We start from the raw sequence: 57671 nt of genomic DNA on the forward strand, positions 1-57671 counted from the left end.
ACCCGGGGTCCGACGCGGTCACCGGCGTCCTGACCGTCGGCCGGCTGCTGGAGGTCACGGCGGTGGACCGGGTCGCCGTACTCGGTTCGCCCGAAGGGGCCTCCTCGGAGGCGGAGCTGGTCACCCGCGACCACGTGCGCCCGGAGTGGCGCGAGGGCCGTCTGGTCCTCGCGGCGATGCCGGCCGCCGGCGGCACCCTGGTGCCCTTCGAGGTGCCGGACCCGACACCCTGCTGCGCCGGTCACTGACGGTGCGGCCGGACGGCCGGGGAGAGCCGTCCGGCCGCACCCGGGACGCGGGCCTCAGTCCGTGATCTCGGAGAACACGAACGAGAACTCCGCCGGAGCGGGCCACAGTCGATACCGCGGAAGGGCGCCGGGACCGCACGACTGCGAACCGATGCCCTGCTGGCCGTGGTCGAGGTTGACCCAGACCGTGTCGCCGGGGAGCAGATCCGCCCGGTGCTCCGCCGCGTCCAGCTGCTCGGTCGTCCAGCGGCGCGCGGTGAACCAGAAGGCCGGGTCGCCCTCGATCCTCAGCCCGCCGATCTCGGCCCGGTGGACGCCGGGCCGGGCGCCGTTCTCCTGCGGGCGCACGTACGGCGTCTGTAGGGCGTCGACCGTCGACTCCCAGAGCCCGTACGCACAGGCCGATCCGGTGTCGGGGTATCCCTCCCCGGGGCCGCCGCCGAGCCAGGTCACCCGGTCGGCGGAGGCCGCGAGCCCGAGCCGGACGCCGAGCCGGGGCAGGGGAAGCGTCCACCGGCCCTCCGGCGTCACGGACACGGTCAGCCGCAGCCGCGTGCCGTCGGAGGTCCAGCGGTACACCGTGCGCAGGCCCACGTCCCGGGCCGCGGGCGCCACCCGGGTGCGTACGGTCAGGGAGTCGTCGCCCGCCTCCACCGCGTCCGGGCGGTGCCGCATCCGGTGCAGCCCCAGCGCCCGCCAGAGCGGACCGTGACGGGCGTCCGACTGCCAGTGCGCGCCGTTGTCGTTGTCGGTCGGGGCGCGCCACACGTCGAGGCGCGGACCGGTGACCTCGACCCCGCCGACGGCCAGCAGCGCACCGGTGCGGGCGTCGAAGGTTCCCGGCCCGAGCGTGATCACCCGCTCGCCGGGGACCGGAGGCGCGGAGGCGGTGACGGACGGCGGCGCCGGTTCCGCCACGGAGAGCTGGGTCCAGGCGACGACATGGCCGCGCGGTGCCCAGACCGTGTCGTCGGCCAGCACCGCCCGGACCGTCCACCGCGCTCCCGCGCCCCGTGGATCCACGGGCGGTGCGGGCAGTTTGACGTCGGCCGTCTCGCCCGGCGCCAGCGCGGGCACCACGAGCGGGCCCGACCCGGCGCTCCGGCCGTCCACCTGGTACGACCACTCGAAGGCCAGGTGGGAAAGGTCCGTGAAGTCGTACCCGTTGGTGACGCGCACGGTGCCGTCCCAGCCGGCGGCGGCCTCCCGGCGCCCACCGGGCGGGGAGAAGGAGTCCCCGCCGTCGACGCGGACGGGCTCGATCACCTTCTTGTACTCGACGAGACCGGGGGACGGCGTCCGGTCCGGGAAGAGGAGCCCGTCGCAGACGAAGTTCCCGTCGTGCAGTTCCTCGCCGAAGTCCCCTCCGTACGCGAACCCGTGGCGCTCGTCCGCGATGCCGTGGTCGATCCACTCCCAGACGAACCCGCCCTGGAGACGGTCGTACGAGGTGAACAGGCGCTGGTAGTCGGCGAGGCCGCCGGGGCCGTTGCCCATGGCGTGCCCGTACTCGCACAGGATGAAGGGAAGCCGACGCCTCTTCAGTCCTCCGCCGTCCTGGTGCCGGCCGATCCGTTCGACCTCGGCGTGATCGGTGTACATGCGTGAATAGACGTCCGTGTCACGGCAGTCGTGGTCGCCCTCGTAGTGGACGAGCCGTGAGGTGTCGCGGGCGCGGATCCACTCGGCCATCGCGGTGAGGCCGCGTCCGGTGCCGGCCTCGTTGCCGAGGGACCACAGGACGACGGACGGGTGGTTCTTGTCGCGTTCGACCGTGCGCGCGGCCCGGTCGAGCAGCGCGGGTGTCCAGCGGGGGTCGTCGGCGGGGTTGTCCCGCCAGGCCTGTTCGGTGAAGCCGTGGGTCTCCAGGTCGCACTCGTCGACGACCCACAGACCGTAGGTGTCGCACAGGTCGAGGAAGGCGGGGTGGGGCGGATAGTGGGAGGTGCGCACGGCGTTGATGTTGTGCCGCTTCATCAGCAGCACGTCCGCGAGCATGGTCTCCGGGTCGAGGGCGCGGCCCTTCTCCGGATGCCATTCGTGCCGGTTGACGCCTTTGAAGAGGACGGCCGTGCCGTTCACCTTGATCAGACCGTCGTGGAGCTCGACCGTGCGGAAGCCGATGCGCAGGGGGACGCGCTCGCCCTCGGTGACCAGTTCGCCGTCGTAGAGCCGGGGCGTCTCGGCCGTCCACGGCAGCACCGGCAGCGTCACCGGTGTCCCGGTCGCGACATCGATGTCCAGGCCGGGGACGAGGACCCGTCCGTCGACGTCGGAGTCGACGCGCAGGGTTCCGAGGCCCTCCCGGTGGTCGTACGAGGCGTGCACGAAGAAGTCGAGCGCGCTGCCCGGCGGCCGGTGCAGCAGGGTGACGTCGCGGAAGATGCCCGGCAGCCACCACTGGTCCTGGTCCTCCAGATAGGAGCCCGCCGACCACTGGTGCACCCGGACCGCGAGCACGTTGCCGTCCGGCCTCAGCAGGTGGCCCACGGCGAACTCGTGCGGCAGCCGCGAGCCCTGGAACGTGCCGAGGTCCGTGCCGTTCAGCCAGACCCGGGCACAGGACTCGACCCCGTCGAAGCGCAGGACCGTACCGCCGTCCGCCGGCCAGTCCGGCGGCAGGTCGAAGCGGCGCAGGTGGTCACCGGTCGGGTTCTCGGCCGGTACGCGCGGCGGGTCGACCGGGAACGGATAGAGGTGGTTGGTGTAGATCGGTGAGCCGTGGCCCTGCATCACCCAGTGGCCGGGGACCTGGACCTCGGCCCAGCCCCCGGGTTCGTACCCCTCGGCCGCGAAGGAGTCGTCCTCGGTGTCGGCGGCGGGGGAGAGCCGGAAGTCCCAGCGGCCGTTCAGGGAGAGGGACCGGGCGTCCGAGGCCGCGTACCAGGCGCGGGGCGGGAGGACGCCGCCGCCGGGGGAGACGTCCTCGACGTAGTCGGCGGGGGAGGGGGGAGAGGCCGGTGTTCCGGGAGAGGTGCGGAAAGACATGCGTCTCCTAGTTCAGCCCTTGATGCCGGTCTGCGCGATTCCCTGGACCAGCCAGCGCTGGAGGAAGAGGAACACGAACACCAGCGGCAGGATGGAAATGGCCGTGGCCATGAAGATCAGATGGAAGTTGACGGTCTGGTTCGTCATGTACGAGGACAGCGCCACCTGGACCGTCCAGGCGTCGGGGTCCTGGCCGATGACCAGCGGCCACAGGAAGGCGTTCCAGCCGCTGATGAACGTGATGGTCCCGATCGCGGCGAAGAAGTTGAGGGAGTTGGGCACGACGATGCGCCAGTACGCGCCCCAGTGGCCGAGCCCGTCCATGCGCGCCGCCTCCTCCAGTTCCTTCGGGAACCCCAAGAAGTACTGCCGGAAGAGGAAGCACGTGAAACCGCTGAAAAGCCCCGGAATGATGAGACCGCGAAGACTGTCCACCCAGCCGAGCGAGGACACGAGCACGAAGCTCGGCACGAAGGTCACGGCGGAGGGGACCATCAGGGTGACCAGCACCGCGTAGAAGACCTTGTCGGCGTGCCGGTACGGGATCCGCGCGAGGCCGTAGCCGGCGAGCGAGCAGACCAGCAGGGTGCCGAGGGTGTGCAGCACCCCGACGACGGCGGAGTTCCACAGGGAGCGGGCGAAGGGGACGGTGGGGTCGTCGAACAGCTCGGCGATGTTGCCCCACTCGAGGTCGGTGGGGAAGAACTTCCAGTTCTCGCCGGTGATCTCGGCGTCGGTCGACAGGGCGTTGCGCACGAGCAGGTAGAAGGGGACCAGGAACAGCAGGGCGGCGACCCCGGTGGCGACGTACAGACCCGTACTGCCGAGGGCGCCGCCGCGGTCGTTCCGCCGGCGCCTCTTCGGCGCGGCGTGGGTTCCCCGGTCCTTCGTGACGGCGGTCATCCGGCGTCCTCCCCGCGTCCGAATCCCATGAACCTGCCCTGGAGCAGGGTCACCATGCAGATGAGCAGCGTGAGGACGACCGCGCCCGCGCTGCCCGCGCCGTAGTCCTGCGCCTGGCCGAGCGCCGTGTAGTACAGCTCGACGAGCGGCGGGCGGCCCCAGGTGGTCTTCGAGAGCAGGTTGAAGAACTCGTCGAAGGCCTGGTAGGCGGCCACGAGGAGCAGCAGGATCACGGCCGTCGAGGTGGCGCGCAGCTGCGGCAGGGTGATGTGGCGGAAGGACTGCCAGCCGGGCCCGGCACCGTCGATCGCGGCGGCCTCGTAGAGCTCGGGCGGGATGTTCTGCAGGGCGGCCAGGAAGAGGATCATGTAGAAGCCGGCCTGGAGCCAGAGCCGCGCGGTCACGATGACCAGCCAGTACCAGGGCGGATCGGGGTCGGCCAGCCAGGCGATGTTCTCGGCCCCGAACCAGCCGAGGACGGTGTTCATCAGACCGAAGCGCACTCCGCTGAAGACGGACATCTTCCAGATCAGCGAGGCGGCGACGTAACTGCACGCGGTCGGCAGGAAGAACACCGACCGGAAGAACGCCCGCATGAACCGCAGCCGGTTCACCAGCAGCGCGAGTCCGAGCGAGAGCGCCCAGGTGAGCGGCACGATGAAGGCGGCGAAGACGGTGAACGTCACCAGCGAACCGGTGAACTTGCCGTTCTCCAGCATCTGCCGGTAGTTGTCGAGGCCGACGAACTTGTCGGGGGTGACGGTGAAGCGTGCCTCGAAGAAGCTCAGCCACAGGCTCCAGCCGATCGGCACGTACACGAAGACGGTCAGGCCGATGAGGAAGGGGCCGGTGAAGAGCCAGAAGGCGAGGGTGTTCCCGCCCCGCCGGAACCGTCGCGGCCGGGCCGCCGCGGCTTCGGCCGGGACGGATCGCGGGACACCGCGCGAGGTGGTGGTCGACATGTCGGGGCCCGTCCGCCGGCCTATCCGAAGAGCTTCTTGAGCTCGCGGTTCACGGTCACGTCCGCCTTGTCGAGCGCGGCCTCCGGGTCCCCGTCCTTGCGGACGCAGTCGGCGAAGACGTCCTCGAGCGCGGTGATCATGGACTGGGTCCAGCCGATGTTGTCGAAGTGCCCGTACTCACCGAAGAGTTTCACGCCTTCGGCGGGAAGACCCGACTTGAGCTTGTCGGCGGACGCGGCGAGCGAGGAACGCGGTGGGATGTGGAAGCCGTACGACAGCGACCAGTCCTCCTGGTACTTCTTCTGGTCGATCCACAGCCACTTCACGTACTCCTTGGCCAGGTCGACGTTCCGGCCCTTGGCGTTGACGAACATCGACCAGCCGCCGTTGTAGACGGACGGCTTGCCGGAGTCGGTGACCTTCGGGAAGGGGAACACTCCGATGTCGTCGCCGAGCGTCTTCTGCATCTGCGGCATCGCCCACATCCCGCAGAACTGGATGGCGCACAGGCCCTGGTCGATCGCCGACGGGTCCCAGTAGTCGGCCGGGGCGTCGAGGAGCAGATGGCCGCTGGTGAACAGGCTCCGCATCTTCTTCAGCCCCTCCTTGACCCCCTCGGTGTGGTAGGCGATCCGGTTCTTCCCGTCGAGGGTGTCGGCGCCCGCGGACCAGATCATCGGGTTGATGACCGCGTGCAGGTCGTTTCCGATGAACAGGCCCTTGACCTTGCCGGTCGTCAACTTCGCCGCGGCCTCGATGAGTTCGTCGAGCGTGGTCGGCACCTCGACGCCGGCCTTCTGGAGCAGGGAGGGCCGGTAGAAGAAGAACTGCGGGTCGTCGATCATGCGGACGCCGTAGATCTTCCCGTCGACCGTGTGCGAGGCGATGTCGGCCGGGTTGAAGTCGTCCTCGACCGGATCGACGATGTCGCTCAGGTCCGCCACCTGGCCGCTCCTGACGAGCTGGATCTGCGGGTGGAACTCGAAGACGTCGGGTGCGTTCTTCGTGAGCAGCGAGGCGAACAGCTTGCTCTCGAAGTCGCTGCCGGTGATCCACTGCGTGGTCACCTCGGCCTTGTCGTAGGCCTTCGCGTACCGCTTGACGGCCTGCTCGGTACCCGCCTCCCCGTAGGCGTGGAAGTACTGGACCAGTTCCTTGCCCGAACTCCCGCCCCCGGAGCGCCCGTTGTTGCTTCCGCAGGCGGCCAGCGGCCCGAGGGCGGCGAGGCCGGCGGCGGACCGCAGTACGGATCGACGGTCCCAGTTGCTGCTCAATGCCGACATGGTGACGTCCTTGTCTTGTGGGCGGTTCGAGTGCGCTGTGCATGCTGGTTGCGTGCGGCCGCGGGCCGAATGCGCCGTGCGGTGCGGGACGTTAACCTTCCGACAATCCTTCGGCAAGGGGTTGGACGAAGTCGGTGCGAAGCGTTGCCGGGGGTTCGGGATACCGGACGGCGCGGGTCGGAATCCATCGGAGCGATGGATCGTGAACCGTCAACTCACTTGAAAGCGTGGGTACTTGCGCTGAACCGTGCTGTCGGGGCCGATGCCGAGGTCACACCGGGGGAGCTGTGCGGCTCCTGGCGGCGGCGGTCCGCCCGGTCGGTCGCCGGCCGGCCGACTGGAGCGCCCCTTCGAGGGCGAACGTCGCCGCGCCCAGACAGACCGGGTCGGTCGGAATGGGGGAGAGGACGATCTCGGTGGCCGCGAGCGGACGCCGCAGCGCGTGCCGGGCCACGGCCTCGCGCACCGCGCGCAGCAGCGGTTCCCCGAGGGCGGCCGCGACCCAGCTGCTCAGCACGACCACCTCGGGGTTGAGCAGGTTGACCAGGTCGGAGATCCCGGCGCCGAGGTAACGGGCGGTGTCGCGCACGACCTCGACGGCCACCGGGTCCCCCGCGGCGACGCCCGCCGCGAGGGCGTCGATCGTCGCGGTCTGGTCCTCCGGGTGCAACAGCGTGCTCCCGGGGCTCAGTTCCCGCAGGTTCAGCATGATCCCAGGAGCCCCGACATACGTCTCCACGCAGCCGTGATTGCCGCAGTGGCACGGCCGTCCGTCCAGCACGAGGGTGGTGTGGCCCCACTCGCCCGCGCTGTTGCTGACGCCCCGGTGCAGCCCGCCGCCGAGCGCGAGACCGGCGCCCACGCCCGTGCCCAGATTGACCACGACGGCGTCACCGCGTCCGCGGGCCGCGCCGAACCACAGCTCGGCGACCGCGCAGGCGCGCAGCGGGTTGTCGAGGTGGAGCGGGTAGGCGATGTGCTCCGCGAGCAGATCGAGCAACGGCACGTCGTGCCAGTCCCAGTTGGGCGCGTACTCCGCGACCCCGGTGTCGCGGTCGACCTGCCCGGGGACGCTGACACCCACGCCCAGGACCCGGGCGTCCTCCACCCCGGCCTGCGCGACCACCGAGCCGACGGCGGCCGCGACGTGCCCGACCACCTGCTGCGGACCGCTCTCGCCGGGGCGCATGTCCTCGTCGGCGCGGGCGAGCACGTTCAGGGCCAGGTCGAACAGCTCGACCCGGACGTACGTCTCCGCGATGTCGACACCGATGAGGGCGCCCCCGGCCGCGTCGACCGCCACCAGCCCCCGCGGGCGGCCGCCCGCGGAGTCCTCGAACCCGACCTCGGTCAGCATCCCCAGGTCGAGCAGTTCGCCCACGAGCGTGGCGACCGTGGCCAGGCTGAGCCCGGTCGCCGCCGCCAGCTCCTGCCGTGAGGTGGGGGACTCGGCGATGATCTGGCGCAGCACCTCGTACCGGTTCGCGGTGCGGATGTCGCGTGACGTACCGCGCCTCATGGGACTCCCCCTCGCTCCCGCACACCGGCCGCCGGACGCGTCGGCCCGGCGCCGCGCCAGGCTATGGCCCGCCGGGGACATTCGACAAGGGGTTAGGAAATGGGGTGGAGGAAGGTCAGGACGGGGAGCCGAGGAAATCCCGTACGAAGGCGTTGGCGAAGGTCCCCGCCGGGTCGAGCCCGGCGGCCAGCGCCCTGAACCCGTCCAGCCGCGGCGACCGTTCGCGCAGCACCTCGGGCGGGACGGTGAACACCTTGCCCCAGTGCGGCCGCGGCCCGAACGGCTCCAGCGCCCGCTCGACCCGCCGCACCACCGGCAGCACGGCCGCGGTGTCCTCGATCCAGGTGAAGTGCACCGCCACGGTGTCCCGGCCGTACGCCGGACTCAGCCACTGGTCGTCGGCGGCCACGGTCCGCACCTCGCAGATCTGAAGCACCGGCGCGACCGCCGCGCGGATCGCGTCCAGGGCGTGCAGCGCCGCCATGGCGTCCGAGCGCGCCAGCAGGTACTCCGACTGCAGCTCGGCCCCGCTGCTCGGGGTGAACTCGGCCCGGAAGTGCGGCAGCCGCTCGTGCCAGGGGCCGGGGACCCCCAGCTGCTCGGTGCAGTTGCGGGCGGGCATGCCCGGCACCGGATGCACGGGCCCGGTCGCGGGCGCCGCCCACGGGAAGTCGGGCGACGGCCGGTCCGTGCGCCGCTTGAGCCACACCTGGCGGAAGCCGGGCCGCCCCCAGTCGGTGAACAGGCTCACGCTGTACGCGGATGCCGCGACCGCCTCGAAGTCGAGCCCTTCCAAGGGGAGTTCGGTGAAGACGTGCTGGCTCACCTCGAAGTCCGGTTCCAGGTCGAGGGTGAGCGCGGTGACCACGCCGAGTGCGCCCAGCGAGGTCACGGCACCGCCGAACCGCTCCTCGTCCCGGCCGATCACCAGGGTGGAGCCGTCCGCCGTGATCAGCTCGACCTCGCGCACGGCGGCGGCGAGCGACCCGTTCGTCACCCCGGACCCGTGGGTGCCGGTGGCGACCGATCCCGCGACCGAGATGTGCGGGAGCGAGGCCATGTTGTGCAGCGCGAGTTCGTGCTCGTGCACCCGACGGGCGAGCTCGGCGTACCGGACACCGCCCGAGACCCGTACCGTGCGGGCCGCCGTGTCGACGTCCACCGCGGGCGGCAGCGCGGCCAGTGACAGCAGGACGCCGTCGGGGCCCGGTTCGGCGATCTCGTTGAACGAGTGCCCGCTGCCCAGCACCCGGACCCGGGAGCTGCCCGCGACCAGGGCGCGCAGCGCGTCGAGCGAGGAGGGCCGGTGCAGCTCCCCGGCCGTGTACGTGATGTTGCCGGCCCAGTTGGTCAGGGTCCGAGTCATCCCTGTCGTCCCTCCCCGGGAGTCGCCGTGCGCGGCCGGTGCGACGGCCACCCGGGGAACCTACCCCGCCGGTCCGCCCAGGTGGCAGACCCGCTCCGTTGACCCTCCCGCGTGGCGCGACCTACCGTAGAGAGCGGTTGCTGTCGTCGGTGTCCCCGAAGCGGAAGGCCACCTCCTTGACCGAGCGTCCCGTGGCGGAACCGTCCGGGCGGCCCGTGGCGATGTTCGCCATGACCGCCGAGAACGTGACGAGGATCTTCCCGCCGGACGTCCTCGCCCGGCTGCGCGAGCTGGTGGACGTCGATCCCTCGTTCGCGGCGGGCGACTTCACCGGCCCGCGGGTCCGGGCCCGTCTCGCCGACACCGAGATCCTGATCACCGGCTGGGGGTGTCCCGTGCTCGACGCGGCCGTGCTCGACGCGGCCCCGAAGCTGCGGGCCGTGCTGCACGCGGCCGGCTCCGTGAAGGGCTTCGCGACACCGGCGGTGTGGGAGCGCGGCATCGTCGTCTCCTCGGCCGCCGCCGCGAACGCGCTGCCCGTCGCCGAGTACACGCTCGCCATGATCCTGCTCGCGGGCAAGGACGTCTTCGCCCACCGGGAACGCCTGCGCGCCGAACGGGCCTTCCCCTACGGCGAGATCCTCCCCGGCATCGGCAACTTCGGCCGCCGGGTGGGCGTCGTGGGCGCCTCGCGCATCGGCAGGCGCCTCATCGAACTGCTCCGGCCCTTCGACCTGTCGGTGAGCCTCACCGACCCCTACGTGGACGAGGCCGGGGCGGCGTCCCTCGGCGTTCCCCTGCTGCCACTGGACGAACTGCTCGCCGGCAGCGACGTCGTCACGGTCCACGCCCCGGGGACCCCGGAGACCCGGCACCTGATCGGCCGCCGCGAACTCGCGCTGATGCCCGCCGGATCGGTCCTCGTCAACACCGCCCGTGGCTCCCTGGTCGACCACGACGCCCTGATCGAGGCGCTGCGCGCCGGGCACGTCAGCGCGATCCTGGACGTCACCGACCCCGAGCCGCTGCCCGCCGACTCCCCGCTGCACGACCTCCCGAACGCCTTCGTCACCCCCCACCTGGCCGGATCGCAGGGCAACGAGGTCGCCCGCCTCGGCCTGACCGTGCTCCGGGAGGCCGAACGCCTGCTGTCCGGGAGGGTGCCGGAGTTCCGGATCGGCCTGGAGGACCTGGAGCGGACCGCCTGACGGCCCGCTCCCCGAGCCCGTCCGCCCCGTCGGGCGGGGCACACGCCCCGAGGGCCCGGCCGCCGGTGGGCGGGCCGGGCCGTCAGGGGGCGAGCCGGGCGCCGGGGACCGGGCCTGGCCCTCGGCCCTCAGCCGGCGGACCGGGCCAGGAACGCCTCCGTCGCCGCCACGAACCGCGCCGGATCGTCCAGCCACGGGAAGTGCCCGGCCCCGGACTGGACGACCAGCTCGGCGCGCGGGAACAGGGCGGCGACCTCGGCCGTCGCCGGGACCGGCGAGTTCAGGTCGACCTCCCCGGCGAGCACCAGCACCGGGGACTCCAGGCGGGCCAGCGCCGCCCGGGTGACCTCCGGGTCGAAGGCGCCGTCGGAGAAGCGGGCCGCGGCCTCCTGGTTGCGGTGCGCGTCCTCCGCGTCCCGGTGGGCCCGGGCGGCCGCGTCCCAACGTCCGTACCAGAAGGGGGCGATGGCCGAGAACGCGGCGGCGTCCCCCTTCCCGGCGACGATCGCCTCCAGCGCCGCGAACGCCTCGGGGAACCACGGCTCGTCCTTGCGCAGCAGCGCCGTCGCCCGCCGGACCTCGCCGGTGATCTCGACCCCGACGGCGTGGACGCTCGGCGTGATCAGCGCGAGGCGTCCGACGCGCTCCGGGTGACGCTGGGCGTAGAGCACGGCGAGATTCGTCCCGGCGGAGTGCGCGAGCAGGTCCATCCGGTCGAGCCCGAGGTGCTCGCGCAGGGCCTCGACGTCGTCGACCAGCCGGTCGCAGCGGTACGAGCCGGGGTCCGCCGGGACCGCCGACCCGCCGGTCCCGCGCGGATCGGCCATGATCAGCCGCCGGTGCGCGGACAGCCCGCCCAGGTTCCCGAGGTAGTCGCTGTCCTGCATCGGTCCGCCGGGCAGACACACCAGGGGCGGGCCGTCCCCGGAGGTGCCGAAGGCCAGCTCGGTCCCGTCGTACGCGGTGAAGGAAGGCATGGCGACGACTCTCGCAGCGGCGTCCGGACGGAGCAAGCGAGATCCCGGGCCGCGGCGGCCTCGCGCGCCGCGGGGGACCCGGCACGGCCGATGTCCGGGCGGGGGCATACCGTGAGGAGTCGAACACGACAGACGAAGCAGGTCGGGAGCGAGGAGAACGGGATGGGCAGCCGCACCGCGCTGGTCGAGGATCTGATGGAGCGGTTCCCGCACGTGCCGCGGGAAGCCGTCATCAAGGAGGACCTGCTGCGCGGGGGCGTGGCCTTCGACGCGTCCGCGCTCAGCGACAACGAGAACGGCGAGGTCAAACCGAAGTCGTACTTCATCTTCTCCTTCGACCACGGCACCCTGCCCGAGCTGGGCGAGGCCGCGCTCCGGCGCCCGCCGGAGGAGATCATCCTCACGGGTGGCCCGTACGACCTGCGCCGGACGGTCGTGTCCGTGCGGGTCAATCCCGCCTCGCCGTACCGCGTCGCCGCCGACGACGAGGGCGTCCTCGGGCTGTACCTGGACGGGAAGCGGATCTCCGACGTCGGCGTGCCGCCGATGCCCGAGTACTACCGGCACACCCTCTCGAACGGAAAGTCCGTGATGGAGGTGGCCCCGACCATCCAGTGGGGCTATCTCATCTACCTCACCGTCTTCCGCGTCTGCCAGTACTTCGGTGCCAAGGAGGAGTGCCAGTACTGCGACATCAACCACAACTGGCGCCAGCACAAGGCGGCGGGCCGTCCCTACACCGGGGTGAAGGACGTCGAGGAGGTCCTGGAGGCCCTGGAGATCATCGACCGGTACGACACCGCGAAGGCGTCGACGGCGTACACGCTCACCGGCGGCGCGATCACCAGGACGGTCGCCGGACGCGACGAGGCCGACTTCTACGGCCACTACGCCAAGGCCATCGAGGAGAGGTTCCCCGGGCGTTGGATCGGCAAGGTGGTGGCCCAGGCGCTGCCGCGCGACGACGTCCAGCGCTTCAAGGACCACGGCGTGCAGATCTACCACCCGAACTACGAGGTGTGGGACCGCCGGCTGTTCGAGCTGTACTGCCCCGGCAAGGAGCGCTACGTCGGCCGCGACGAGTGGCACAAGCGGATCCTGGACTCCGCGGAGATCTTCGGCGCGCGCAACGTGATCCCCAACTTCGTCGCGGGCGTGGAGATGGCCGAGCCGTTCGGCTTCACCAGCGTCGACGAGGCGATCGCGTCGACGACCGAGGGCCTGCGGTTCTTCATGTCGCACGGCATCACGCCCCGCTTCACCACATGGTGCCCCGAGCCGACCACCCCGCTGGGCAAGGCCAACCCGCAGGGCGCGCCGCTGGAGTACCACATCCGGCTGCTCGAGGCCTACCGCGCCACGATGGACGACTTCGGGCTCCAGTCGCCGCCCGGGTACGGCGAGCCCGGTCCCGGCCGCGCGGTCTTCTCCGTCAGCTCCTTCATGGACAGCCTGCCCGCGCAGGAGCCGGTCTCCCCGGTGTGACCCGGCGCCCCCGGGGGGCGCACCCGTACGGCCCGGACGCCCCGTCGGCGTCCGGCCGTACGCGTCCTGCCCCGTTGTGCCCGGTGCCGCCCCTTCGCGCCCGGTCTGCCGCGCCGGGGAATTGCAGGTCCTGTGAAGGTCGGAGTGATCTGTTCCCGTCCCGGGCGCCTTCCGTACGACACTCTGGCCACCGGAGTCCCGACACGGGCGACCGAGGGCCACCCCGGGCCGCGGACATCCGGATTCGGCCCGCCGACGTTCGACGGTCCGTCCCGTGATTGCGTGACCGCATGATGTGACGACGTCGCTTGTCAGTTGTGTCGAAAGCGTGAAAGGCTCTGGCCCGTTGTTTTCAAGGCCCCCAACTCTGTCTGAAAAACGGCGAGTTGGGTGTTGTCCGACGTTGCGCGCGGAAGCCGTGGATGCAGGAGCCCCCCATGCCAGACCTGCCGACCCCCCAGAACGCCGCCGAGGCCGCGCTGTTCTCGGAATGCTGGGACGCGGTCCTGTCGTACGCCGACCTGTGCACGTCCGGCTCCGCCGCGGCCACCCAGCTGGCCACCGAGGCGTTCACCCATGGCGTCCACGAGGCGCGCTCGGCCACGGCCCGCACGAAGAACACCGGCCGCAGGAACCCCCAGCTGCCCCGGATCCCCCTGCTGCTGAACTCCGTCCGGACCACCGCCGCCGCCTGGGAGGCGCACGGCCAGGGACACCGGCTGGACCCGGACCTCAGGCTGTGGCTCAACTCCGAGAAGGCCGCCCGCTACACCGGGCCCCCGCTGCACCGCCCGGTCGCGCTGCGTGGTCTGAAGGACCTCCAGGAACCCGACGCGGCCCTGTTGTGGCTGGTCGAGGTGGAGGCGCTCCCGCTGCCCGCGGTGGCCCGGCGGCTCGCCCTCGACCCGGTGGCGGCCGCCGAGGAACTCGGCCAGGTGCGGACGCTGTTCAGGGACCGGTGCCACCGCAACCACCTCGACACGCCGATGGACGCCGACTGCCGCAGCTACGCCCGGCTGCTCGACGCGGTCACCCGCTCGCCGGGAGCCGAGACGCCCGAGGACCTCTCGCGGCACCTCGCCCGGTGCGTGGAGTGCGCGGAGGCCGCGGCCTGCCTGCGGCTGCACGGCGGCGGGCTGCCCGCGGCGCTCGCGGGCGGGGTGATCGGCTGGGGCGGCCTCGCCTACCTGGAACGCAGGCGCCGCGCCGCCGAGGCGGGGCTGGCCGGCGGGCGTACGGACGCGGCCGCGGACACCGGGCTCGCCGAGATCGAGGAGGCCGCGCCCCGGATCGGCCGCACCGGACTGCTGGTCGCCGCCGTCATCGTCTCCGGCCTCGCCCTCACCGTCTCCCTGATGCCCTTCGACGGAGGGGACGACCGCGGCGTCTCCGCGCGCGGGGACGCGGCCGACCGCCGGCCGGTGGCCGACCCCGGAGTGTCGTCCCCGGCGGCGACCACCCGCGCCGAGGGCTCGCTCGTCTCGCCCGACCCCGTGGAGACCGGCGTCGACACGGGCTCGAAGTCCGACCCCGAACCCCAGGGCACGCCTTCGTCCCCGGCCCGTGCCACCAGCGCGACCCCGGGCTCCAAGGGCTCCACGAAACCTTCCGGCTCCACGAAGGCCCCCGCGTCCTGCGAGGTGAAGTACGCCGTCGTCGACCAGTGGACGGACGGCTTCCAGGCCAGCGTCACGGTCACGTCCGCCAAGGCCCTCGACTCCTGGCAGATCGGCTGGGCCTTCGACGACGGCCAGCGGGTCACGCAGATGTGGGACGGCACCGTCGCCCAGGACGGATCCCGGGTGACCGCGACCGCCGCCGACTACAACAGGTCGGTCGCCGCGGGAGGCTCCTTCGCCGTCGGCTTCCTCGGTACCTGGCACGACGGGAACACGTCCCCGGACGCCTTCACCCTCAACGGCGGACGCTGCACGACGGCTCACTGAGCCGCCGGTCCCACCGTCCCCGTCCCCGCCCTCGGGGACGGGGACGGGGACGGGATTAATTCGGTTGACGGGTCCGAGGGGACCCCGGATACAGTTCACACGTCGGTTTCGAGGCGTCGGCCTCGAACGAGTTCCACAGGAGGTGTGACCGATGGCTGTCTTTGCGACGGGCGCTGCCCGCATCCAGAAGTTCATCAAGTCCACCTCCGTGGCCGCCGGCTGACCTTCCTCTTCTTTCTTCGCGCCGCAGTGCGCGTCGCCGGGGCCGCCCTTGTGAAGGGTCTCCCTTGACTTCCAGCTCCGCTTTCCCCACCCCGTCCGCCTCTCTCGGACTCTCCCCGCTCGCTCCGTACGGCTGGGACGACGCCTGGGCGGACGAGTTCGTCCCCTACGACGCCGAGGGGCTCGTCGCCGGACGCGTGATCCGCGTCGACCGCGGTCAGTGCGACGTCGCCACCGCCGACGGCGTCATCCGCGCCGACACCGCCTTCGTGACCCCGCACGACCCGATGCGCGTCGTGTGCACCGGCGACTGGGTCGCCGTCGAACCGGCCGGCAACCCGCGTTACGTGAAGGCGTACCTGCCGCGCCGCACGGCCTTCGTGCGTTCCACCTCCTCCGAGCGGTCCGAGGGGCAGATCCTCGCGGCCAACATCGACCACGCCGTCGTGGCCGTCTCGCTCGCCGTCGAACTCGACCTGGGCCGCGTCGAGCGGTTCCTCGCGCTGGCCTGGGAGTCGGGCGCGCAGCCCGTGGTCGTCCTCACCAAGGCCGACCTGGTCCCGGAGGCGGCGACCCTCGCGCACCTCGTCCAGGACGTGGAGACCGCCGCGCCCGGGGTGCCCGTGCTCGCCGTCAGCTCCGAGACGGGCGAGGGGCTCGACGTCCTGGAAGCCGTGCTCGCCGGCGGTACGGCCGTGCTGCTCGGGCAGTCCGGCGCCGGCAAGTCGACCCTGGCCAACGTGCTGCTGGGCGAGGACGTCATGGACGTACAGGCCACCCGTGACATGGACGGCAAGGGCCGGCACACCACGACGACCCGCAACCTGCTCGTGCTGCCGGGCGGCGGTGTCCTCATCGACACCCCGGGGCTGCGCGGGGTCGGACTGTGGGACGCCGAGAGCGGGGTCGGGCAGGTGTTCTCCGAGATCGAGGAGTTCGCCGCCGACTGCCGTTTCCAGGACTGCGCCCACGTCGCCGAGCCCGGATGCGCGGTGCTGGCGGCCGTCGACTCCGGCGAGCTGCCGGAGCGGCGGCTGGAGAGCTACCGCAAGCTGCTCCGCGAGAACCAGCGGATCGTCGCCAAGACGGACGCGCGGGTGCGCGCCGAGATCCGCCGTGACTGGAAGCGCAAGGGGGCGGAGGGCCGCGCCGCCATGGAGGCCAAGCGCGGCCGCTGGTAGCCGGGGACGGGGTGGGGCGCGGATTCCCGGGCCCCACCCCGGTCCGCCGGGTCCGGTTCCGTCCTGTCCGGTTCCGCTCGGGTTCCGCCCTGTCTGTTTTCGTCCTATTTCCGCCCCGTCCGCCGGAGCGCGTGGTGGCGTGGGCACGGACCGTCGCCGGGGCCCGGACGCCGTGTCCGATTTCCGCCAGCCCCGTCGTCCGGGCCGGACCACACTGGAAGGGTGAACGACGAGGACACCAGGCACGAGGACACCAGGTACGAGGCCGTGCGGAGCCGGGACGCCCGGTTCGACGGGGAGTTCTTCTTCGCCGTGCGGACGACCGGGATCTACTGCCGTCCCAGCTGCCCGGCCGTGACGCCGAAGCGGCGCAACGTGCGGTTCTACGCGACGGCCGCCGCGGCGCAGGGGTCGGGCTTCCGGGCCTGCCGCAGATGCCGCCCGGACGCGGTGCCGGGTTCGGCGGCCTGGAACGTACGGGCCGATGTCGTCGGCCGCGCCATGCGCCTGATCGGCGACGGGGTGGTGGACCGCGAGGGCGTCGGAGGCCTCGCCGCACGCCTCGGGTACAGCGCCCGCCAGGTCCAGCGGCAGCTCACGGAGGAGGTCGGCGCGGGTCCGGTCGCCCTCGCCAGGGCCCAGCGGGCACACACCGCGCGGATACTCCTCCAGACCACCGAACTCCCCGTCACCCAGATCGCGTTCGCGGCCGGGTTCGCCAGCGTGCGCCAGTTCAACGACACGATCCGCACGGTCTACGCGTCGACGCCGAGCCAGTTGCGCGCCGCGGCGCCACGCACCGGTCCCGTCGCCCGCAGCGCGGCCACCCCCGCCGCGGGCGTCCCGCTCCGGCTCGCGCACCGGGGCCCCTACCGGTCCACCGCCGTCTTCGACCTGCTGGCCGCCGAGGCCGTCCCGGGCGTCGAGGCCGTGGCCGGCAGCCGCGGCCGACGCACGTACCGCCGGACGCTCCGGCTGCCGTACGGCACGGGAATCGTGGCCGTCGAAGAGCGGCAGGGCACCGCGGCGGTCCGCCACCGTGCCGGCGGGGCGGGCCGGACCGCGGGAGCACCGGGCCCCGGCGGCGCCGCCCACCCCGGCGGCTGGCTCGACGCCCGGCTGCACCTGACCGATCTGAGGGACCTCACCACCGCCGTGCAGCGGCTGCGGCGGCTGTTCGACCTCGACGCCGATCCCCACGCCGTCGACGAGCGGCTGGGAGCCGACGCGCGGCTGGGTCCGCTGGTCGCCGCGCGGCCGGGCCTGCGGTCGCCGGGCGCCGCCGATCCGGACGAACTGGCGGTACGCGCGCTGGTCGGGGAGGCGGAGGCCGGGCGGCTGGTGCTGCGGTACGGGAAGAGGCTGGACGCCGAGTGCGAGACGCTCACCCATCTCTTCCCCGAGGCCGCCGTGCTCGCGGAGGCGGAACCCGGCGGCCCGCTCGGCGCGCTGACCGCGGCCCTGGCCGACGGCGTCCTGCGACTCGACCCGGGCGCGGACCGCGAAGAGGCCCGGGCGGTGCTGCTCGCGCTGCCCGGAATGGACGAAGGCACCGCCGCCGTCATCCGCACCCGGGCCCTGGGCGACCCGGACGTGGCCCCGCCCGGCGTGGACGCCCCGGACACCTGGCGCCCGTGGCGTTCGTACGCCGTCGGACATCTGCGGGCGGCAGGAGAGCTGTGACCGACAGCCCGCGGCCCGGTGGGTCGGCCGGCCCACCGGCCGGTCGGTTCCCCGCCGCCGACTCCCCGGCCGACGGGTTCGCCGGCCGTCGGCTCGCGTCGGCCACCCCCCGGTGGGCCGGACGGCCGACCGTCGGGCCCACCGGGGGATGACCGACCCGTCGTCCTGGCGGGAGAACCCGGCCGGTCGCCGATCGGGTCGGGCGGTCGGCCCCCCGACCCGGCCCGACGGCAAGGGCGTTCAGTCCTCGAGGCCCCAGCTGTGGATCCGCCGGGGATGGATCCGGATCAGTTCCTCGCTGAAATGCGGACCCAAGTCGTGTGATCCGGTGAGGAGTTCGGCCTCCCCACGGATGTCGACGCCCCGGACCCTCCACGGCTCGAGGCTGACGATGTCGTCGACCACGAGAGCGACCTTCGGGTTCTTCTGGAGGTTGCGCCACTTCTTCGTGGTGCCCATCGAGTAACCGCCGATCAGGATCGTCCCGTCCTCCTGCGGGAAGAAGCCGACGGGGTTGGCCTGGGGCTGTCCGAGAGGGTCGACGGTGGCCAGCCGTCCCAGCCGCTGCGACCTCAGATACGCGCGCTCGGCCTCACTGAATTCGGTCATGGCAGCACCCAAACACGCCCCCGCCCCTCGGCGCATCGGGTTCCGGTCCTAGGGCCGAGGGAGGAGAACCGGTCCTGTCCCGGCCGTTCCCGTCCCGTCCGCCTCCGTCCACTCCCGTTCGGACGCGTCCGGCGGTGTGACGACGCGATGCGGGCGCCCGGAGCCGGGGAATCGATCGCCCCATGCCCCGCGCGATCATGTTCCGGCGTCTTCCCGTCCCCCTGGTGACCGCCCTGCTCCTCGCCTCGCTCCTCACCTCGACGGGCGCGATCACCGAAGCGCGGTCCGCGCCCGGCCGGAGCGCTCCGGAGCGGGCCCCGGCCTCGAGGGGGACCTGGACGGGAACCTGGGAGGCCGCGGCCTCCGGCACCGTGTCCGCGCTGCCCGGCGCCTCGATCCGCAACGTCGTCCACACCAGCGTCGGCGGCCGGGCCGCGCGGGTCCGTCTCTCCAACCGGCTCGGCACGAGAGCGCTCCGGCTCGGCTCCGTGACCCTGGCGCTTCAGGTGCCGGGCGAACCGGGGAGCCCCCGGGCCGTCGCGGACTCCGTGCGCGCGGTCACCTTCGCCGGCGCCGGATCGGTCACCGTCCCCGCCGGCCGGGACCTCGTCAGCGACCCCGTCGCCCTGTCCGTCCCCGCCGACGCCAACCTGCTGGTCTCGGTGCACACCCCGGCGGACTCGGGCCCGGCGACCTGCCATCGCTCCGCGCTCCAGACCAACTTCGTCGCCCCCGCGGGCGACCGGACCGCCGAGGAGAGCGGCGCCGGCTACACCGCCACCGTCGGCAGCTGGTACTACGTGACCGGCGTCGACGTGCTCGGCGCCTCCACGGCGGGCAGTGTCGTCGCGCTCGGCGACTCGATCACCGACGGCACCGGCTCCTCGCCCGGCGCCAATCACCGCTGGCCCGACCGGCTCGCCGCCCGGCTGCGCGGGCTTCCGGCGCACCGCAGGCCCGGCGTCCTCAACGCGGGGATCTCCGGGAACCGCGTCCTGCTCGACGGCCGGGGCCCGAGCGCGCTGACCCGCCTGGACGCCGACGTCTTCTCCCGTACGGGCGTCCGCACGATGATCCTGCTGGAGGGCGTCAACGACATCAAGGGAACACCGGAGCAGACGGACCCCCGCGCCCTGGAGGACGCCTACCGGCTCGTCGTGCGCCGCGCCCACGCCCACGGCATCAGGGTCATCGGCGCCACGATCACCCCGTACGGCGGTCACGCCGCGTACACCCCGGCCCGGGAGGCCGTACGGCGGGCCGTCAACGCCGCCGTCCGCACGCACCGGATCTTCGACGGGGTCGCGGACCTCGACGCCGCCGTCCGCGACCCGGCCCGCCCGGACCGGATCCTCCCCGCCTACGACCCCGGAGACCATCTGCACTTCAACGACGCGGGCACGCGTGCCCTGGCCGGCGCGATCGACCTGCGCTCCCTGCTGACACCGGCACCCCCTAGCCCCAGACCACCGCTCCCAGCCACGCGCCCATGATCAACAGGCAGGCGAAGAGCTCCGTCAGCACGCTCCAGCCGCCCGCCCGCATCGCGGTCCGTACCGAGGCCTTCGCCGGGCCGTGTCCGCCGAGGCGCAGCCGCTCGCAGAGGTAGATCCCGCCGATGAAACCGGCCACGGCGCCGACCACCGGGACCAGGAAGAAACCGAGGAACGACCCGCCGCCCGCGTACACCGCCATCCGGGTGGTGGCGCCGCTCTCGTGCAGCCGTCGTGGCGGCAGCATCCAGCGGATCGCCCGGGAGAGCAGCAGGACCGCGGTCGAGGCGACGAGGACGGCCCAGGACAGGGGCTGCGGGTAGCTCAGCGCCCACCACAGCACCGCCGACCAGACGAGCCACGACCCCGGCAGACCGGGCACCAGTACTCCGACCAGGCCGAGCAGGATCACCACGCCGACCAGCAGGAGTTCCCACACTCCCATCTGCCCAGCCTGCCCGAGCGGACGGGAGAGCGCAGTTCAGCCCCGCGCCACCCAGCCGCGCTCGTACGCGTGCCAGCCCAGTTGCAGCCGGGTCGTCACGCCGGTCAGCTCCATCAGGCGCTTGACCCGGCGCTGCACCGTCCTCAGGCCCAGGTCGAGCTGTTTGGCCACGCTCGCGTCGGTCAGCCCGGCGAGGAGCAGGGAGAGGATCTCCAGGTCGGTGGTGTCCGGGCCGTCCGGTTCCTGCTCCAGCACGCCCCGGCTGCCCAGCCGCAGCGGCAGCGCGTCCCGCCACACCGACTCGAACAGCCCCGACAGCAGCTCCAGGAGTCCGCTCGCGTGCACGACCAGAGCGGCCGGCTCCGTGGTGTGCGAGGTGAGCGGCACCATCGCGAGCGTCCGGTCGGCGATCACCAGCCTGGCCGGCACCCGGTCCACGACCCGCACCTGCTCGTCCCGGCCGAGCGCGGCGGACAGCTCGGTGATCCCGCCGGGCCGGCCGAGGACGGACCGCTCGACGACCGCGCGGTGGCGGACATCCCGGCCCGCGGTCCGTTCCCCGGCGTCGTCCGCGCCCGGGACCACCCCCGGGGCGCCGGTGACCAGCGCGCACACCTCCTCGCGGGCGCCCAGCCGGAGCTGCAGGAAGCGCTGCGAGACCGCCGCGGCGCCGACCACCGCCTCGACCAGGTCGTGCACGGCCGGTTCGCCCGCCGCGCCCCGGTACTCCTCGGCCAGCAGCGCGGCCGCCAGCTCGGCCTTCTCCAGTTCGTGGCGCCGCTGGGTGAGCAGCGCGCCGAGGGCGGCTCCGGGCGGGGCGGCGACCCAGCGGCCCGGCCGCGCCGAGGACTGCGCGGCCAGGCCGCGCAGCTCCAGCCGGCGCAGGGCGCGCTCCGTCTCGTACTCGCCGAGCGTGAGCCGGCGCGCGAGATCGGACACCTCGGCGGCGCCCACGGACACCAGCGCGCGGTACGCCGACTCGTGGGTCTCGTCCAGACCTATCGCTCCCAGCATGCGGCGGTGCTCCTCCCCGTGGACGCGTTCCCTCCGGCGGGCGGGGCCGTGGCGGGAAATCGGCCACGGCGCGAAGTCGCCCCGGCACATCATCGCCGTACCCCCCGCCCCCCTGACAAGCTCACGTCACCGAGCTGCCGACCGGTGTCCACGACGCCCCGACCGGGCCCGGCCTGCGGGGACCCGGCCGTGTCCGCTCCGGAGCCCGCAGGCCCGAATGCGCATTCCTGTTCGAGCGTTCACCCGGTGTGCCGTTCGACGGCCCGCACCTTGGCCGGTTTTTCCGGATGCCCCGTTTTCAACCGGCTGTCTCGGTGGACAATCGGGGGCATGAGCCAGCAGGGGGAGAAGCCCACCGGTCACGAGGACGACTGGTGGCGGCAGTTGTACGACGACTCCACCGAGGACACGGGGCCCGCGACCGTGGCCGATTCCCTCGACGACCGGTTCGCTTCGGCGTCGGGGACGCTCGGGGACGGCCTCGGCACGGGGCCGGGATCCGCGGCGGACGCCCGGCCCGTTCCGGTGCGGAAGGACATGCCGGAACGCAGGCCCGTACCGCCGGAGGCGAGGTCCGCCCCGGACCCGAGGTCCGCGGCGGGCGCGGCGTCCGACCCGGAGCACGGATCCGTCCGGCGGCCCGGCGCACGCGGGTTCGACGGTCCGCCGCGTCCCGAGCGGCCCCCCGTCGTACCGGAGACCCCGTCCCCCGGGCCGGGGAAGCGGCCGCCCCCGCCGCCGGAGCGGCCCCCCGCCGCACCGGGGCGACCCCGAGGCGCGGCCGCCGCCCGGCCCGGAGCGGCCCCGCCCGAGGAGACGGCCCCCGACGAGCGGGCGTCCCGGCCGGGCCGCTGGGAGCGGGGCCCGGTGCGGGGGCCCGGCGCGGACGCGAACCCGCCCGGCGGCGAGGCGCCTCCGTCGGAACCCGCCTCCTGGGAACCCACCTCGTGGGAGCCCACGCCCTGGGAACCCCCGTCCTGGGAGCTCCCGTCCTCCGGTCCGGCCCCGGCCACCCCCTCCGCCCTGCCGCCCGGCCCGAAACCGCAGGGGTTCACCGCGCAGGAGTCCGGCCCGCGCGCGTCCCGGGACACCGGGGGCGACACGCCGCCGGATCCCTCGGCCGACCGGGTGCCCGCGTCGAGGACGCCGTCGGACGTGCCGCCGAAACCCGTGTCGGCTCCCGCGACACCCCCGGGCCCGGCGCGTCCCGCACCCGCGGCGGACGCGCTGCCCAGCACCACCGGGGGCTTCCGGACACCGCCGCCCGAGCGGGCTCCCGAGGACACGCCCCCGGACGAGTCCCGCGGGACGGTCCTCTCCGTCGTCGAGCCACCGCCCTCCGCCGGCCACGTCGGCTCGCGCCCGCCCACCTACGACCCCGAACCGACCGCGCTGCCGGCCGCCGAGCCCGACGAACTCGGTGACCTGGTCGCCGACACGGTGCTGGACGGGGCACGGTACGGCACGAGCACCCTGCGGGCCGTGTCCCTGCGCGGGGACTCCGCGCGCTACCGGGGCGAGCCGCGCCGGGACGCGCTGCTCACCGCCCGGTTCGGAACGGGCGAGCAGGCACTCGTCCTGGTGGCGATGGCGACCGGCGCGCGCGCCACCCCGGGAGCGCACCGGGCCGCGGCGGAGGCGTGCCGGTGGATCGGGCGTGCCGTCGGACGCAGCCACGAACGGCTCGCCGAGGACATCAGGGCCGCCCGGCGCGGCGAGCTGAAGTCGGGACTGCACCGGCTCACCGACCGCAGCCTCGGCAAGCTGCGGGCGAGCGCGGCGGAGCAGGGCGTCGAACCCGAGGAGTACACCGCGGGCCTGCGCTGTCTGCTGCTGCCCGCCGATCCCCAGTGCCGTACCCGGGTCTTCTTCGGCGTCGGCGCGGGCGGACTGTTCCGGCTGCGGGACGGCGAGTGGCAGGACATCGAACCGCGGGTCTCGGACGTGACCGGGGAAGCCGTCGTCGGCTTCGGGTCGCCGCCCCACGAGACCCCCGAGGGCGACCGGCTCACCATGGACCTGGGCATCACGACACCACCGAGCCCGTACGAGCCCGCGCCCCGGCCGCCGGGGGCCCCCTTCCGGTTCCGGGCCTCCGTAGCCCGCCCGGGCGACACGCTCCTGCTGTGCACGGGTGGCCTCGCGGAGCCGCTGCGCGGCGAACCCGAGCTGGCCGAATACCTGACGACGCGGTGGTCGGCGGGGGAGCCGCCCGGCCTCGCGGCGTTCCTCGCGGACGCGTCGGTGCGGGCCAAGGGGTACGCCGACGACCGGACGGCCGCCGCCGTGTGGGAGGCGTGACCGCGCGCGGTGTGAATTCATGAACCCGAGGGGCGAGCCGGGGAACGGGGGACCCGGAGGCCCGAGGGCTTCGAGGATCACGAAGAGGTGCGTGCAGCATGGCCAAGCAGAACGTCGCCGAGCAGTTCGTCGACATCCTCGTCCGCGCGGGCGTCGAACGGCTGTACGGGGTCGTGGGTGACAGCCTCAACCCGGTCGTGGACGCGATCCGGCGCAACGCGGCCATCGACTGGATCCAGGTCCGCCACGAGGAGACCGCCGCGTTCGCCGCGGGCGCCGAGGCCCAGGTCACGGGCAGGCTCGCGGCCTGCGCCGGCTCCTGCGGACCGGGCAACCTCCACCTCATCAACGGCCTGTACGACGCGCACCGCTCCATGGCCCCGGTACTGGCCCTCGCCTCGCAGATCCCCTCCGGCGAGATCGGCCTCGGCTACTTCCAGGAGACCCATCCCGACCAGCTCTTCCGCGAGTGCAGCCACTACAGCGAACTCATCTCCAGCCCGAGGCAGATGCCGCGCCTCCTCCAGACCGCCATCCAGCACGCGGTGGGCCGGTCCGGTGTCAGCGTAGTCTCGCTGCCGGGCGACATCGCCTCCGAGCCCGCCCCGGACAAGACCGTCGAGACCGCCCTCGTGACCTCCCGGCCCACCGTCCGGCCGGGCGACGCCGAGATCGAGAAGCTCGTCGCGATGATCGACGAGGCGGAGAAGGTCACCCTGTTCTGCGGCAGCGGCACGGCGGGCGCGCACGCCGAGGTCATGGAGTTCGCCGAGAAGATCAAGTCGCCGATCGGGCACGCGCTGCGCGGCAAGGAATGGATCCAGTACGACAACCCGTTCGACGTCGGCATGAGCGGGCTCCTCGGCTACGGCGCGGCCTACGAGGCGACCCACGAGTGCGATCTCCTCGTCCTGCTGGGCACCGACTTCCCGTACAACGCCTTCCTCCCCGACGACGTCAAGATCGTCCAGGTCGACGTGCGGCCGGAGAACCTGGGGCGCCGGTCGAAGCTGGACCTGGCCGTGTGGGGTGACGTCCGGGAGACGCTGCGCTGTCTGACCCCGAGGGTGCGGCCCAAGGGGAACAGGCGATTTCTCGACAAGATGCTCAAGAAACACGCGGACGCCCTCGAGGGGGTCGTCAAGGCGTACACCCGCAAGGTCGACCGGCACGTCCCGATCCATCCCGAGTACGTCGCCTCCGTGCTCGACGAACTCGCCGACCAGGACGCGGTGTTCACGGTCGACACCGGTATGTGCAACGTCTGGGCGGCCCGTTACATCTCGCCCAACGGCAGCCGTCGTGTGATCGGTTCGTTCTCGCACGGGTCGATGGCGAACGCGCTGCCGATGGCGATCGGCGCGCAGTTCACCGACCGGGAGCGCCAGGTCGTGTCGATGTCCGGCGACGGCGGATTCTCCATGCTGATGGGCGATTTCCTCACCCTCGTGCAGTACGACCTGCCGGTGAAGGTCGTCCTCTTCGACAACTCGTCCCTCGGCATGGTCGAGTTGGAGATGCTGGTCGCCGGACTGCCCTCCTACGGCACCACCAACAAGAACCCGGACTTCGCGGCGGTGGCCCGCGCCTGCGGGGCGTTCGGCATCCGGGTCGAGAAGCCCAAGCACCTCGCCGGCGCCCTCAAGGACGCCTTCCGCCACAAGGGTCCGGCCCTCGTCGACATCGTCACCGACCCGAACGCGCTCTCCATCCCGCCGAAGATCAGCGCCGACATGGTGACGGGCTTCGCGCTCTCGGCGTCGAAGATCGTGCTGGACGGGGGCGTCGGCCGGATGGTGCAGATGGCCCGCTCCAACCTGCGCAACGTGCCCCGCCCGTGACGCCCGTCCGGCCGGGTGCGGGCCCCGCCCGGTCTCACCTCAGGGTCCAGCCGCCGTTCGCGTACCAGTAGTACGGCAGGCCCTCGATGCCGCTGGTGCGGAACGGGGCGCCTCGGTCGTCGATCCGGACCGTACCGGTGCGCCCCCGCGAGGACCAGTCGAGCTCCAGGTACCAGCGGCAGTCGCAGCCCTTGGTCAGGGCGTCGACCATCAGCACCTGCGGGTCCTGCACGGACACCCGGAAGGGCGGGCGCAGGATCCGGGGGCCCGTTCCGTCGTCGCTCGAGACCGGGCTGGCGACGGGCCGGTCCTTGTCCAGATCGACGGTGAAGGCGCCGACTCCCAGGCCGCCGCCGCACCCCCCGCCCGTGGCGTAGGCCACGCCCTTCAGCGGGGCCGACCGCCCGACGACGCGCACCCGCAGCGCCTCCAGGACCACGGCCGCGTCGGACCGCCCCTGCACGGTGATGTCCACGAGCGTCTCACCGCCGTGCACCGCGTTCTGCGTCTGCGCCCACGGGGAGGCGTCCTGCGGGGCCGGGGGCGGCGGCACCTGTTCGGGCGCCTTGTCGATGACGTAGGTGTGACCGCAACCGATCGACCAGCGATGGGAGTTCACGGTCCAGGTGAGCGGGGGGCCGGCGGAGACGCTGGTGGGGGAGGGGCTCGTGGACGGGCTCGGCGAGGTGGCGCGGCTGCCGGACGGGCTCGGGGACGGGGAGCCCGACGGCCGGCCGTGCGTGGCCGAGGGGGAGGCGGACGGTGTCGCCGTGCCGTGCCGCGCGCCCGCAGCCTTCGCGGTCGGAGTGACGGCCACCCGGTCGGCGGCGTCCTTCGAGGAGTGCCCGGAGGGCAGGGCGGACAGGCTGCCCAGGGTGGCGACCAGCGCGGTCACCACGGCCGAGGTGACCACGGCGCGACGCCGGAACCGGCGCGTCCGCGGCGCTCCGGCCCGTGCCGGGGAGCCGTCCGCGGGGTGTGCGCCGGGAACGGGCGCGAGGTCCGTGACCGGCGGCAGGGCCTCGACCGCGTCCGGTCCGCCCGGGGGCGGCAGGGTGCCGTCGGTCCCCGGCCCGCTCGAGCGCACCGGAACGCCGACGCCGACCGGTCCGGTCCCGGACTCCGGCGCCCGCGCCGCGTCCGGCCGGGGCTCGGAGCCCGGGGTTCCCGGCGCGTCCGGTCCGGCCTCGGGCTCCGGGGCTTCCGGCGCGTCCGGCCAGGCCTCCGGCGCGGCCTCTCCCGTGTCCTGCCCGGACCCGGTCCCCGGAGTCGTCCGGGAGCGTTGGCGGGCGGCCACCGCCAGGATCCACAGCCGGTGCAGTTCGACCCGTTCGGCCGTGCTCGCCCCGCACATCGCGGCGAACTTCTCCACGGACGCGAATCCGAGCGGCACCGCCTCGCCCGCGCAGTACCGGTGCAGCGTCGAGGCGTTCATGTTCAGACGGCGGGCGAGCGCGGCGTAGCTGTGGTCGGTGCGGCCCTTCAAGTGCCGCAGCAGCGCCGCGAATTCCTCGATCTCGTCCTGGGATGACACCGTTTCCTCCGCTCCCGTCCCAGGACGGCATCCCAGGCACTCCTCATGTAGGAGGTCACAGGGCCCGGGACGGTTCCATCCTTGCGGACCCGTCCCCCGGCCCCGCTCTAGCGGGCGGGCCGCAGCCGCAGGGTGAGGATCTGGAACGGCCGCAGCTCGATCTCCGGCGGGGCCTCGCGCAGCGGACGTTCCAGCAGATCGGTCACCTCGGCCCGGGAGACCGGGAAACCGGCGGTCACCTTCGCGCGGGCCCGCCCGCCCCGTGACTCGTACAGCCGCACCACCACATCGCCGCTGCGGTCCTCGGCGAGCTTGACCGACTCGACGGTGACGGCCGGGTGGTCCACGCCCACCAGCGGTTCGAGCGCCGGTGCCGCGGCCCGGCGCAGCGGCAGGTTGAGCGCGAGCCCCTCCGCCACGGCGTCCCCCACACCGGCGCCCGGCAGCAGCGCGTACGTGAACCGGTGCGTGCCGAGATCGGTCTCCGGGTCCGGACTGTGCGGGGCGCGCAGCAGGGTCAGCCGTACGGTGGTGCCGAGGCCGTCGGCGCCCGGGGTGCGGGTCACGTCGTGGCCGTACGTCGAGTCGTTGAGCACCGCGACGCCGTACGACTCCTCCGCGACCCTGAGCCAGCGGTGGGCGCAGATCTCGAAACGGGCCGCGTCCCAGCCGGTGTTGGCGTGGGTGGGACGGTGGACGTGCCCGAACTGGATCTCGGCGGAGGACCGTTCGGCCTGGACGTCGAGCGGGAAGGCGGCCTTGAGGACCTTCTCCGACTCCCGCCAGTCGATGTCGGTCACGATGTCCAGCCGTCGGCTCGCGGCGCTCAGCCCGATCTCCTGGGTGATCCGGGAGGAGCCGAAGGCCCGGACGACGCGCACGGTCGCCCGCAACGGCCCGCTCTCCACCAGTTCCACCGACTCGGCGGCCGTGAGGTCCGTGCGGGTGCGCCGGTAGTGCCGGTCGATGTCCCAGGCGTCCCAGGCGTTGGGGTGGTCGGGGTGGAGCTGGAGCAGGTTGCCCCGGCCGCACAGCACCTCCCGGTCGTGCGCGAGGTCCCGTACGAAGGCCAGCAGCCCGTCGGCGTCGACCCGTACCCGCAGCCGGCCGTTGTCCAGCACGATGGTGCCCTCGTGCCGTTCGGCCCGGACGGCGGCGGGGCCGCCGGCCCCGGTGGGCAGGAGGGTGCCGCCCAGTCCCGGTACCGTCACGAGCGCGTCCCCGACCACTTCGGTCCGCTCGTACGGCGAGGCGTTCAGCACCGACGGCGAGCCGGGCCCCAGCGCCCGTACCGCGTCGGCGGTGAGCTCCTCGAGTTCCGCGAGCACCCGCGTGTACGTCTCGCGTGCCTCCCGGTGCACCCAGGCGATCGAGGAGCCGGGCAGGATGTCGTGGAACTGGTGCAGCAGCACCGTCTTCCAGAGCCGGTCCAGCGCGTCGTACGGGTAGGCGTACGACGGGTCGCGCACGGCGGCCGTGGCACACCACAACTCGGCCTCGCGCAGTGCGTGTTCGGAGCGGCGGTTGCCCTGCTTGGTCTTGGCCTGGGTGGTGTAGGTGGCCCGGTGCAGTTCCAGGTACAGCTCGCCCGACCACACCGGCGCGCGGGACCCGTACTCCTCCTCGGCGGCGGCGAAGAACGCCTCCGGCTTCTCGATCCGGACCGTGGGGGAGCCCTCGAGGGAACGCAGCCGGCGTGCCTTCTCCAGCATCTCGCGGGTCGGGCCGCCCCCGCCGTCGCCCCAGCCGAACGGGACCAGCGAGCGGCCGGCCAGCCCCTTCTCCGCGAAGTTGCGTTCCGCGTGGGCGAGTTCACGGCCGTGGAACTGCGCGTTGTAGGTGTCCACCGGAGGGAAGTGGGTGAAGACCCGGGTGCCGTCGATGCCCTCCCACCAGAAGGTGTGGTGGGGCATCCTGTTGCTCTGGTTCCAGCTCAGCTTCTGGGTGAGGAACCAGCGGACACCGGCGAGCTTCGCCAGTTGCGGGAAGGCCGCCGTGTAGCCGAAGGAGTCCGGCAGCCAGATCTCCTCGGTCTCGACGCCCAGTTCCTCCCGGAAGAAGCGCTTGCCGTGCACGATCTGCCGGGCCAGTGCCTCGCCACCGGGCATGTTGGCGTCGGACTCGACCCACATGGAGCCCACCGGGGCCCAGTTGCCCTCCTGAACGGCCTTCTTGACGCGTTCCCAGATGTGCGGCTGGTGCTCCTTCACCCAGGCGTACTGCTGGGCCTGGGAGCAGGCGAAGACCAGCTCCGGGTAGTCGAGGGCCAGCGCGGTGACGTTGGCGAAGGTGCGGGAGGCCTTGCGGACCGTCTCGCGCAGCGGCCACAGCCACGCCGAGTCGATGTGCGCGTGTCCGGTCGCCGAGACGTGGTGCGCGCTGGCCGAGGCGGGTCGCGACAGCACCTCCGCCAGCTCCGCCCGTGCCGCGGGGGCCGTGCCGGACACGTCGTGCAGGTCGAGGGCGTCGAGCATGTTCTCCAGGGCGCGCAGGATCTCGTGCCGGCGCGGCCGCTGCGGGTCCAGCTCGTACATCAGCTCCGAGAGGACCTCGACGTCGAGGACCAGGTGCCACACGTCCTCGTCCGGTACGGCGAGATCGGCAGCCGCGAATCGGTAGATCGGCGCATCGCCGGCGGTCAGCACGTCTCCCAGCCGCGTGGGCTCGAAGCCGTGCAGGACGGCGGGGTTCGCCGCCGCCTCCAGCAGCAGGCGCACCGCCTCGCCGCCGTCGGCCGGTGCCCCGACCGTCAGGTGGCGGTTGCGCGGGTGGATGCCCTTGAGGGGGACGCCCGCGGTGTCGTACAGCAGCCCCTCCGCCTGGAAACCGGGTCCGTCCCCGGTGAACCCGGGGTCGATCACCACCTCGACGGGGCGGCCCGCCCACTCCTCGGGCACCCGGCCCTCGATGCGGAACCAGCTCGTCGACCAGGGCTTTCCCCAGAGCGTGCCGGTCGTGAAGGGTTCGTAGGAGGCCTGGAGGGCCTGCCCGACGGGCACCGGCTCGCCCGGCACGTGCCACACCGAGAGCGTGAGCGGCACCCGGTCCCCGTACTGCGCGGGGCGCAGGAACTGCCGCAGCGCGCGCTCCAGACGAGCCTCCACCAGCGAACGGTCGTCGTGCACGGCGGCTCCTCGGCGCTCGGACGGCTCTGTCGAACCCTTCACTTCCCCGCGGGGGCGTCGCGCACCCGTGACCGTACGGCAGCTGGTTGACGATTCGACATGACTGTCACGATCCAGAAGAGGGCATGGATCCCGTGAACGTGTTCGAGCAGAGGGGACCCGACATCGGCACGCAGGCGGGGGTCATGAAGCGGCAGGCACCAGGAGGTGGTCCCATGACCAAGGGGGCCTTCTCCACCGATCCAGTGGAGGAAGCGTCCGACGGGGCGATGGACGGACCGGACGGCGCGCAGCTGAGGCGCCGGCTGGGGAAGGCGGATCTGAGGGCGGTGCCCGAGGCGCGCAAGGCGCTGAGGGAACTCTTACGGTACTGGGGGAAACCGGGCGGGGCCGAGACGGCGGAGCTCTTGACCAGCGAGCTCGTCACCAACGCACTGATCCACACGGACGACGACGCCGTCCTGACGGCGACGGTCGGACCGCGCGGACTGCGCGTGGAGGTCCGGGACTTCGTGGCACGCAGGCCCAGACTGTGCGTACCGGACGCCGACGACGGTACGCACGGCAGAGGTCTCGTCCTCGTCCAGTCCCTGGCCGACGCGTGGGGCGTACGGTCGCACGGGGTGGGCAAGGCGGTGTGGTTCGAACTGAACGGCGGCGCGGTGTAGGAACACCGCGCCGCCGTCGTCGGGTGAGGGGCCCGCCCGGAACGCCGGCCGGGACCGGACACGACATCGTCCTTCCGGGCCGTCGCCCGGGACCGGGCGCGTACGGCTCAGCCGAACTGCTGCTCGAGATCCTTGAGCTTGCGCTCCAGGGAGTCGAGCCGGGGCAGGGCCATCGTGTCGTCCTCCGTGGTGAGGTCGACGGTGATCGGATCGGAGCTCTTGCGGACGGGGGAGAGGGAGGGCCGCGACCGCACGGGCAACTGCTCCGCGGTGGATATGGCGGGCTCCGTGGAGGCCCCGGCGGGTGCCCTCTCCACGGTCGTGGCCTCCAGTTCCCGGGCGGCGCCGCGTCCGGGGAAGCCGCGGTGACCACGGCTGAGTGCCTTGAGGTGCGCCCGCTCGACCCGCTCCTCGTTGCGGCGGCGCAGCCGGTTCTGCTCCTTCTGGCGCCGGTCCTCACGCACCTCGTCCACGGCTTCGTCCAGGGACCGGACGTTCTCCAGGAGCATCAGCGACCACGCGCTGTAGGTCTCACGGGGCGCGCGCAGCCAGCGCACTATACGGATCTGGGGCAGCGGACGCGGCACCAGACCCTGCTCGCGCAGGGCGGCACGACGGGTCTGCTTCAGAGCCCGGTCGAACAGGACGGCGGCCGACAGGGACATGCCCGCGAAGAACTGCGGAGCGCCGGCGTGGTCCACGCCCCGGGGCGCGTGCACCCAGTTGAACCAGGCCGCGGCACCGGCGAAGGTCCACACGAGTATGCGGGAGCCGAGCGCCGCGTCACCGTGGCTGGCCTCGCGCACCGCGAGGACGGAACAGAACATGGCCGCGCCGTCCAGGCCGAACGGGACCAGGTACTCCCAGCCGTCCGAGAGGCCGAGGTTCTGCTGGCCGAAGCCGACCAGGCCGTGGAAGGAGAGTGCCGCGGCGACGGCGGCACAGCAGAACAGCAGGACGTAGGACGCCGTGCCGTAGACGGCCTCCTTACGCCTGCGGCGCTCCTCGGTGCGCTCCCACGAGTCGTCGCTGCCCGTGCCGTCCCCGGACCGCTTGCCGCGTGCGAGCACCGCCACCGCCGCCAGCAGGCCCAGGAGCAGAACGGCACCCGGAAGCAGCCAGTTCAGCGATATGTCGGTCAGTCTCATCTGGGGTCCCTTGCATTGGGATAGGGCGTGACGCCCGCCATAGTGGCCCAATCACATCGGCCCTCAGGGGGTTTCGGGGCAAGAGGCCGCCAAGGAAGTGCGAGAAGGTGCGCAGGGCGACTTTCTGCTCGAACTGCCGCGCGAGGGACGGGAGTTGAGTACGAATTAAGACTACCCGTACGGATGGTTCCGCGGATAGTTCCCGTGACAAGTGAGGAATTCGTGAAGTACCTGTGATCCGTGGGCGAGCCGCGAGCGCGCCGGGGCGCGGCGGTCTGTTCCGGGCTCGGGGCGCGTGCGGCCGCGCCCCCGTCCCGGGCGTCTCAGCTCGCGGCGGAGGCGGTCAGCCTGGCGACCCGGTCCGTGTCGCAGGTGCGCGGACAGGTGACGCAGGTGTCGGCGGGGCGCAGGGTGTAGAAGAGGCAGCAGCTCACCCGGTCGCGGGTGGGCAGGGACTCCCCGGCGGGACCGGTCAGCTCGCGGAAGGCCGCCGTGCCGACGTACGGGCGGGTCGAGCCGGGCAGCAGCAGTTCCAGCTCGCGCATCGCGCGCCGCTCCTCGCCGAACAGGTGGGCGACGTACCAGAGGCCCTCGACCACCTCGTCGGTCGCCATGCCCCACAGCGCCCGGCCGCGCCGCCGCATCCGCGGCCCGAATCCGCCGAGGACGGGCTCCAGGTGCTCGGCCACCGCCGCCCGCACCTCCGCGCGCAGCGCCTCCTCGTCGGGTACGACCCGGGCGCCCGGCAGGACGGCGGCCGGATCGTCCGGCAGGCAGGCGAACGTGGTGATCCGGACGGCCATCCGGCCGGACTCGCGGTGGAATGTGACGTCCTCCACAGGCAGCCGGGGCACCCGGCGCCGCAGGAACCACGGCACGGTGATCAGCAGACAGGCCGGCCAGGCGTACCGGTGCAGTCCGAAGCCGGCCACGACGTCGGGCCGTGCCCGCGTGCCGTAGTCCCGGATCACCTGGGCCTCGTCCCAGGCGAGGAACGCGTCGAGGTCCGGCCCGCCCTCGGCGAGCCGGGCGGCGGCGGCCCAACCGGCGCCCCCCGGGGCCGTTTCCCCCGCTCCCAGCTCGGTGACGCCCAGCCCGGGGAAGACCTCGCTCAGCCGCGCGTAGGCGTCCGCGACGGGCGACACGGCGACGGACGGCGCGTCCGGACGGGCCGGAGCGGCCGTGGCCGCCGGGGCGGTCGTCGCGGTGTCGGCGGACAGGGTGGGAGCGGACATGCGGAACCATCGCTTCACGATCGTTAGCAGGTAAGCCTTACCTTACCCCGCTTCCCGGGTGTTTGAACTGGGGCCGTGTGCGCCTATCGTGCTTGACGGATCGGTAACAACCGATGTCATGACCCCAGCACCACCGACCCGGAGGAGGACCCGTGGAGCAGACCGGCCGGCGCGGCGCGTACGACTCCGCCGGGCCGTGGACCCCGGGTGCCGGTCCGGTCGCCTTCCGGGTCCCGCAGCAGCCGGGGCCCGCGGACGCGGGGCGGGCCAGGGGAGTGCCGACGGGCGTCGTGGGCGACGGTCCCGGCACCGGCCGGAGTGCCGGACCGGGCGGCGGTTCCCCCGCGGTCCCGGCCTCGGCCCGGGGTGAGCACACGCACAGCGAGGCGCCGATCCCGCACCCCCGCACCGAGGACACCACCCGCCCCGCCGTGCGCGCCGACGAGCACCGCCCCGCCGCGGACGCCGAGAACACCCGGCCCGTGCGCGCCGACGAGCACCGCCCCGCCGTACGCCCGCGGGACGCCCGTCCCGTACCCGTGGACGAGGTCCGGCCGGAGGAGGAGGCCCGTCCGGCCGTACGCGAGCCGAACGCCCGCCCCGCGCGCGGCTACGAAGCCCCTTCGGCCGTACGTCCGGAGAGCGCCCGGCCCGTGCGCGCCGGGGAAGCCCGCCCCGCCCCGCGTGCCGAGACCGCCCGGCCCGTCGTGCAGCGCGCCTCCGTGCGGGGGCAGATCCTCGACGCCCTGCGTACCGCGCTCGTCGCGGGTGAACTCGCCCCCGGCGAGGTGTACTCGGCGCCCGCGCTCGGCGAACGCTTCGGTGTGTCCGCGACACCCGTCCGGGAGGCGATGCAGCAACTCGCCCTCGAGGGCGCCGTCGAGGTCGTCCCCAACCGGGGCTTCCGCGTCGTCGAGCGCGGCACCCGGGAACTGGCCGAACTCGCCGAGATCCGGGGGCTGATCGAGGTCCCGGTGATGCTGAGGCTCGCGCGCACGGTGCCCGCCGCCCGCTGGGCCGAGCTGCGCCCGCTCGCCGAGGCCACCGTGCGGGCCGCGTCCTCGGGCTGCCGCGCGACCTACGCGGAGTCCGACCGGACCTTCCACCGCGCGGTCCTCGCCCTCGCGGGCAACGCGCAACTGGTGCGCATCGCCGACGATCTGCACCGCCGTGCCCAGTGGCCCCTCGTCGGCGGTCCCGTCTCCCGGGGCCGCGCCGACCTGGTGGCCGACGCGGCCGAACACACCGCGCTGCTGGACGCGCTGATCGCCGAGGACCTGGCGGTCGTCCAGGCCCTGGTGCAGGAGCACTTCACCGGCGCGTCCTGAGGCGCCCGGGCGCCGGGCGTCCGGGGAGGCCCGTCCCCGTCCGGCTTCGCTGCCCACGGGGAAGCCGCAGGCGGCAGGGCCGCCCCGCCGTGCGGTCCGTCCCCGGCGCACGGGCCGCGCGGGGCCCGCCGGACGCCGGAGCGGACGTGAGGCGTGCCGCCCCGCCCCCGCGCGTGGCGTGGTGTTCCGGCCGTACGTGACCGTGCCGGGCGACGGGGTCCCGCGGCGGGCGCGGTGTCCGCCCGCCCGGGTGCGGTCAGGCCGTCGCCGCGGGAGGTGACAACTGGCCCGCCAGCCACAGGGGGACGCCCCCGAGCAGCCGGAACAGCCGTCCCGCCTCCGCCCGCAGCCGTGACGCCTCCGGCTCGCTCTCGGCGTCGGCGAGCGAGGCCAGCGCCGGTGCCGTACCGACGAGATAGCCCAGCTCCTCCCGGATCCGCAGGGATTCGGCGAAGCCGTGCCGGGCCTCCGCCAACTCCCCTTCGCGCAGGGCGATCCCGGCGAGATGCCGCCAGGTGAAGGAGAGCAGCAACGCGTCGTTCCGGTCGGTCGCGCCCGCGTGCGCCCGCCGGTACGCGGCGCGGGCCGCCTGCGGCGCGTGCGCGAGGTTCTCGGCGAGCAGCCCGCGCCGGAAGTCCAGCAGGGCCCGGCCCGGCGCGCCCGGCGCGAGCAGCGCCGCGGCCCGGCCGAGCGCCGCACGCGCCTCGTCGGCCCGGTCACGCACGCCCAGCAGGGTGGCGGCGTAGGCGAGCTGGCCCCGCTCGCAGGCCGCCGCGCCCCGCTCGTCGTCGCTCTGCGCCAGCGCCTCGGCGGTGCGCAGCGCGTCCTCCGCCTCGGCCCAGCCCTGCTCGGTGTAGAGACAGCGTTCGACCAGGAGCGACGCTCTCTGCAACGCGGGCGCCGCCGCGTGCGGCTGGATCAGCGCGGCCGCGTCGGCCCAGCAGGCGCGCGAGCGCAGCCGCCATACCGCGGTCTGGAGTGGATCGTCCCCTGCAGTCGTTCCGGTACCAGACATGGCGGTATGCGCCACGTTGCCCTCCCCGAGCACACCATTGAGCTGTTGAGTGGTGGCATCTCAGCACGGATCACGGGGCCCGGCCAAGAGGGTGGGTGAAGGATTTCACAAAGTCGCCGTTCCGTGCCGGGACGCCCGGGGCTCCTGGGATCAGCTCATGCGCAGTGCCAGGAAGAAGTCCAACTTGTCTTCCAGGCGCGACAGATCACGACCCGTCAACTGCTCGATGCGGCCGACGCGATAGCGCAGCGTGTTGACGTGGAGGTGAAGACGGGCGGCGCAGCGCGTCCAGGAGCCGTCGCAGTCCAGGAACGCCTCCAGGGTCGGGATCAGCTCCGCGCGGTGCCGGCCGTCGTACTCGCGCAGCGGGTCCAGCAGACGGGCCGTGAAGGCGCGGCGCACGTCGTCCGGGACGAACGGCAGCAGCAGGACGTGCGAGGCCAGCTCCTGGTGCCCGGCCGCGCAGACCCGCCCGGGGCGCGCCGCGGCGACCCGGCGGGCGTGCCGGGCCTCCTCCAGGGCGCCGCGCAGTCCCTCGGCCGAGTGGACGGCGGCGCTGACGCCGATGGTGAGCCGCCCGTCGTCGTTCAGACCCGCGGACAGCGGCTCCCGTACGGAGGCGAGCAGGGTGTCGGCGTGCAGACCGGGCTCGGGGCCGTCCTCGTCGGAGGAGACCGCCGGAAGGGGGACGAGCGCGACCGCCTCCGCGCCCGTGTGGGCGACGGCGATCCGGTCGGAGTGCTCGGGTCCCGTCGCCAGCGGGTCGACGAGGATCTCCTCCAGCAGCGCCTGGGCGGCCGGGCCGCCCTCGATCTCGCCGCCGTCCCACTCGACGCGCGCCACCACGACCTGCCAGTGCGGGGCCGCGCCCAGGCCCGGCAGCAGCACCGGAGCCGCGACCCGCAGCCGGGCCGCGATCTCGGCGGGCGCGGCCCCGGCCTGGACCAGTTCGAGGACCTCCTGCGCGAGCCTCCGCCGGACCGTGCGCGCCGCGTCCCGCCGGTCCCGTTCCACCGCGATCAGCTGGGTGACGCCCTGGAGCAGGTCGAGCCGCTCCTCGGGCCAGTCCCCGGCGTCCGCCTCGACGGCGAGCAGCCAGTCGGAGAGCACGCTCTCGCGGACGTCCCGGGAGCCGCCCGCCGCGCGCCCCGGGGAGCGGACCGGGAAGAGCGAGTACGTCGCGGGGCCCACCGTCACCCGGTGCGGTCCCCGGCGCCCGGTGCGGACCGCCGCGAGATGGGCGGCGGCCAGCTCCGCACGGATGTCCGCGGGCAGCGCTCCGCCCGAGAGCTTCGAGCCCGCGACGGGCCGTCCGGCGGGGGAGAGGACCCAGGCCCGCAGGTCGAGGTCGGTGCCGAGGAGATCGAGGACCACGTCGGGGCCGCCGCCCGCCGGGCCCGAGGTCATCATCCGCCGGTGCCGCTCGACCACGGCGGCCAGGTCCCCCGCGCGCTCGCCCGAGACCTGGCGCACGACGTGCTCGGTGATCGTGGCGAAGGCGACCGACTCGTTCACGGCGAACAGCGGCAGCCGGTGCCGGGCGCAGGCGACGACCAGGTCGTCGGGGATGTCGCCGAGCTCCGCCTCGCCCGCGGCCAGGGCCGTGACCCCGGCGCCCGCGAGGATGCGGACGAACGGCTCGGAGTCCCCGGCGTCGTGCCGCCAGGCGAGGCCGGTGAGGACCAGTTCGCCGCCCGAGAGGTAGCGGCTCGGGTCCTTGAGGTCGGTGGTCATCACGCCGCGCACGGTGCGGTCGAGCTCGCCCTCGCCGCCGAGCAGCCGCAGGCCCAGCGCGTCCGTGTCCAGCAGTGCGCGCAGCCGCATTCTCGTCGCCGCCGTTCTTTGTCTCGAAATCTACGATGGACCGATGGTGAGGCCTGTCGGCGTCCCGGGCTCCGCGGAGCCGTCCGCGGGTCCCGGGAACCGGCGGTGCCCGCCCCCGGACCCTCTGTTCCCAGAGGGTCGGGCCCTCTGATCCCGGGGAGCCGGGTCCCCTCCGGCTCCAGGGGGCCGTGTCTTTGTTTCCGGAGGAAAACGAAGAGGTTGCTGATGGCCTCGGTTCATACGAATCTACAAGATGCGCGCGCTGGCCAGCGAACTCCTTCATGGTTTCCGTGACTGACCCCGGCGCGGGACGGGGTTGTCTACTGACCCCACTCCGCTGTCGAGACCTCATGGACGAGCCGAGGACGCCGCACCCGATCTGGCTTGATCAGAACGCCCACGACACGAATGAAGAGAGCCGTTCATGGACTTCCTTCGCCCCGCGAGCTGGGAGGAGGCGCTCGCCGCCAAGGCCGAGCACCCCACCGCCGTGCCGATCGCGGGCGGCACCGATGTGATGGTCGAGATCAACTTCGATCACCGCAGGCCCGAGTACCTCCTCGACCTGAACCGCGTCGGAGAGCTGGGCGAATGGGAGGTCGGCGAGAGCGGCGTGCGCCTGGGCGCCTCCGTCCCGTACACCCGGATCATGGAGAACCTGCGCCGAGAGCTTCCCGGGCTGGCGCTCGCCTCCCACACGGTGGCCTCCCCGCAGATCCGCAACCGCGGCGGCGTCGGCGGCAATCTCGGCACCGCCTCCCCGGCCGGCGACGCCCATCCCGCCCTCCTCGCGGCGGGCGCCGAGGTCGAGGCCGAGTCGGTGCGCGGTTCGCGGCTGATCCCGATCGACGACTTCTACACCGGCGTGAAGCGCAACGCGCTCGCGCCCGACGAACTGATCCGCGCCGTCCACATCAAGAAGGCGGACGGGCCGCAGCAGTTCTCCAAGGTCGGCACCCGCAACGCGATGGTGATCGCGGTGTGCGCCTTCGGCCTGGCCCTGCACCCCGAGACCCGTACGGTCCGCACCGGGATCGGTTCGGCCGCGCCGACCCCGGTCCGCGCGAGGGCCGCCGAGGAGTTCCTGGCCGCGGCGCTCGACGAGGGCGGCTTCTGGGACAACGGAAAGATCATCACCCCCTCGGTGGCCAAGCAGTTCGCCGCGCTGTGCTCCGCCGCCTGCAACCCGATCGACGACGTCCGCGGCACGGCGGGCTACCGCCGCCACGCGGTCGGCGTCATGGCCCGCCGGGCGCTGACCTGGACCTGGGAGTCCTACCGCGGCGCCGCCGCCCGTACGGAGGGAGTCGCGTAATGCGTGTCAGCTTCACGGTCAACGGCCGCCGCCAGGAGGCCGACGACGTCTGGGAGGGCGAGAGCCTCCTGTACGTCCTGCGCGAGCGCCTCGGCCTGCCCGGTTCCAAGAACGCCTGCGAGCAGGGCGAGTGCGGCTCCTGCACCGTCCGCCTGGACGGTGTGCCCGTGTGCTCCTGCCTAGTCGCGGCCGGCCAGGTCGAGGGCCGCGAGGTCGTCACCGTCGAGGGGCTGGCCGACTTCGCCAGGCGGCGTGCGGAGCACTCCGGTTGTACGACGGGTACCTGCGACTCCGGTGACGGAGAGGGTATTTCGCTCGACGAGGCCCAGCTGGGGGTCCCCCCGGGCGAAGCCTGGGGGAGGGCCGCAAAGGGCCAGGACTCGCAGACCGGCGAGGGGGTCGAACTCTCGCCCGTGCAGCAGGCGTTCATCGACGCCGGAGCCGTCCAGTGCGGTTTCTGCACCCCGGGCCTGCTGATCGCGGCGGACGAGATGCTGGAGCGCACCCCGAACCCGACCGACGCGGACATCCGCGAGGCGCTCTCGGGCAACCTGTGCCGCTGCACCGGCTACGAGAAGATCATGGACGCGGTCCGCCTCGCGGCCGCCCGGCAGTCCGAGGCGGTCTGACCATGGGAACGACCGGTACACCCACGAACATCACCCAGGGCTCCGGGACCAGGGGCGGCATCGGCGAGTCCACCCTCCGCCCGGACGGCACCCTCAAGGTCACCGGAGAGTTCGCGTACTCCTCCGACATGTGGCACGAGGACATGCTGTGGGGCCAGATCCTGCGCTCCACCGTCGCCCACGCCGAGATCGTGTCCATCGACACGGCCGAGGCCCTGGCCACCCCCGGCGTGTACGCCGTCATGACGTACGACGACCTGCCCACCGACGTGCGCCACTACGGCCTGGAGATCCAGGACACCCCGGTCCTCGCGCACGGCAAGGTGCGCCACCACGGCGAGCCCGTCGCCATCGTCGCCGCCGACCACCCGGAGACCGCCCGCCGGGCCGCCGCGAAGATCAAGGTGGAGTACCGCGAGCTGCCGGTGATCACGGACGAGGCGTCCGCCACCGCGCCCGGTGCGGTCCTCGTCCACGAGGGCCGCACCGACCACCACGTCGGCCACGTCCCGCACCCGAACATCCTGCACCGCCAGCCGATCGTCCGCGGCGACGCCGGAGCGGCCGCGCGCCGGGCCGACTTCGTCGTCCGGGGCGAGTACACCTTCGGCATGCAGGACCAGGCCTTCCTCGGCCCCGAGTCCGGACTCGCCGTGCCCGCGGAGGACGGCGGCGTCGAGCTCTACATCGCCACCCAGTGGCTGCACTCCGACCTGCGCCAGATCGCCCCGGTGCTCGGCCTGCCCGAGAACAAGGTCCGGATGACCCTCTCCGGGGTCGGCGGAGCCTTCGGCGGCCGCGAGGACCTGTCGATGCAGATCCACGCCTGCCTGCTGGCCCTGCGCACCGGCAAGCCCGTCAAGATCGTCTACAACCGCTTCGAGTCCTTCTTCGGACACGTCCACCGCCACCCCGCCAAGCTCACCTACGAGCACGGGGCGACCAAGGACGGCAAGCTCACGCACGTCAAGGCCCGGATCGTCCTGGACGGCGGCGCGTACGCGTCGGCCTCCCCGGCGGTCGTCGGCAACGCCTCCTCGCTCGGCGTCGGCCCGTACGTGGTCGACGACGTCGACATCGAGGCCCTCGCGCTCTACACCAACAACCCGCCCTGCGGCGCCATGCGCGGCTTCGGCGCGGTCCAGGCGTGCTTCGCCTACGAGGCCCAGATGGACAGGCTCGCCGACGAGGTCGGCATGGACCGGGTCGAGTTCCGCCGGCTCAACGCGATGGAGCAGGGCTCGCTCCTGCCGACCGGGCAGCGCGTCGACTCACCGGCCCCGGTCGCCGAACTCCTGCGCCGCGTCAAGGCGATGCCGCTCCCGCCCGAGCGGCAGTGGCTCTCGGCGGGCGAGGAGGCGGACGTACGGCAACTGCCCGGCGGTCTGTCCAACACCACGCACGGCGAGGGCGTCGTCCGCGGGATCGGGTACGCCGTCGGCATCAAGAACGTCGGCTTCTCCGAGGGGTTCGACGACTACTCGACCGCCCGGGTCCGCATGGAGGTCGTCGGCGGCGTGCCGGTCGCCACCGTGCACACCGCGATGGCGGAGGTCGGCCAGGGCGGTGTCACCGTCCACGCGCAGATCGCCCGCACCGAGCTGGGCGTCGCCCAGGTGACCATCCAGCCGGCCGACACCCGGGTGGGCAGCGCCGGTTCGACGTCCGCCTCCCGCCAGACGTACGTCACCGGCGGAGCCGTCAAGAACTCCTGCGAGCTGGTCCGCGAGAAGGTCCTGGAGATCGGCCGCCGCAAGTTCGGCGCGTACCACCCCGCGTGGGCCACGGCCGAACTCCTCCTGGAGGGCGGCAAGGTCGTCACCGACGGCGGTGAGGTCCTCGCCGACCTCACCGACGTGCTCGAGGACGAGGCCGTCGAGGTCGAGGCCGAGTGGCGGCACCGTCCGACCGAACCCTTCGACCTGCGCACCGGGCAGGGCAACGGGCACGTCCAGTACTCCTTCGCCGCGCACCGCGCCGTCGTCGAGGTGGACACCGAGCTCGGCCTGGTCAAGGTCGTCGAACTGGCCTGTGCCCAGGACGTCGGCAAGGCGCTCAACCCGCTGTCCGTCGTCGGCCAGATCCAGGGCGGCACCACCCAGGGCCTGGGCGTCGCGGTCATGGAGGAGATCATCGTCGACCCGAGGACCGCGAAGGTGCGCAACCCCTCCTTCACGGACTATCTGATCCCCACCATCCTCGACACGCCGACCATCCCCGTCGACGTGCTCGAACTCGCCGACGACCACGCCCCGTACGGGCTCCGTGGCGTCGGCGAGGCCCCGACCCTGTCGTCCACCCCGGCCGTCCTCGCGGCGATCCGGAACGCGACGGGTCTGGAGCTCACCCGGACGCCGGTACGCCCCGAACACCTCACGGGGACCGCGTAGGCGCCGGGCGGTCGTCTCCGGGCGGCGCGTGGAACATCTCGCCGCGCCGCCCGGAGCACCCGGTCGCCGTACCGCTCACGGAACCGGGCCGCCGACAGACGGTCGGCAGACAGCAGACAGCAGACAGCAGGCACACGGAGAGCAGCGAGCGACAACCACGCACCGCACCGGACTTCCTCACGTTCGTCCCGGGCCGTCCCCCGGGTCGTGCGGCCGAAAGACCTTCCCAAATCCCTCAGCCGCGAAGGCGGCTGAACAGCCGTCAGGACGGCTGTGCGGGTGCCCCTTTGAACCTTGGGAGCAGGCCCACATGACCCAGCAGTCACTGGAGCCGGAGACCACCGCGCAGGACGCGGGCGCGGGCAGCCGCGTTCCGGCGGTACGGTCCCGGCTCGACCGGTACTTCCACATCTCCCGGCGGGAGAGCTCGATCGCGCGCGAGGTGCGCGGCGGCGTCACCACCTTCATGGCGATGGCGTACATCCTGCTGCTCAACCCCCTCGTCCTGTCCGGCAAGGACGTGGCGGGGGACACGCTCGGCCAGAAGGCCCTGATCACCGCCACCGCGTTCGCGGCGGCCTTCACCACCCTGCTCATGGGCTTCGTCGGCAGGGCGCCGCTCGCCCTCGCCGCCGGACTCTCGGTCTCCGGCGTGCTCTCCTCGCAGGTCGTCCCGCGGATGACCTGGCCGCAGGCCATGGGCATGTGCGTGATGTACGGCGTGGTCATCATGCTCCTGGTCGTCACCGGCCTGCGCGAGATGATCATGAACGCGATCCCGCCGGCGCTCAAGCACGCCATCACCATGGGCATCGGCCTGTTCATCGCACTGATCGGCCTGGTCAAGGCCGGTTTCGTGCACCAGGGCAAGGCGACCCCCCTCACCCTCGGCCCGACCGGCGAACTCGTCGGCTGGCCGGTGCTGCTCTTCGCCGCCACACTGCTGCTGATCTTCGCGCTCCAGGCGCGCGGTGTCCCCGGCGCGATCCTCATCGGCATCGTCTCCGGCACGGTCGTCTCCGTGCTCCTCGACGCGACCGGCGTCATCGCCCCCGGGCAGTGGGCCGGCGGCGCCCCCGAACTGCACGGCAGCGCCGTCTCGGCCCCGGACTTCTCGCTCTTCGGCAAGGTCGAGTTCGGCGGCTGGAGCCACGTCGGCGCCATGACGGTCGGCATGATCGTCTTCACCCTGGTGCTCGCCGGGTTCTTCGACGCGATGGCCACGATCATCGGCGTCGGCACCGAGGCCGGACTGGCCGACGACCGGGGCCGGATGCCCGGGCTGTCGAAGGCGCTGTTCATCGACGGCGCGGGCGGAGCGGTCGGGGGAGTGGCCGGAGCCTCGGGCCAGACGGTGTTCGTCGAGTCCGCGACCGGCGTCGGCGAGGGCGCCCGTACCGGCCTGTCCTCCGTCGTCACCGGCCTCCTCTTCGCGGCCTGCCTGTTCTTCACCCCGCTCACGGCGATCGTCCCGGGCGAGATCGCGGCGGCGGCCCTGGTGGTCATCGGCGCCATGATGATGACGAACGCGCGCCACGTCGACTGGGCCGACCGCGCCACCGCCGTCCCGGTCTTCCTGACGGTCGTGATCATGCCGTTCACCTACTCGATCACCGCGGGCGTGGCGGCCGGTGTGATCAGTCACGTCGCCGTCAGGACCGCCCAGGGCAGGGCCCGGGAGGTCGGGGCCCTCCTGTGGGGTCTGACGGCGGTCTTCCTCGTCTACTTCGCGCTCCACCCGATCGAGGGCCGGCTGGGCGTCCACTGACGCCCGGACCCCTTCCACGCAACCGCCGTCAAGGAGACCGAGACATGCTGGACATCGCCGAAGAACTGCACCGGTGGGTCGAGCAGGGCCGCGACTTCGCCGTCGCCACCGTGGTGGCGGTCGGTGGCAGCGCGCCCCGCCGGCCCGGCGCCGCGCTCGCCGTCGACTCCGACGGCACGGCGATCGGCTCGGTCTCGGGCGGCTGCGTGGAAGGGGCGGTCTACGACCTGTGCGCCCAGGCGCTGGAGGACGGGGAGACCGTCCTCGAACGCTTCGGCTACAGCGACGACGACGCCTTCGCGGTCGGCCTGACCTGCGGCGGCGTCATCGACGTCCTGGTCACCCCGGTCCGCTCGCGCGACACCGACCGCCGCACGGTGTTCGCGGCGGCCCTCGCCGCGGCGGCGGCCGGTGAGGCGGCGGCCCTCGCCCGTGTCGTGAGCGGCCCCGCCGAGCTGATCGGCCGGGCCCTCCTCGTGCGGCCCGACGGCTCCCACGAGGGCGGCTTCGGCGCCCACCCCGGACTCGACCGCACGGTGACCGGTGAGGCGGCGGCCCAGCTGGACGCGGGCCGCACCGCCACCGTGGAGATCGGGGAGCAGGGCTCTCGCTGCGGAGCACCGCTCACGGTCCTGGTGGAGTCCTCGGTCCCGCCCCCGCGGATGATCGTCTTCGGCGCGATCGACTTCGCCTCCGCGCTGGTGCGCGTGGGCAAGTTCCTCGGCTACCGGGTGACGGTGTGCGACGCCCGCCCCGTCTTCGCGACGGCGGCGCGCTTCCCCGAGGCGGACGACGTCGTCGTCGAGTGGCCCCACCGCTATCTGGAGCGCACGCGGGTCGACTCCCGCACGGTCCTGTGCGTCCTCACCCACGACGCCAAGTTCGACGTCCCGCTGCTGAGGCTCGCCCTGCGGCTCCCGGTGGCGTACGTCGGCGCCATGGGCTCGCGCCGCACCCACCTGGACCGGAACGAGAGGCTGCGCGAGGTCGGCGCCACCGAGATCGAACTGGCCCGCCTCAGGTCGCCGATCGGCCTGGACCTGGGAGCGCGGACCCCCGAGGAGACGGCGCTGTCGATCGCCGCCGAGATCGTGGCCGACCGGCGGGGAGGGAGCGGGGTCCCCCTGACCGGGGCGCACACCCCCATCCACCACGACACGCCCGCGGCCCCGGCGCGCCGGATCGGGTCGGTGGCCTGAGACGCGGTCACGGTGCCACGCACGGTCACGGCGCCGCGGGGCCGGCCCCGGGAGCCCGGGAGGCCGTACCCGCCCGCGCCGCAGGCCGCACCGGGCCCGGGACGGAGCTCCCGCCCTGCGGGCCGGAGCAGGGAAGCGTCCCCGGAAGGGGCGCGGGCCGAGGATTCCCGCGCCCCCGTTCTCCCGGACCGGCCTCAGGGCCGTCCCGCCGCTTTCGCCGTTGTTCTTCCGTACTCCGTATTGACGCACGCGCGCCTCTCGGCGAACCTCCTGTGGGAGCGCTCCCGCAAGTCCCTCGTGACCGTTGCGACCCCGGAGTGAACCGGTATGAGACGACGCATCCCCACCTGGCTCGCCGCCCTGTCCGTCGGACTGGCGGCCCTGTCCGCCGTACCGCCGGCACACGCCGCCGGGTCCGCGCACACCGCCGGAGCCGCCGGCCGCGGACCGGCGCTGTACGTCCCCGACGCCAATCCGGCGGCGTACCGGCAGGCCCTCGATCTGGCCCGCGCGGGCCGGCTGCGCGACGCGGCGGCCGTCGTGGCGATGGTGAACACCCCGCAGGCCGTCTGGTTCGGTGACCAGACCCCGGCCGAGGTGGAGAAGGAGGTCCGCGCGGTGGTGCGCGACGCGGGCCGCGACGGCGCGGTCCCCGCGCTGGCGCTGTACGACATCCCCGGCCGGGACTGCTCCAACTACTCGGCGGGCGGCGCCGCGGACACCGCCCAGTACCAGGCGTGGATCGACGCCGTGGCGCGCGGGATCGGGCGCGGCGACGCGATCGTCACCCTGGAGCCGGACGCCCTCGCCCTGCTGCCCTCCGACTGCGGCCAGGACGACGCGCAGGGCACGAAGACCGCCGCGCGCTACACCGAGGTCAACTACGCGGTCGACGCCCTGGAGCCGCTGCCCGGGACACGCGTCTATCTCGACACCGGCCACCCGGGCTGGCACTCCGTCAACTCCATCGTGCCGCGCCTGATCGAGGGCGGGGTGGCCCGGGCCTCCGGCTTCTACACCAACGCCTCGAACTACAACACCGACGACGCCAACTCCTGGTACGGCAAGCTGATCTCGTCCTGCCTGGCCTACGCCGACGGCGGCGGTGACGTCGCCCAGTGCCCCAACCAGTACTGGTCCCGCGCGGACGCGCAGACCTGGCTCGACGCGCACGTGTCGGTCCCGCCGTCCCGGATGAAGCACTTCGTCACGGACTCCAGCCGCAACGGCCGGGGCACCTGGACCCCGCCGCCGGGCAAGTACAGCGACGCGCAGGACTGGTGCAACCCGCCGGGCCGGGGCCTCGGCGCCCGTCCCACGCTGCGCACCGGCGACCCGCTCCAGGACGCCCGGTTGTGGATCAAGACGCCCGGCGAGTCGGACGGGCTCTGTCTGCGCGGAACCGCGGGCCCCGAGGACCCCGAGCGCGGCACGGTCGACCCGAAGGCGGGGGACTGGTTCCCGCAACAGGCCCTGGAGCTGGCCCAGTTGGCCGAACCGCCGCTTCTCCCCGGCAGCTGACCGGAAGCTTCTCCCCGGGAGCCGGCCCGCCGCGAGACCGGTCCCCCGGGGCCGGTCTTCCCGGGCCGGTCTCCCGGGCCCGTCCCTCCGAGGGGTGCCCCCCGGAGGGACGGGCCCGCTCACCCCCGCTCCAGCAGTCCGTCCATCGCCCGCCCGAACATCCACCGTGCCGACCGGCCCAGCAGCCGGTCGGTGAACCCGGGCAGCCCGCGCACGCTCAGATCCTCCCGCCAGACCACCCGTGAACCGCCGCCGTCCACCGGGTGCACCTCGAACTCGGCCCAGCCCGTGACGAACGTGCCGCGCTTGACCAGCCGGCACGTTCCCGGGCCCCCGCCGTCCGGCGGGCGCCAGTCGACGACCTCCATCGGATCGTCGAACGCGAGCGGTCCGAGCCCCGACCGCGCCACGAAGACCGTCCCCTCCCGCGTCGGCGCCGGCGTGCGCACGGTGACCCGGGTCAGCGGGACGACGTCCGCGTGCCGGGGCCAGTCGGTCAGCCGCCGCCAGCTCTCGGCGACGGGGTGCCGGGACACGCGTTCCAGGGTGAAGAGGACCACGGCGTGATCGTAGGCGCCCGAAGGCCCCGGAGCGGGGACGGACTCTCCCGTGCCCGGCCGGTCCTCCATCAACACCCCATTGGAGTAAGGGCGTTGATGGCGGGCGACACGCATCGAGCCGCTCCCCGGGCCGGACGTCCCCGCGTTACGATGCGGCCGGACGTGATCGACGATCGCCCGAGACGCCGCGCCCTGACCGCCCCCTCCCGCGACAGGAGTCCACGTGCCGGACCAGCCCTTCGTCCTCGACTCCGCAGGTGCCGACATCCACGGGGAGGCCGAGCGGTTACGCGGCCCGCGCCGGACCCCCGAGGGCACGCGAGACGCCCCCGCCGCCGCCCTCGTCGAACTCCCCGGCGGGATAACGGCCTGGTTCCCGACCCGGTACGAGACGCTCAAGCGGCTCCTCGCCGACGACCGGGTCTCCAAGGACCCCGACCGGCACTGGCCCGCCTGGATCGACGGCGCCCACCACGAGAGCTGGGTCGCCCTCTGGGTCGGCGTCACCAACATGTTCACCGCCTACGGCGCGGACCACCGCAGGCTGCGCAAGCTCGTCTCCCCCGCGTTCACCAAGCGGCGCACGGACGCGCTGCGGCCCCGGATCGAGGAGATCGCGGCCGAGCTGCTGGACCGCATGGCCGAGGCGCCCGAGCACCGGGCCGACCTGCGTTCCGCCTACGCGCACCCGCTGCCGATGCGGGTGATCTGCGAGCTCTTCGGCCTCCCGGAGGAGCAGCGCGCCGACGTCGCGCGTCTCATCGAGGCGAACATGGACACCACCCTCACCCCCGAGCGGGCCATGGCCACCTACCGGGAGATACACGAACTGCTCGCCCGGCTCGTGGAGGCGAAGCGGGAGCGGCCCGGCGACGACATGACGACCGCGCTCATCGCGGCCCGTGACGAGGAGGGGTCCCAGCTCGCCGAGGCCGAGCTGATCGACACCCTGCTCCTGGTCATCGGCGCGGGCCACGAGACGACCGTGAACCTCATCGGCAACGCGGTCCACGCCCTGCTCGCCCACCCCGACCAGCTCGCCCGCGTGCTCGCCGGAGAGGTGCCGTGGAGCGAGGTCATCGAGGAGACCCTGCGCTGGGCCCCCTCGATCGCCAGCCTCCCGCTGCGTTACGCCGTCGAGGACATCGAGCTCGCCGACGGGACCCTGATCCCGCGCGGCGACGCGATCCTGGCGACGTACGCGGCGGCGGGCCGGGACCCGTGGCGGCACGGCGAGAGCGCGGACCGCTTCGACATCGGCCGCCCGGACAAGGAACACCTGGCCTTCGGTCACGGCGTCCACTACTGCATCGGCGCGCCGCTGGCCCGGCTGGAGGCGTCCATCGCGCTCCCGGCCCTCTTCGAGCGCTTCCCCGCTCTGAGCGAGGACACCTCGCGGGACCCCGCGCGCCTCGCCGAGTCCTTCATCGGCCACGGCTACCGGACCCTGCCCGTGCGCTGGAACTGACGGTCCGCGGGGCACCCCCGCCCGGTGCTCACGGGGTGCCGGACCGTTCCTCCGGTCGCTGCTCCCGTCCCGGTCCGCGGCCGGGGCGGTGCACACCGGCCGTGCGGCTCACGAGCAGCGCCATGGCCACCAGCCGGCGCCAGTCCAGGGCGGGCTGGACCGCGGGGACGCCCGGACGGTCCTTCGGGACGCGCACGCGCAGCGCGCCCGGTTCGACACGGCACCGCACCGGGGTGGGCAGCACCATGGCCTCGCCGTCGATGCCTGCCTCCAGTTCGCCGCCGTCGGCGGTCACGACCACCTCGCGCGCGGTGAGGACCGCCAGGCCCTGGGGCGCCGGGGCGAGCAGCAGTGCGGCGGCCTCGACCGCGCTGTCCACCTTGACGCCGAGGACGCCGAGCAGCCCCGAGTCCAGCCGCTCGCGCCGGCCGAGCCCCGCCGGATCGTTCGTGCGGTAGGGGTTGTTGCTCACCAGCACCGCCTGCGGCGCCTCGAGCGTCGTGCCGGCCGCGTGGGCGGTCAGCACGGGCCCCCGTTCACGGGTGAGCAGGTCCGGGAGGAGTTCCAGGATCGTGCCGATCTTGTCGTCCCGGTAGGCGGGATCCTGGACGACCGCCGCGTACGCGCCGAACGAGGCGTTGTTGACGAACGGGTGCTCCCCGGCGAAGCCGAGGTCCACCCGCAGTTCGACCCCGTCCGTCAGCGCGTCGAGGCAGGTGGAGGGGTCGTCGCGGTCGAGACCGAGGTCCATGGCGAAGTGGTTGCGGGTGCCGGCCGAGACGACGAGGAACGGCAGGCCGTGTTCGGCGGCGACGGCCGCGACGAGCGCCTGCGTCCCGTCCCCGCCCGCGACGCCCAGCAGGTCCGCCCCGTCCGCGACCGCCCGCCGGGCCAGCTCGGTGACGTCCTGGTGCTGCTCCGGGTCGAGGAGCACGACGCGGGCACCGAGCCGCTCGGCCTTCTCCACGAGACCGAACCGCTCCACCTTGCCGCCGCCGGACCGGGGGTTCATGAGGACGAACGGCTTCCGCGGCGGCGGGGCGCGGTGCTCCCTCATGGGCCTGCTCCGGCCGCGGGCGCTGCGCAGCGCGTAACGGCCGCACCACACGGCGACGATCCACAGCAGGGGGGACAGCAGCAGGGTCCACAGCAGCGTGACCGCGAGGACCACGACGGCGGCGAGGGGGAGGAGCACCGCGAGCAGCCCCGCGATCCAGCGCACCGGGCCGCGCCGGGTCAGCGCCCACCACAGTGCCGCCGCCGCGACGGCCATGGCGGCGAGAGCGGCCAGCAGGAGCAGGAAGCCGCGTACGCCTCCGAAGGCGAGCGGCAGCGCCACGGCGAGCGCCGCCGATGCCAGCGACGCCCTCGCCGCCCACCGCTCGCGGGCCGGCGGCCCCGTCTGCGTGCTCATCGTTCCTCCACCGGTCGGTCCGTCCGGCACCGCGGCCGCCGTCGGAGGAGGACGCCGTCGTGCCGGTCACGCGAACCAGATGCCCGGGCGCCGGACGTCCATGTCCGACGTGCCGGGACGGCCCGTACGGAGTCACGCTGTCACGAGCCGGGCTCCGGCACCACGAGACGGAGGGCGTCCCGGCCCGTTTCCTGCCGCGGCACCCCGGTGGTCACCGCCCGTCGGCGGGATCCGTCCGCCGTGCGGACGGTCCGGGGCGGGTGCGTGCCTCCGGCGGGATCAGCGTCCCGTGCCCGGCTCCGCACACGACCACCGCGCTCACCTGCTCGCCGCAGTCCGCGTGCACGACCTCCAGCGGCGGTCCCTCGGGGTCCGCCGTGTAGCGGTCGCCCCACTGCTTGAGGGCGATCATGACGGGCCACAGTTCCCAGCCCTTGCGGGTGAGCCGGTACTCGTGCCGGGTGCGGCTGCCGGGCTCGCTGTACGGAACGGTGTCCAGGATCCCGGCGGCGACCAGCTTCCGCAGCCGGTCCGCCAGCACGCTCTCGGAGAGCCCGACGTGCCGCCGGAAGTCGTCGAAGCGCCGCACGCCGTTCATCGCGTCCCGCAGGACCAGCATCGACCACTTCTCGCCGATCAGGTCGAGCGTCCGCTGGACCGTGCAGTTCTCGGTATTCGTGTCGAGCCACGTCATGGGCCCCATCGTAGGCTGGCTGTGAGATTGACAGCCAGCCGTCCCGCTGGCTAGCTTCGGAAAACATAGTCAGGTGGCCGAGGCGGGAGAGTGACGGAACCATGGGCAGGTCTCGTACGTACGACTGGGAGGACCCGGCCGTCTCCGCGGACGCCGTCGCCCGGTACAGCGGCCTCGACTTCCTCCGCGAGATGCAGGCCGGCCGGCTCCCCGCGCCGCCGGTCTCCGCGACCCTCGGCATGACCCTCGAGGAGGTCGAGCACGGCCGGGTGGTCTTCGCCCTGGTGCCGGGGGAGGAGCACTACAACCCGATCGGAAGCGTCCACGGAGGCATCTACGCCACCCTGCTGGACTCCGCCGCGGGCTGCGCGGTGCAGTCCGTGCTGCCCCGGGGCACCGGGTACACCTCGCTCGACCTGAACGTGAAGTTCCTGCGGCCGGTCACCGTGGACACCGGCAGGGTCCGCGCGGTCGGCACCGTCCTCAACAGCGGCCGTCGTACGGCCCTGGCCCAGGCGGAACTCTTCGACGGGGCCGGCCGGCTGCTCGCCCACACCACCAGCAGCTGCCTGCTGTTCCCCGTCTGACCCGCCGGAGCCGGGGCGACGCCGGGTGGGGCGGCCGTCCCGGATCCCCGCGGCGGGTTCCGCCGGGCCGGCCCGTGGTCCCGGGGATACCGTGACGGCGTATGAGGACCAGCCTGCCGGGACTGCCCCTGGACGTCGTGCCGCGCATGGTCGTCGCGGTGGGTCTCGGAGCCCTGACCGGCGCGGTCGTCGGCCTCGCGAGCGGCCTCCTCCTGGGGCTGCTGGCCGGGACCGCCGCGACGGAACTGTTCTTCGTCCTGGCGGGCTGGGCGGTGCTGTGGCCGATGACGGCCGCGGCCACCCGCGCCAACGCGCGGCGCGAGGACCTGCGCCCCCTGACCGACGAACTCGTGGTCGTCGCGGTCGCCCTGTGCGGACTGTGCGCCATCGTGCTGATGCTCCTGAACGGCCGCTCCCGCCACGGCGACGCCGTCGCCCTGACCGCCCTGTGCGGGGTGTTCATGGCCTGGGCCGCCCTGCACCTGATGTACGCCACCCGCTACGCCTGCGTGTACTACGAGGCGGACGGCGGCATCGACTTCAACACGGACGACCCGCCGGCGTACCGCGACTTCTTCTACTTCAGTCACAACCTCGGGATGACCTACCAGGTGTCCGACACCGGTGTCTCGAGCTCGCGGATCCGCACGATCGTGCTGAGGCACTGCCTCCTGTCGTACGTGTTCGGCACCAGCATCCTCGCCACGGCCGTCAACTTCGTCGTGGGACTCGTGAAGCACTGACGGCGCCGGGACGCGCCCGGTTCTGGTGCGGTTCGCCCCGGGACGAAGCAGGATGGGAGGAGGAACCGACCGGTCCGTGCGCGACGGACACCTCCGCGTCCCCGAGGAGGACGACCCTTGGCCGAGCCACAGGCCGTGATCTCCCGACCGGCCGGGGCCACCGTGTTCCTCGTGGCCACCGTCACCCCGGGGCACGAGGACACGGTCCGCGGTCTGCTGGAGGACGTCTCCGGGCTGCGCCGTTCCGTCTCCTTCCGGGCCCCCGACGGCGAACTCGGCTGTGTCGTCGGCATCGGATCGGCGGCCTGGGACCGGCTGTTCAGCGGACCGCGCCCCCAGGAGCTGCACCCGTTCGTGGAGTTGGCGGGCAGACGGCACCGGGCCCCGTCCACGCCGGGGGACCTCCTGTTCCACCTCCGGGCCCGCCGCACGGACCTCTGCTTCGAACTCGCCCGGCTGATCATGGAGCGGCTGGACGGCGCGGTCACGGTCGTCGACGAGGTCCACGGCTTCAAGTACTTCGACGAACGCGACCTGCTCGGCTTCGTCGACGGCACGGAGAACCCCGAGGGCCAGGAGGCCGTCGACGCCGTGCTCGTCGGCGCCGAGGACCCGGCCTTCGCGGGCGGCAGCTACGTGATCGTCCAGAAGTACCTGCACGACCTGCGGACCTGGAACGCGCTGCCGTCGGAGGAGCAGGAGCGGGTCATCGGGCGCACGAAGCTCGCCAACACCGAACTCCCCGACGACGTCAAACCGGCCGACTCCCACGTCGCGCTCAACACCGTCACCGACGAGGACGGCGACGAACGCAAGATCGTGCGGGAGAACATGCCGTTCGGCAGCCCGGGCGGGAACGAGTTCGGCACCTTCTTCATCGGCTACGCCCGCACCCCCGAGGTGACCGAGCAGATGCTGCGCAACATGTTCCTCGGGGACGGCCGGGCCCCGCACGACCGCATCCTCGACTTCTCGACCGCGATCACCGGATGCCTCTTCCACGTGCCGGCCGCCGGCTTCCTCGACGACCTTCCCGCGGCCCCGGGCGAGCGGGAGGCGGACGAGCCCGCGGCGGACCTCCCCGCCGCGGGCGGCGAGCGGGCCCCGGCGGACGGCTCCCTGGGGATCGGCAGCCTCAAAGGAGCCCGAACATGACGACCACCCCCGAGGACACCGCCGCCGGAGCTGCCGGGACCGGCAACCTGCACCGTGAACTCGCCCCCGTCACGCCCGCCGCGTGGGCCGAGATCGAGGACGAGGCGCGCCGGACCTTCCGGCGCAACCTCGCCGGCCGCCGTGTCGTGGACGTCACGGGCCCCGACGGTCCCGCGCTCGCCGCCGTGGGGACCGGTCACCTGTCCCGCATCGACGGGCCGTCGCCCGGTGTCGCGGCCCGGCTGCGCCAGGTCCAGCCCCTGGTCGAGCTGACGGTGCCGTTCCGGGTGAGCCGCGACGCCGTCGACGACGTGGACCGGGGTGCCAAGGACTCCGACTGGCAGCCGGTCAAGGACGCGGCGCGCACCATGGCGTTCGCCGAGGACCGGACCGTCTTCGACGGATACGCAGAGGCCCGTGTCGACGGTCTCCGCGCCCGCACCTCCAACCCCGTGCTCAGCCTTCCCGCGGAGCCGCGCGACTTCCCGGACGCCGTCAGCCGTGCCCTGAGCACCCTCCGGCTGGCCGGGGTGCAGGGCCCGTACGCGCTGCTGCTGGGCGCGGAGGCGTACACGGCGGTCAGCGAGACCTCCGACCACGGCTACCCCGTCGCCGCCCACCTCGGCCGGCTGCTCGACGGCCGGCTGATCTGGGCGCCCGCCGTGGAGGGCGCCTTCCTGCTCACCACCCGGGGCGGCGACTACGAACTGCGCCTCGGCGAGGATCTCGCCATCGGTTACACCGCCCACGACGCCACCGGCATCGACCTGTACTTCCGCCAGACCCTGACGTTCCTCGTCCACACGGACGAGGCCGTGGTGGCGCTCGACCCGTGGACCGGTACGGACGGGGAAAGGGACGGGGACACGGTCTGACCTCGCCCGGCGCGCGGGCGTTCCCCGGCGGTCCGTGCTCCGCCCGGGTCCGCCGGCCGGACCGTATCCGTTTTCCGGCCTCCGCCAACGTCTCCTGCCTTTTGGCGAGTTCTTTCTTCCTCGGGGGAAAACCGCAGGCCAGGGCCGTTGCGGCGGGTATGTCCGCTCCGGTTGCGGAGCAATAGGCGCCGCGAAATGGTGGAAGGACCCATCGCCGCACCGGGAGCTGTCCATGTCGATGTCGTCGTACGGATTCGGCTCGTCCGATCCCTTCGGTGAACTGCTGAACCGCTTCTTCGGGATGTCGCCCGCGTCCTCCCCGCCGGCGGTGCAGCGGGTGCCCGTCGGACGACTGCTGACGGAGTCCTCGCGGGAACTCCTGAACCTGGCCGCGCAGCGGGCCCAGCAGGACGGGACGCCGGACCTCGACACGGAACACCTGCTGTGGGCCGCCACGAAGGTGGAACCCTCGCGCTCGCTGCTGGCCCGCGCGGAGCTGGACCCCGACGCCCTCGCGGTCCAGCTGGCCGAGGTCCTTCCCCGGGAGAGCAGCGAACCGTCCTCCGAGCCCGGTCTGACCCCGGCGGCCAAGCGCACCCTCGCCGCCGCGTACGCCCGCTCGCAGGCGGCCGGGGTGTCCTACATCGGACCCGAGCACATCCTCGCCGCCCTGCTCGGCGACGCCGACACCGGCGCCGCCCGGTTGCTGCGCGCCGACGGACAGGACGCGCAGAAGCTCGCCGGCCTCACGGAGCGGACGGCACGTCCCGAAAACCGCCAGGCCGAGCCCGACAAGCCCGCCACGACCCTCGACGAGTTCGGCCGGGACCTCACCGAGGAGGCGAAGGCCGGCCGGCTCGACCCGGTCGTCGGGCGCGCCGAGCAGATCGAGCAGACCATCGAGATCCTCTCGCGGCGCTCCAAGAACAACCCCGTGCTCATCGGCGAGCCGGGCGTCGGCAAGACGGCGATCGTCGAAGGGCTCGCGCAGCGCATCGTCTCCGGTGACGTCCCGGACACCCTCAAGGGCAAGCGCGTCGTCTCGCTCGACCTGTCCGGCATGGTGGCGGGAGCCCAGTACCGCGGACAGTTCGAGGAGCGGCTGAAGAAGGTCATCGAGGACGTCCGGGCCTCGGAGGGGGAGATCGTCCTCTTCATCGACGAACTGCACACGGTCGTCGGCGCGGGCGCCACGGGCGAGGGCTCCATGGACGCGGGCAACATGCTCAAACCCGCGCTGGCCCGCGGGGAACTGCACGTGGTCGGCGCGACGACCATCGACGAGTACCGCAAGTACGTCGAGAAGGACGCCGCCCTCGAACGGCGCTTCCAGCCGGTGATGGTGCCGGAGCCGTCGGTCGAGGAGACCGTGCAGATCCTGGAGGGGCTGCGGGACGCCTACGAGGCGCACCACCAGGTCCGCTTCGCCGACGGCGCACTGGCCGCCGCGGCCGAACTGTCCGACCGCTACGTCAGCGACCGGTTCCTGCCCGACAAGGCGATCGACGTGATGGACCAGGCGGGCGCCCGGGTGCGGCTGCGCGGCGCCGTCCGCTCGACCGAGGTCGCCGAACGCGAGGACCGCGTCGCGAAACTGCGCCGTGAGCGCGACCAGGCCGTGGCCGCCGAGGACTTCGAGCGCGCGGGACAGCTCAAGGGACGGATCGCCGAGGCGGAGGGCGAGCTCGCGGGCATCGAGGAGCGGCGCGCCGGTGTCGTCTCCGTGACCGCCCGTGACATCGCGGACGTCGTCTCCCGGCGCACCGGCATCCCGGTGTCCCAACTCACCGCCAGCGAGAAGGAGAAGCTCCTGAGGCTGGAGGACGAGATGCACTCCCGGATCGTCGGCCAGGACGAAGCGGTCACCGCCGTCTCGCAGGCCGTGCGGCGCAACCGGGCGGGCATGGGCGATCCGAACCGCCCCGTGGGCTCCTTCCTCTTCCTCGGCCCCACCGGCGTGGGGAAGACGGAGCTGGCCAAGACCCTCGCCGAGCAGCTGTTCGGCGACGAGAGCCGCATGGTCCGCTTCGACATGAGCGAGTTCCAGGAGAAGCACACGGTCGCCCGTCTCGTCGGCGCGCCTCCGGGATACGTCGGGTACGACGAGGCGGGGCAGTTGACGGAGAAGGTCCGCAGACAGCCGTACAGCGTCGTCCTGTTCGACGAGGTGGAGAAGGCGCACCCCGATGTCTTCAACACGCTGCTCCAGATCCTCGACGACGGACGCCTGACGGACGGCCAGGGCCGCACCGTCGACTTCCGGCACTGCGTCGTGATCATGACGTCCAACATCGGCGCGCACCGGATCCTGGACCACAAGGGCGACGTGTCCGATCTCAAGGACGCGTTGATGGGCGAGCTGCGGACCCGGTTCCTGCCCGAGTTCCTCAACCGCATCGACGACATCATCATCTTCCACGGCCTGAAGGAGGACGACCTGGCGCGGATCGTCGAGCACCTCCTCGGACGGAGCGAACGCCGGGTGCACGCGCAGGGCATGAAGCTGGAGGTGACGGATGCGGCCAGGAAACTGCTGGTCGCCCATGGGCATCAACCGGAGTTCGGTGCCCGCCCGTTGCGGCGCACGATCCAGACGGAACTCGACAACGGCATCGCGGAGCTCCTGCTCGGCGGTGAGGCGGAACCCGGCGACACGATCGTCGCCGACGACCGGGACGGTTCCGTGCACTGCACCGTGCGCAAGAGCGTCCCGGGCGACGGCGTCGCGGACGACGGCGCCGAGGCGGCGTGGTGAGGCGGAGAGCCCGGCGAGGCGGAGAACCCGCCGACGACCCGCGGAACGAGTGATCAACGCACGACGAAGGACGGGACGGAGGACTCCTGACACCGAAGACGTACCCGGGCGCGCGAACGCCGGGTAGTGGTTTGAGGAGGCTGCGCATGACGCACCACAAGTCCAACCGGGCTGTCGAAGGAGATCCGGAGCACGCCCACAACAGGGGCATGCCCCTGCGGTACGACGACGACGAACTCCACGCGCGCACGGTCCGCGCGCGGCGCGAGGCCGGTCTGCTCGGCGGCCCCATGGAGGACCCCGAAGCCGATTACCGGCGAGAGCGCGTGGAGATCGATCTGGAGGTGGGTGCGGGCCGGATCCCGACGGGCAACTTCACCCGGCGGACCCGGGATCCCTATCCGCCCTCCAGTTACGGGGACTGAACTCACCGCGGGGAAGGGGTGGTTGGACCCCGGGACGCGGGTCCGGCGGGCCGGTGCCGACAGGCGCTACCGGCCCAGGGAGACCACGACCGCGCTCCGGGGTCCCTCGGGTGCCCGGAAACTCACGGTGTCTCCCGTCCGGTGCCCGAGGAGGGCGCGTCCGAACGGACTGTCGGCCGTGACGAGCGTCCGGTCCAGCGCCGCGGCGCCCTCACCGATCTGAACGGTGTCCGTCGTGCCGTCCGAGAACCGGACGGTGACCGTGCTGCCCACGCCGACCGTGTCGGTGGGCGGCGGACCCGCCACGTCCGCCCCCGCGAGCCGCGTGGTGATCCGGGAGATCCGGTCGTCCAGCCGCCGCAGGGCGTCGGCGCGCTGCAACTCGTCCGCGGCGTCGGCCTGGTCGCCCACCTGCGCGTCGGAGTCCCGCAGGGACGCCGCGACCGTTTCGCGTTCGGTGCGGAGGTCGGCGAGTTCCTGCTCCAGTGCCTGCCGGGCAGCCTCGCTGATCGGTGCTGGTTCGCTGGACATGCCTACTCCTCGGTGTGCGGAAGTCGGGTCGGACGGGAGCGTTATCAGCATATCCGTGCGCTTATGTGTACCAACGGGTCGGATCGCGGCG

Annotated in this window: 43 protein-coding genes and 1 pseudogene; 24 read left to right on the forward strand and 20 right to left on the reverse strand. The window is 73.2% G+C overall.

The features are described 5' to 3' along the window. Nucleotides 1-248, forward strand: a pseudogene (locus CW362_RS18075) (hypothetical protein); the annotation flags it as partial. 54 nt (nucleotides 249-302) lie between these two features. Here CW362_RS18075 and CW362_RS18080 read toward each other — a convergent pair. From CW362_RS18080 to CW362_RS18105, 6 genes are all read right to left on the reverse strand, one after another. Next, nucleotides 303-3236 (reverse strand): glycoside hydrolase family 2 TIM barrel-domain containing protein, encoded by a 2934-nt coding sequence (locus CW362_RS18080; protein ID WP_103550527.1) that lies wholly within the window; start codon nucleotides 3234-3236, stop codon nucleotides 303-305. 12 nt (nucleotides 3237-3248) lie between these two features. Further along, nucleotides 3249-4139: a carbohydrate ABC transporter permease gene (locus CW362_RS18085; protein ID WP_103550528.1), complete on the reverse strand. Its 891-nt coding sequence runs from the start codon at nucleotides 4137-4139 to the stop codon at nucleotides 3249-3251. Then, nucleotides 4136-5101, reverse strand: coding sequence for a carbohydrate ABC transporter permease (locus CW362_RS18090; protein ID WP_103550529.1), 966 nt, complete (start codon nucleotides 5099-5101; stop codon nucleotides 4136-4138). Before CW362_RS18090 ends, CW362_RS18085 begins: the two co-directional genes overlap by 4 nt. 20 nt (nucleotides 5102-5121) lie before the next feature. Further along, complete coding sequence (locus tag CW362_RS18095) at nucleotides 5122-6384, reverse strand: ABC transporter substrate-binding protein (protein ID WP_103550530.1); 1263 nt, start codon at nucleotides 6382-6384, stop codon at nucleotides 5122-5124. Between the two features lie 271 nt (nucleotides 6385-6655). Next, the gene (locus tag CW362_RS18100) at nucleotides 6656-7903 is read right to left on the reverse strand and encodes an ROK family transcriptional regulator (protein WP_103550531.1); all 1248 of its coding nucleotides are present in this window, start codon (nucleotides 7901-7903) and stop codon (nucleotides 6656-6658) included. A gap of 115 nt (nucleotides 7904-8018) precedes the next feature. Beyond that, nucleotides 8019-9269: an FAD-binding protein gene (locus CW362_RS18105; RefSeq protein ID WP_103550532.1), complete on the reverse strand. Its 1251-nt coding sequence runs from the start codon at nucleotides 9267-9269 to the stop codon at nucleotides 8019-8021. Between the two features lie 230 nt (nucleotides 9270-9499). Between CW362_RS18105 and CW362_RS18110 the strand changes: the two genes are divergently transcribed. Continuing rightward, the gene (locus CW362_RS18110; RefSeq protein WP_206300981.1) at nucleotides 9500-10477 is read left to right on the forward strand and encodes a hydroxyacid dehydrogenase; all 978 of its coding nucleotides are present in this window, start codon (nucleotides 9500-9502) and stop codon (nucleotides 10475-10477) included. Nucleotides 10478-10605: 128 nt separating this feature from the next. Here CW362_RS18110 and CW362_RS18115 read toward each other — a convergent pair whose 3' ends face one another. Then, on the reverse strand, nucleotides 10606-11454 hold the full coding sequence (locus CW362_RS18115) for an alpha/beta fold hydrolase (RefSeq protein WP_103550534.1): 849 nt from the start codon (nucleotides 11452-11454) through the stop codon (nucleotides 10606-10608). Nucleotides 11455-11616: 162 nt separating this feature from the next. Between CW362_RS18115 and CW362_RS18120 the strand changes: the two genes are divergently transcribed. From CW362_RS18120 to CW362_RS18135, 4 genes are all read left to right on the forward strand, one after another. Beyond that, nucleotides 11617-12939: a radical SAM protein gene (locus CW362_RS18120; RefSeq protein ID WP_103550535.1), complete on the forward strand. Its 1323-nt coding sequence runs from the start codon at nucleotides 11617-11619 to the stop codon at nucleotides 12937-12939. A 437-nt stretch (nucleotides 12940-13376) separates the two neighbouring features. After that, nucleotides 13377-14885 carry a cellulose-binding domain-containing protein gene (locus tag CW362_RS18125; protein ID WP_103550536.1) on the forward strand — a complete coding sequence of 503 codons (1509 nt, stop codon included), beginning with the start codon at nucleotides 13377-13379 and terminating at the stop codon, nucleotides 14883-14885. Nucleotides 14886-15172: 287 nt separating this feature from the next. Further along, entirely contained in the window at nucleotides 15173-16288 is a 1116-nt protein-coding gene (gene rsgA, locus CW362_RS18130) for a ribosome small subunit-dependent GTPase A (RefSeq protein ID WP_103550537.1), read from the forward strand. A 222-nt stretch (nucleotides 16289-16510) separates the two neighbouring features. Next, a complete protein-coding gene (locus CW362_RS18135; RefSeq protein ID WP_103550538.1) occupies nucleotides 16511-17971 on the forward strand; it encodes a DNA-3-methyladenine glycosylase 2 family protein in 1461 nt (486 codons plus the stop codon). Between the two features lie 240 nt (nucleotides 17972-18211). Here CW362_RS18135 and CW362_RS18140 read toward each other — a convergent pair whose 3' ends face one another. Beyond that, on the reverse strand, nucleotides 18212-18580 hold the full coding sequence (locus CW362_RS18140; protein WP_103550539.1) for a PPOX class F420-dependent oxidoreductase: 369 nt from the start codon (nucleotides 18578-18580) through the stop codon (nucleotides 18212-18214). Between the two features lie 182 nt (nucleotides 18581-18762). Between CW362_RS18140 and CW362_RS18145 the strand changes: the two genes are divergently transcribed. After that, a complete protein-coding gene (locus CW362_RS18145) occupies nucleotides 18763-20073 on the forward strand; it encodes an SGNH/GDSL hydrolase family protein (RefSeq protein ID WP_103550540.1) in 1311 nt (436 codons plus the stop codon). Here CW362_RS18145 and CW362_RS18150 read toward each other — a convergent pair. Further along, nucleotides 20036-20518 (reverse strand): DUF456 domain-containing protein, encoded by a 483-nt coding sequence (locus tag CW362_RS18150; protein WP_103550541.1) that lies wholly within the window; start codon nucleotides 20516-20518, stop codon nucleotides 20036-20038. The two genes, CW362_RS18145 and CW362_RS18150, sit on opposite strands and share 38 nt — an antisense overlap. Nucleotides 20519-20554: 36 nt before the next feature. Continuing rightward, a complete protein-coding gene (locus tag CW362_RS18155; RefSeq protein WP_103550542.1) occupies nucleotides 20555-21532 on the reverse strand; it encodes a helix-turn-helix transcriptional regulator in 978 nt (325 codons plus the stop codon). A 330-nt stretch (nucleotides 21533-21862) separates the two neighbouring features. On the opposite strand from CW362_RS18155, the gene CW362_RS18160 reads away from it, so the two are divergent. Then, nucleotides 21863-23833: a protein phosphatase 2C domain-containing protein gene (locus CW362_RS18160; RefSeq protein ID WP_103550543.1), complete on the forward strand. Its 1971-nt coding sequence runs from the start codon at nucleotides 21863-21865 to the stop codon at nucleotides 23831-23833. A 98-nt stretch (nucleotides 23834-23931) separates the two neighbouring features. Continuing rightward, complete coding sequence (locus CW362_RS18165) at nucleotides 23932-25674, forward strand: pyruvate dehydrogenase (protein WP_103550544.1); 1743 nt, start codon at nucleotides 23932-23934, stop codon at nucleotides 25672-25674. Between the two features lie 34 nt (nucleotides 25675-25708). Here the strand turns inward: CW362_RS18165 and CW362_RS18170 are convergent, their stop codons facing one another. Both CW362_RS18170 and CW362_RS18175 read right to left on the reverse strand, forming a co-directional pair. Further along, the gene (locus CW362_RS18170; RefSeq protein ID WP_103550545.1) at nucleotides 25709-27208 is read right to left on the reverse strand and encodes a transcriptional regulator; all 1500 of its coding nucleotides are present in this window, start codon (nucleotides 27206-27208) and stop codon (nucleotides 25709-25711) included. Nucleotides 27209-27315: 107 nt separating this feature from the next. Continuing rightward, on the reverse strand, nucleotides 27316-30333 hold the full coding sequence (locus tag CW362_RS18175) for an alpha-mannosidase (RefSeq protein WP_103550546.1): 3018 nt from the start codon (nucleotides 30331-30333) through the stop codon (nucleotides 27316-27318). 215 nt (nucleotides 30334-30548) lie between these two features. Here CW362_RS18175 and CW362_RS18180 point away from each other — a divergent pair, with 215 nt between their 5' ends. Next, on the forward strand, nucleotides 30549-31001 hold the full coding sequence (locus CW362_RS18180) for an ATP-binding protein (protein ID WP_376452291.1): 453 nt from the start codon (nucleotides 30549-30551) through the stop codon (nucleotides 30999-31001). A 107-nt stretch (nucleotides 31002-31108) separates the two neighbouring features. On the opposite strand, the gene CW362_RS18185 is transcribed toward CW362_RS18180, so the two are convergent. Together CW362_RS18185 and CW362_RS18190 are read right to left on the reverse strand one after the other, a co-directional pair. After that, the gene (locus tag CW362_RS18185; RefSeq protein ID WP_103550547.1) at nucleotides 31109-32149 is read right to left on the reverse strand and encodes a DUF2637 domain-containing protein; all 1041 of its coding nucleotides are present in this window, start codon (nucleotides 32147-32149) and stop codon (nucleotides 31109-31111) included. A gap of 323 nt (nucleotides 32150-32472) precedes the next feature. Beyond that, on the reverse strand, nucleotides 32473-33384 hold the full coding sequence (locus CW362_RS18190; RefSeq protein WP_103550548.1) for a (2Fe-2S)-binding protein: 912 nt from the start codon (nucleotides 33382-33384) through the stop codon (nucleotides 32473-32475). A gap of 482 nt (nucleotides 33385-33866) precedes the next feature. Here CW362_RS18190 and CW362_RS18195 point away from each other — a divergent pair, with 482 nt between their 5' ends. Continuing rightward, nucleotides 33867-34712 (forward strand): GntR family transcriptional regulator, encoded by an 846-nt coding sequence (locus tag CW362_RS18195; protein WP_376452398.1) that lies wholly within the window; start codon nucleotides 33867-33869, stop codon nucleotides 34710-34712. Between the two features lie 256 nt (nucleotides 34713-34968). On the opposite strand, the gene CW362_RS18200 is transcribed toward CW362_RS18195, so the two are convergent. Next, nucleotides 34969-35742, reverse strand: a complete 774-nt coding sequence (locus CW362_RS18200) for a hypothetical protein (RefSeq protein WP_103550581.1) — start codon at nucleotides 35740-35742, stop codon at nucleotides 34969-34971. Nucleotides 35743-35877: 135 nt separating this feature from the next. After that, the gene (locus tag CW362_RS18205) at nucleotides 35878-37551 is read right to left on the reverse strand and encodes a PucR family transcriptional regulator (protein WP_103550549.1); all 1674 of its coding nucleotides are present in this window, start codon (nucleotides 37549-37551) and stop codon (nucleotides 35878-35880) included. A 424-nt stretch (nucleotides 37552-37975) separates the two neighbouring features. Here CW362_RS18205 and CW362_RS18215 point away from each other — a divergent pair, with 424 nt between their 5' ends. From CW362_RS18215 to CW362_RS18240, 6 genes are all read left to right on the forward strand, one after another. Further along, nucleotides 37976-38866: an FAD binding domain-containing protein gene (locus CW362_RS18215; protein WP_103550551.1), complete on the forward strand. Its 891-nt coding sequence runs from the start codon at nucleotides 37976-37978 to the stop codon at nucleotides 38864-38866. Then, complete coding sequence (locus CW362_RS18220) at nucleotides 38866-39495, forward strand: (2Fe-2S)-binding protein (protein ID WP_103550552.1); 630 nt, start codon at nucleotides 38866-38868, stop codon at nucleotides 39493-39495. The genes CW362_RS18215 and CW362_RS18220 overlap by 1 nt, the downstream gene beginning before the upstream one ends. Before the next feature lie 2 nt (nucleotides 39496-39497). Further along, entirely contained in the window at nucleotides 39498-41885 is a 2388-nt protein-coding gene (locus tag CW362_RS18225; protein ID WP_103550553.1) for a xanthine dehydrogenase family protein molybdopterin-binding subunit, read from the forward strand. A 310-nt stretch (nucleotides 41886-42195) separates the two neighbouring features. Further along, nucleotides 42196-43653, forward strand: coding sequence for an NCS2 family permease (locus CW362_RS18230; RefSeq protein WP_103550554.1), 1458 nt, complete (start codon nucleotides 42196-42198; stop codon nucleotides 43651-43653). A 44-nt stretch (nucleotides 43654-43697) separates the two neighbouring features. Further along, on the forward strand, nucleotides 43698-44852 hold the full coding sequence (locus tag CW362_RS18235) for an XdhC family protein (protein ID WP_103550555.1): 1155 nt from the start codon (nucleotides 43698-43700) through the stop codon (nucleotides 44850-44852). 327 nt (nucleotides 44853-45179) lie between these two features. Continuing rightward, a complete protein-coding gene (locus CW362_RS18240; RefSeq protein WP_103550556.1) occupies nucleotides 45180-46373 on the forward strand; it encodes a glycoside hydrolase family 6 protein in 1194 nt (397 codons plus the stop codon). A gap of 119 nt (nucleotides 46374-46492) precedes the next feature. On the opposite strand, the gene CW362_RS18245 is transcribed toward CW362_RS18240, so the two are convergent. After that, on the reverse strand, nucleotides 46493-46933 hold the full coding sequence (locus CW362_RS18245; protein ID WP_103550582.1) for an SRPBCC family protein: 441 nt from the start codon (nucleotides 46931-46933) through the stop codon (nucleotides 46493-46495). A 223-nt stretch (nucleotides 46934-47156) separates the two neighbouring features. Here CW362_RS18245 and CW362_RS18250 point away from each other — a divergent pair, with 223 nt between their 5' ends. Next, a complete protein-coding gene (locus CW362_RS18250) occupies nucleotides 47157-48401 on the forward strand; it encodes a cytochrome P450 family protein (protein ID WP_103550557.1) in 1245 nt (414 codons plus the stop codon). A 28-nt stretch (nucleotides 48402-48429) separates the two neighbouring features. On the opposite strand, the gene CW362_RS18255 is transcribed toward CW362_RS18250, so the two are convergent. Then, nucleotides 48430-49815 (reverse strand): diacylglycerol/lipid kinase family protein, encoded by a 1386-nt coding sequence (locus CW362_RS18255; protein ID WP_103550558.1) that lies wholly within the window; start codon nucleotides 49813-49815, stop codon nucleotides 48430-48432. Between the two features lie 211 nt (nucleotides 49816-50026). Next, the gene (locus CW362_RS18260) at nucleotides 50027-50509 is read right to left on the reverse strand and encodes a winged helix-turn-helix transcriptional regulator (RefSeq protein ID WP_103550559.1); all 483 of its coding nucleotides are present in this window, start codon (nucleotides 50507-50509) and stop codon (nucleotides 50027-50029) included. A gap of 101 nt (nucleotides 50510-50610) precedes the next feature. Between CW362_RS18260 and CW362_RS18265 the strand changes: the two genes are divergently transcribed. The 6 genes from CW362_RS18265 to CW362_RS18290 all read left to right on the forward strand — a co-directional run bounded on the left by CW362_RS18265 (nucleotide 50611) and on the right by CW362_RS18290 (nucleotide 57049). Continuing rightward, nucleotides 50611-51096, forward strand: a complete 486-nt coding sequence (locus tag CW362_RS18265; RefSeq protein ID WP_103550560.1) for a PaaI family thioesterase — start codon at nucleotides 50611-50613, stop codon at nucleotides 51094-51096. A gap of 101 nt (nucleotides 51097-51197) precedes the next feature. Continuing rightward, complete coding sequence (locus CW362_RS18270) at nucleotides 51198-51839, forward strand: DUF1345 domain-containing protein (protein ID WP_103550561.1); 642 nt, start codon at nucleotides 51198-51200, stop codon at nucleotides 51837-51839. A 117-nt stretch (nucleotides 51840-51956) separates the two neighbouring features. Further along, the gene (locus CW362_RS18275; RefSeq protein ID WP_103550562.1) at nucleotides 51957-52994 is read left to right on the forward strand and encodes a Dyp-type peroxidase; all 1038 of its coding nucleotides are present in this window, start codon (nucleotides 51957-51959) and stop codon (nucleotides 52992-52994) included. Then, nucleotides 52991-53869: a family 1 encapsulin nanocompartment shell protein gene (locus tag CW362_RS18280; RefSeq protein WP_103550563.1), complete on the forward strand. Its 879-nt coding sequence runs from the start codon at nucleotides 52991-52993 to the stop codon at nucleotides 53867-53869. The genes CW362_RS18275 and CW362_RS18280 overlap by 4 nt, the downstream gene beginning before the upstream one ends. Before the next feature lie 232 nt (nucleotides 53870-54101). After that, a complete protein-coding gene (locus CW362_RS18285; RefSeq protein ID WP_103550564.1) occupies nucleotides 54102-56624 on the forward strand; it encodes an ATP-dependent Clp protease ATP-binding subunit in 2523 nt (840 codons plus the stop codon). Nucleotides 56625-56770: 146 nt separating this feature from the next. After that, the gene (locus CW362_RS18290; RefSeq protein WP_103550565.1) at nucleotides 56771-57049 is read left to right on the forward strand and encodes a hypothetical protein; all 279 of its coding nucleotides are present in this window, start codon (nucleotides 56771-56773) and stop codon (nucleotides 57047-57049) included. A 66-nt stretch (nucleotides 57050-57115) separates the two neighbouring features. Here the strand turns inward: CW362_RS18290 and CW362_RS18295 are convergent, their stop codons facing one another. Then, nucleotides 57116-57580: a GreA/GreB family elongation factor gene (locus CW362_RS18295; RefSeq protein ID WP_103550566.1), complete on the reverse strand. Its 465-nt coding sequence runs from the start codon at nucleotides 57578-57580 to the stop codon at nucleotides 57116-57118. Between the last annotated feature and the right edge of the window lie 91 nt (nucleotides 57581-57671).

This window comes from Streptomyces populi (assembly GCF_002911015.1).
Lineage (GTDB): Bacteria > Actinomycetota > Actinomycetes > Streptomycetales > Streptomycetaceae > Streptomyces > Streptomyces populi.

Coding starts and splice junctions, on each gene's coding strand:
- CW362_RS18080 (WP_103550527.1), bottom strand. CDS start 3,236: ATGTCTTTCCGCACCTCTCCCGGAACACCGGCCTCTCCCCCCTCCCCC.
- CW362_RS18085 (WP_103550528.1), bottom strand. CDS start 4,139: ATGACCGCCGTCACGAAGGACCGGGGAACCCACGCCGCGCCGAAGAGG.
- CW362_RS18090 (WP_103550529.1), bottom strand. CDS start 5,101: ATGTCGACCACCACCTCGCGCGGTGTCCCGCGATCCGTCCCGGCCGAA.
- CW362_RS18095 (WP_103550530.1), bottom strand. CDS start 6,384: ATGTCGGCATTGAGCAGCAACTGGGACCGTCGATCCGTACTGCGGTCC.
- CW362_RS18100 (WP_103550531.1), bottom strand. CDS start 7,903: ATGAGGCGCGGTACGTCACGCGACATCCGCACCGCGAACCGGTACGAG.
- CW362_RS18105 (WP_103550532.1), bottom strand. CDS start 9,269: ATGACTCGGACCCTGACCAACTGGGCCGGCAACATCACGTACACGGCC.
- CW362_RS18110 (WP_206300981.1), top strand. CDS start 9,500: ATGACCGCCGAGAACGTGACGAGGATCTTCCCGCCGGACGTCCTCGCC.
- CW362_RS18115 (WP_103550534.1), bottom strand. CDS start 11,454: ATGCCTTCCTTCACCGCGTACGACGGGACCGAGCTGGCCTTCGGCACC.
- CW362_RS18120 (WP_103550535.1), top strand. CDS start 11,617: ATGGGCAGCCGCACCGCGCTGGTCGAGGATCTGATGGAGCGGTTCCCG.
- CW362_RS18125 (WP_103550536.1), top strand. CDS start 13,377: ATGCCAGACCTGCCGACCCCCCAGAACGCCGCCGAGGCCGCGCTGTTC.
- CW362_RS18140 (WP_103550539.1), bottom strand. CDS start 18,580: ATGACCGAATTCAGTGAGGCCGAGCGCGCGTATCTGAGGTCGCAGCGG.
- CW362_RS18145 (WP_103550540.1), top strand. CDS start 18,763: ATGCCCCGCGCGATCATGTTCCGGCGTCTTCCCGTCCCCCTGGTGACC.
- CW362_RS18150 (WP_103550541.1), bottom strand. CDS start 20,518: ATGGGAGTGTGGGAACTCCTGCTGGTCGGCGTGGTGATCCTGCTCGGC.
- CW362_RS18155 (WP_103550542.1), bottom strand. CDS start 21,532: ATGCTGGGAGCGATAGGTCTGGACGAGACCCACGAGTCGGCGTACCGC.
- CW362_RS18160 (WP_103550543.1), top strand. CDS start 21,863: ATGAGCCAGCAGGGGGAGAAGCCCACCGGTCACGAGGACGACTGGTGG.
- CW362_RS18165 (WP_103550544.1), top strand. CDS start 23,932: ATGGCCAAGCAGAACGTCGCCGAGCAGTTCGTCGACATCCTCGTCCGC.
- CW362_RS18180 (WP_376452291.1), top strand. CDS start 30,549: ATGACCAAGGGGGCCTTCTCCACCGATCCAGTGGAGGAAGCGTCCGAC.
- CW362_RS18185 (WP_103550547.1), bottom strand. CDS start 32,149: ATGAGACTGACCGACATATCGCTGAACTGGCTGCTTCCGGGTGCCGTT.
- CW362_RS18190 (WP_103550548.1), bottom strand. CDS start 33,384: ATGTCCGCTCCCACCCTGTCCGCCGACACCGCGACGACCGCCCCGGCG.
- CW362_RS18205 (WP_103550549.1), bottom strand. CDS start 37,551: ATGCGGCTGCGCGCACTGCTGGACACGGACGCGCTGGGCCTGCGGCTG.
- CW362_RS18215 (WP_103550551.1), top strand. CDS start 37,976: ATGGACTTCCTTCGCCCCGCGAGCTGGGAGGAGGCGCTCGCCGCCAAG.
- CW362_RS18220 (WP_103550552.1), top strand. CDS start 38,866: ATGCGTGTCAGCTTCACGGTCAACGGCCGCCGCCAGGAGGCCGACGAC.
- CW362_RS18225 (WP_103550553.1), top strand. CDS start 39,498: ATGGGAACGACCGGTACACCCACGAACATCACCCAGGGCTCCGGGACC.
- CW362_RS18230 (WP_103550554.1), top strand. CDS start 42,196: ATGACCCAGCAGTCACTGGAGCCGGAGACCACCGCGCAGGACGCGGGC.
- CW362_RS18235 (WP_103550555.1), top strand. CDS start 43,698: ATGCTGGACATCGCCGAAGAACTGCACCGGTGGGTCGAGCAGGGCCGC.
- CW362_RS18240 (WP_103550556.1), top strand. CDS start 45,180: ATGAGACGACGCATCCCCACCTGGCTCGCCGCCCTGTCCGTCGGACTG.
- CW362_RS18255 (WP_103550558.1), bottom strand. CDS start 49,815: ATGAGCACGCAGACGGGGCCGCCGGCCCGCGAGCGGTGGGCGGCGAGG.
- CW362_RS18260 (WP_103550559.1), bottom strand. CDS start 50,509: ATGACGTGGCTCGACACGAATACCGAGAACTGCACGGTCCAGCGGACG.
- CW362_RS18265 (WP_103550560.1), top strand. CDS start 50,611: ATGGGCAGGTCTCGTACGTACGACTGGGAGGACCCGGCCGTCTCCGCG.
- CW362_RS18270 (WP_103550561.1), top strand. CDS start 51,198: ATGAGGACCAGCCTGCCGGGACTGCCCCTGGACGTCGTGCCGCGCATG.
- CW362_RS18280 (WP_103550563.1), top strand. CDS start 52,991: ATGACGACCACCCCCGAGGACACCGCCGCCGGAGCTGCCGGGACCGGC.
- CW362_RS18285 (WP_103550564.1), top strand. CDS start 54,102: ATGTCGATGTCGTCGTACGGATTCGGCTCGTCCGATCCCTTCGGTGAA.
- CW362_RS18290 (WP_103550565.1), top strand. CDS start 56,771: ATGACGCACCACAAGTCCAACCGGGCTGTCGAAGGAGATCCGGAGCAC.
- CW362_RS18295 (WP_103550566.1), bottom strand. CDS start 57,580: ATGTCCAGCGAACCAGCACCGATCAGCGAGGCTGCCCGGCAGGCACTG.